This window comes from Scytonema sp. UIC 10036 (assembly GCF_009725235.1).
The window spans coordinates 1-46482 of the sequence record NZ_WJFC01000095.1; the positions used below are offsets into that span (position 1 = coordinate 1).

Sequence of the window (46482 nt, forward strand, 5' to 3'; positions counted from 1 at the left end):
TGTGCTAGTAGAAGAGGAGGGGGAGAGAGGGAGAGGGCGGTGGAATGGGAGATAAAGGCTTCGGTGACTAATATTAGACTTGCTAGAACAGGAAGACTATATCTATAAGACTTACATATAGCTCTTCTTGTTAAGCTACTGTGTACACACAAGTTAGATCTACCCCCCTTAGTCCCCCCTTGGAAAGGGGGGAGATCGGATTTCCGGTTCCCCCCTTGGAAAGGGGGGAGATCGGATTTCCGATTCCCTCCCTGAGTTCGCTCTTGGAAAGGGGGAAGATTGAACCTTCGGTTCCCTCCCCTTTGCAAGGGGAGGGTTAGGGTGGGGTAAGACATAAGCTCAAACTCAGGTTTGTCACATCCCAAAAATATTCTTGAAGTTGCGTAAGTAGATAGGTGAGCAAAAATCGAACTGTGTAAAAATATGTAAACACGTGAAAACCCTTACAAATGACCAATGACACTTTTGTTACATTCACTTTACAAACTTTTGGTTTGAAACGACTGGATTCATATAAGTTTAAATTCATACATTATTATTTGTAACACTTAACTTTTATTCGGTTAAAGATTACAAGAAAATACGATTTTTATCTGTGACTCTTAAAGAAGAGATAATCTCAAATTAAAGACCGCATAATCTTTTGAAGAAACGACTTTTCAACCCTTAATTACTTAGAATAACGCGGCTAGAAACAACTAGTTGCTAGGGAGGATTTATGAACGAAAAAGTCAAATCGGGTTCGCGGAATGTGGCAATTGTTGGTCCATATTTAAGTGGAAAAACTACGTTGCTGGAAAGTTTGTTGTTTGTGACAGGGGCAATTTCGCGCAAAGGCAGTGTTAAAGATGGCAACACTGTAGGAGATAGTGCTGCTGAATCACGCGATCGCCAAATGAGTGTGGAAGTTAGCACCGCTTGCACTGAGTATAGCGATATTCGTTTCACATTTGTAGATTGTCCTGGAAGTGTAGAATTTGCTCAAGAAACTTACAACGCTTTAATGGGCGTAGATGCAGCAATTGTTGTTTGCGAACCAATCACAGACCGAGTCTTAACTCTTGCGCCACTATTTAAATTTCTTGACGACTGGGAAATTCCCCATCTCGTCTTTGTTAACAAAATGGATCGGGCGAATATAAACGTTCTAGATACGCTACACGCCCTGAAAGCCGTTTCCAGCCGTCCCCTAGTTGCACATCAATATCCCATCATGCAAGGGGAAGAACTGATTGGCTTTATTGACTTAGTGAGCGAACAAGCGTACAAGTACCATCCTGGTGCGCCAGCTGACCCCATCCCTTTCCCGGAAGAACTTAAAGAGGAAGAACACATCGCACGAGCCGAAATGCTCGAAGCTTTAGCAAATTTTGATGACCATTTACTAGAAGAACTTTTAGAAGACATCGAACCGCCTCAAGAAGAAATACTCAAAGACCTGAAACTGGAATTAGGAGCAGATTTAGTCGTACCCGTTTTCTTTGGCGTTGCAGAACAAGATTATGGCGTGCGCCCGCTTTTACAAGCTTTGGTTAAGGAAGCCCCCGAACCGGAAGCGACAGCAGAACGTCGCTTAAAAGGTTTATCGAGTAAGTCTCCTGTGGCTCAGGTTCTCAAAACTTACTACACTCCCCAAGGTGGCAAAATCTCTTTAGTACGGGTTTGGCAGGGTAAACTAACTGACGGAGTTGTACTGAATGGCGTTCGTGCTGGTGGTCTTTATCGCCTCATGGGACAACAGCAGGTGCAGGTGAATGAAGCTTCTACGGGTGAAATCGTTGCTATCAGCCGTTTGGAGGGTATCAAGACGGGCGATACTATTTCTTGCGATCCGCAGTCTGTAATGGCATTACCTAAAGCTGAGCAACTCGAACCAGTCTATGCCCTCGCTATTACTCCAGAAAAACGCAATGATGAAGTGAAGTTGAGCGGTGCGATTACCAAACTGCTGGAAGAGGATTGTTCTTTGGCTTGGGAACAACACGGGGATACCCATGAAGTTATTCTTTGGGGTCAAGGAGAAATTCATTTGCAAGTTGCCTTAGACCGTTTGCGCCGTAAGTATAATTTACCCATGACTACGCACTTACCGCAAGTGCCTTACAAAGAAACAATCCGCAAACCTGTTACATCGGTACATGGTCGGTACAAACACCAAAGTGGCGGTCACGGACAGTTTGGTGATGTTTATCTGGATATCCAACCATTGTCGCGGGGTGAAGGTTTTAACTTTAAGGAAACTATTGTTGGAGGTGTTGTTCCCAAACAGTATATCCCTGGTGTGGAGATTGGGGTGCGTGAGTTTTTGGCACATGGTCCTTTGGGTTTCCCCGTGGTGGATGTAGCGGTGACTTTGACGAATGGTTCTTACCATACTGTTGATAGTTCCGAACAGGCGTTTAAGCAAGCGGCTCGTTTGGCTATGCAAACAGGAATACCTAAGTGTGAGCCTACTCTGTTAGAACCTATTGTTCGTGTGGAGGTGAAGACTCCTAATGAATTTACTGCTAAAGTCTTGCAGCTTGTAACTGGTAGGCGAGGACAGATTTTGGGCTATGAGGGTATCGGTAATTGGCACGGCTGGGATAGTGTTGTGGCATACTTACCACAGGCTGAGATGCAAAACTTTATTGTGGAATTGCGATCGCTGACTCTTGGTGTTGGTTCTTTTCATTGGGAGTTTGACCATCTTCAGGAGGTTCCTGATAAGTTAACTGAGCGCATTCTTGCAAATAGTCATGCTAATGGGGGGAATGGTAAATAGTTTTTAACCGCAGATGGACGCACCTTCGACGCAGATAAAATAGCAAAATTTCTGCGTCATCTTTATTTTTATAAGCTTTCAGGACTTACGCATAGCCCCGATGGGAATCCCCGAATATTGGATTGTAGATTATGCTGCATTGGGCGGGCGTAAGTTTATCGGCAAGCCCAAACAACCTACAATTACTGTTTGCGAGTTGATTGACGGTGAATATCAAATGACCCCGTTTAGAGGTGATGATTTGATTGCGTCACCTACTTTTCCAGAGTTGAATTTAACCGCACAACAGGTTTTTGGCTCTGTGATTTAATTTAACCGATTCCGCGAAATTCCCCATCCGTCTGTAGCGGCGGAGTAGTTCATAATCCCCTATCACTTTCACCAGTGGTAGGGTATAAATGCATTTTGGTAAAGTTATACTTTTACATATCATTCTTGATTGAACAGATCTCGAACTTTCCTAAGACTGTGCCGCTTTGTTTCTTTTGAATGGTGTGTCAAAAACTCCATCAAATCTTGATTTTGCCCAGTTAAAGCCACCTCGCAGGTAAGTTTCAACTAAATTTACGTGTCTATATTGCCGAGCTTCTTTTAAATAACGGTTAACCGCTTCTCGATTTGCTAGATAAAATGCGATCGCTCCATAGACTTGTTCAAGTGTTAGGACTGGAAAGCTTTGAACAATACTCTCAGGTAAGGTGTTAAAATAAGTTAATACTAGCTTATTTTAACTTTGAGCTAAACTTTTAGAGTGTATTAATGGTAACGCTTCAATTACGGCAATTAAGTGTTCCACCAGGACACAGAGTGCTCTTTCACGATGTTAGCTGGCAAGAGTTTGAGGCAATTCTGGAAGAACTTGGCGAACATCGAGTTTCTCGTTTGGCTTATAGTCGAGGAACTTTGGAGATTAGGATGCCATTGCCGAAACATGAAAAAACCAAAGTTCTTATTGGAGATTTGGTAAAGATTTTGCTTGAGGAATTGTCCATGGACTGTGAGCCTTTCGGGTCAACTACTTTTAAACGAGAGGACATGGTTCAGGGTGTTGAACCTGATGACTCCTTCTACATCCAAAATTACGCTCGGATGATTGGTAAAGATCGAATAGACCTTACTGTCGATCCACCCCCAGACTTGGCTATTGAAGTTGATGTCACATCCAAAACTCAATTGGATGTATATGAAGCACTAAGTGTTCCGGAACTATGGCGGTATGAAGATGGCAAGCTACAAATTAACATTTTGCAGCATGGGAAATACGTAGAGTCTCAAATAAGCCAAATTTTTCCCGATTTGCCAATTTTTGAAGTTATTCCCCAATTTATTGAAGAAAGTAAAACTATAGGTAGAAGTTTAACATTAAGAAAGTTTCGGGAATGGATTGGAAAACAAACAATTTCTGATGCTTGAGTCTGAAATATTAGTCTATGGTAGTAATTATAGCAGCGTTCCATTTGCGTAATCAGGTGAGAAAGTGATAAAAAGTACCACTATGGAACAAAGAACCATTTTGATTGTTGACGATCGCGCTGAAGATAGGGAGGTTTATCGCCGCTATTTGCTCCAAGACCATGAGTACCATTACACGATTTTGGAAGAAGAATCAGGAAAAGGAGGATTGATGTTGTGTCAGCAGTTCAATCCCGATAGCATCTTGGTAAATTACGTGTTGCCTGACATGAATGGGCTGGGATTTCTGGCGCAACTGAAACAACAGGTACAAGGAAATGTTCCGCCTGCGATCGTGCTTGCTGAACGAGGTATTGAATCTGTTGTTGTGCAGGCAAGGAAAAGGGGTGTGTGGAATTATTTGATAAAGGAGCAAATGACTGCGAACGATTTACTGTTTGCATTGAATAATGCTATAGAATATGCTCGGTTGCGGGAAAGCCAGAAGTTGCTTCAAGAGATTACTAACACAACTCCTGGTATTTTATACGTTCAAGACATTGTAGAACGGCATAATATATATATCAATCGTCAGACAACAGAAGTTCTTGGTTACACACCCGAACAAATTCAAGACATGGGACAGGGTGTGCTTGAGGAGTTGATGCATCCTGAGGATTTAGTTCGAGTCCCCGAACACTTCCAACTTTTTGATTTAATTGAAGATGGCAAAATTTTAGAGTTTGAGTATCGGATGCGGCATGCTAATGGGGAATGGCGTTGGTTTTGCAGTCAAGAAACTGTATTTAAAAGGAACTCTGAGGGTTCGGTGCAGCAGATTTTAGGTACAGCACTTGATATTACCAGGCACAAACGGGCAGAAGTTGCGCTGAAACAGCAGTTGTTAAGGGAACAACTCGTCACAAAGATTGCCCAACACATTCGTCAATCTCTCAAGCTTGAAGAAATTTTCAGGACAACTGTAGATGAAGTAAGGCAGTTTCTTCAAACCGATCGCGTGCTTCTTTTTCGCTTGGAACCTGATGGAAGTGGTACTGTGGTTATGGAATCTGTCAGCCCTGAGTGGACTCCAATTCTATCAACTAATATTTTCGATCCCTGTTTTCGAGATAGTTGGGCTGAACCCTATCGTTTGGGACTTGTGGTTGCAAAAACGGATATCTACAACTCAGGAATCGATCCGTGCCATGTTGAGCTACTCAAGCGGTTTCAAGTGAGGGCTAACTTAGTCGTTCCCGTGCTTCAAAAGGAGCAATTGTGGGGATTGCTGATTGCTCATCACTGTCAAGCTCCCCGACAGTGGCATCAAGTTGAAATTGATTTACTTAAACAGTTGGCAACTCAGGTGGGAATTGCTATCCAGCAGGCTACACTTCTCGAACAGGCTGAGGCAGCTAACCGTGCCAAAGATGAATTTGTCGCAATGGTAACGCATGACTTACGGACTCCCTTGAATGCTATCCTGGGTTGGACTCATCTGTTGCGTCATCTTAAGTTAGATGAGGCAGGGGTTGCTCGTGGGTTGGAATCTATCGAGCAGAGTGCTAAGTTTCAAGAAAAATTGCTCGAAGATTTGCAGGATATCACGCGTATTATCCAAGGGCAGTTGAAGCTTCAAGTGAGTGAAGTCAATTTGGTGGATGTCATTCAAGCAGCACTTGAAACTGCTTACCCCCTCGCTTACGATAAAACTTTATGCTTAGAATCAATAATTGACAATTCTATTGAAACTATTTCCGGCGATCCCAAACGCTTACAGCAAGTTTTAGGCAATTTGCTCTCTAATTCTATTAAATTTACTCCAAAGGGAGGCAGAATTGAAGTACGGTTAGAGCGGATTGATGGTTTTGCTCAAATTAAAGTCAGCGATACGGGTTGCGGCATTAGTGCGGATTTTCTTCCTTACGTGTTCGAGCGCTACCAACAAGCTAAAGGCGATCGCCAAAGAGATGGCTTGGGTTTGGGGTTAGCGATCGCCCGTCACTTAGTAGAGTTACACAATGGAACCATAGAAGTTACCAGTCTAGGTCTCGGACATGGAACTACTTTTACCATTAAGCTACCGTTAGGAATTATGAATTATGAATTATGAATTATGAATTATGAATTATGAATTATGAATTATGAATTTATAATTCCTGTGGTGCAGGTATCTTGCCTGCTCTTGAAATAAAAACGGGCAGGATGGCTGCACTACAATATTGGATAAAATTTCTCTACTAACCTAATTTTAAGACCTACTATGAGTCAATATCCACAAACTTGGTATATAGTCAAGCGTAATTCAGGCAATTGCGAAATAATCCCTAATAGTCAATCTGATGAAGAAAACAATTCAGAAATCATTGAACAATGGGGACCGTTTGAATCTCAAGGGGAAGCGATCGCTAAGCGCATAGGACTCATTAGATCCGGCAAATGCCAACCCGTATAGAAATTATGAATGATGAATTATGAATTTTTTTCTCTTTCATCATTCATCATTCATCATTCATAATTTTCAAGTTCCTGCTCTAGGATTACCTTTTTGAGCAATTTCTTTACCTAACACTTCTAAAGCTTTAGCAAACTGAGGGTCTTGTAGAGTTCCTACTTTTTCACGTTCGCCAAGCCATAAATCCTGTCGCTGTTTATCATTTAAATCTACCACCACATCAGGGTGAATTCCCGACTTATTAATATCCTTTCCGCTAGGGGTAAAGTACTTAGCGATTGTGACAGCGATGCCCGATCCATCATCCAGAGGACGAACAGATTGTACCAAACCTTTACCAAAGGTTTGACTGCCGACAAGTACAGCACGTTTGTTATCTTGTAAAGCGCCTGAAAGAATTTCACTAGCACTTGCTGAACCTTTGTCTACCAAAATCACCAATGGTTTGTTAGTTAAAGCACGTCCATTAGCGGTTTCTCGTTCTACTTCTGCATAGCGATCCTTAGTAGAGACGATTGTGCCGTTATTCAACCACATTCGAGCAATTTCCACACTTGAGAAGAGCAATCCACCAGGATTATTTCGTAAATCTAGAATATATCCAGCGACTTGTTTGTTTTCTAAAGTTCTGATTGCCTGTTGCATTTCCTTAGCAGCGTTGGCGCTGAACTGCTTCAGACGGATGTAACCAATATTACCTACCTGAGTTTGTTTAGTGCTCGCTTCTACAGGATGGATTTCAATCTTTGCGCGTGTAATTTTAAACTCTTTCGGCTGATTGTTCCGCAGAATTGTCAAATTTACCGATGTTCCCGGTTCGCCTCGGATTAAGGATACAGCTTCATTAGTATCCATGCCCTCTGTGCTTTTTCCGTTAATTTTGGTAATAATATCCTTTGCTAAGATACCCGCTTTAGCTGCAGGTGTATCTTCGATTGGGGCAATAACAGTTAGTTTTTTGGTTTTTTCATCCATGCCAATTTGGATACCAATACCCGTCAGTTCCCCAGAGGTATCCACCTGCATATTTTTGAATTCCTCTGGGTCCATAAACCGGGTATATGGGTCATCCAACCTTTTCAACATTTCCCGGATGGACTTGTAAGCTTCTTGCTTATTGGTATATGACTTGTTTAAGTATTCCTTACGAACAGCCTGCCAATCTACTTGATTGAAAGTACCGTCTACATATTGGCGTTGAATAATTTGCCAAACTTCATCTACTAATTCTTTTGGACTTTCTTTAAATAAAGCCTGTCCCTGCGAGTGAATGCCAAGGCTAGTGACTGCGATTGTAGCTAATGTCACCGCCGTAGCTCCCAAAACAAGCCCACTTCTTGTAATTACCATAATGACAGCTGCGCCAGACGGAAAATTTTGTGTATTTCAGTATGCTCAATCTAACACAGGGTTCCTCTGTACAGAGTGAACATAATTGCTTATTTCAGCAAAATCCTTTGCAATCCGGCGACCGAGGCGGTTGCCGGTACAAAAATTGTTCAAAACTTTAAGGATCTACCCAGCGTCCATCCGCTTTAATTAAGTTAATCAATTCTTCAACTCCTTTATCTTCTAGAACTTTCTTAATTTCTTCTCTCCCTCTGTAGAGAGATATATAACCAGGTGTTTTACCGACATAACCGTAGTCAGCATCAGCCATTTCTCCAGGACCATTGACAATACAGCCCATAACTGCTATGTCTAACCCAGTTAAATGTTTGGTTGCTTCCCGCACTTGATGGAGAACCTCTTCTAAATTAAACAATGTACGCCCGCAAGAAGGACAAGCGACGTACTCCACCATTGTCTTTCGCAATCCCAACGCTTGCAGAATACTATAGCAGACAGGGATTTCTTTTTCTGGTGCTTCCGTTAGAGATACGCGAATCGTATCGCCAATACCATCAGCCAAAAGTGTAGCAATACCAGCTGTCGATTTAATGCGCCCGTATTCCCCATCCCCTGCTTCTGTTACACCCAAATGGAGGGGATAATCCATACCCAGTTCATCCATCCGCTTTGCCATTAGGCGGTAAGCGGCTACCATCACAGGTACGCGTGAGGCTTTCATGGAAATGACAATGTTATGAAAGTCTAAAGATTCACAAATACGAATAAATTCTATGGCTGATTCCACCATACCTTCGGGAGTATCGCCATAGGTAAACAGCATCCTTTCAGCCAAAGAACCGTGGTTCACCCCAATTCGCATGGCTTTGTCTTGATCTCGGAGAGAAATCACCAGTGGTGCTAGAGTTTCACGAATTTTTTCTCCGATTTCCTCAAACTCTTTGGGAGTGTACTCAGTTCTATTGGGATTTGGCTTTTCAAAAACATACAACCCTGGATTAATCCTGACCTTCTCTATGTGTTGGGCAACTTCCAAGGCAATCTTCATCCCATTATGATGTACATCAGCAACAATCGGTACATCTTGGTATGTTTTGATTAACTTTTGTTTAATTTCAGCTAGCGCTTTAGCATGAGCCATGCTAGGGACGGTAACGCGCACGATTTCACAGCCAATTTCATGCAGGCGACGAATTGCTGCTACAGAACTGTCTATATCTAAGGTATCTTCGTTAATCATCGACTGCACAACAACTGGGTAGCCACCTCCAATGGTGACATTGCCAATTTTTACAGGACGGGTTTTGCGCCGTTTGATCGTGGTGTCAAAGGTTGGTTGACTGTTGACTGGGTTGGAATCTGTAAGTATTGGCAAGGTTTGCATAAGTTAATAAAAGTGATTTTTGTAGCGAGGGTATCAAATTTCAAAAGACTCTGCTTCTCAGATTGCCATAGGAAGGGCAAATTTTGTGATGGATTGGGAGAAAAATTTTTTTGGCGATTGGCGATTGGGGAGACATTGTAGGTTGGGTTGAGGAACGAAACCCAACATCGAGAGAGTCGGGAGTAGGAACGAAACCCAACCATTTAATTCAAGATTCAGTGTTTCTCCCCAACTCCTGCAATATATTATTATATTTAGCTATTTAAGATTGACTTTATAAATAGTCTCTTAGAACATATTTGAAAATTTGAGATGAATTGCTAAACTAGAGCTATTACTAAATTAATTTATAAGCATGATAGAAAAAACTTCGACATTCCAAAAAGCGATCGAGGCTGTAGAAGCCCTCGATCTAGAAGCTCAGGCTATTCTTGTGGATATTCTTCAAAAGCGCCTTAAACAACAGCAAAGAAATGAATTATTAAAGGCTGTTGCAGAAGCCGAGCATGACTATGCTCAAGGAAATGTACGTCGTGGTTCAGTGGCTGATTTGATGGCGGAGTTGGATAATTGAAAAATATAGTTTGGAGTTCTGCATTTGTTCGTGCCTTGAAGCGTCTAGTTCGCAAGAATCCTGAACTCCGTCTTCAAATTGAGTGGGTACTCCAACTCCAACAACTGGCTGAAGATCCATTTCAACCCAGTCTAGGAAGTCATAAACTCAAAGGTGATTTATCGGGGAAGTAGTCTTGTTCTATTGACTATAGCAATCGTCTTATATTTATGTTTGTTACCAATCCCGATTCAGGTCAGGAAGAGATTTTATTATTGATTTTAGGTTCTCACGATGATGTCTATTAATAAACTCCCTAGGGTCAAAATTAAAAATAGAGCGATTGGTAGGTTAAAACAGTTATTGGTAAAGACATTAGTTGAATCATGAACATCTCAACCTCAAACCAATTACCAATTCCACCTCACTTTAACCCCCAAAAAGTTGGTGAAGTCTGGCGAGTTCCCTACCAACAACGTGCAGAAGAAGCAAGAAATTGGGCAAAAAAACACAAGATCCAACCAGCATCTGAAGACAACAATCGAATTTGCCTACTTTTAATAGATGTACAAAATACTTTTTGCCTTCCTGAGTTTGAATTATTTGTTGGTGGCAAATCCGGGACAGGAGCTATTGATGATAATATCCGTTTATGTGAGTTTATTTATCGGAATTTGGGTGCGATCGCCACAATTGTACCTACCATGGATACTCACACAGCCATGCAAATTTTCCATCCTATTTTCTGGGTTAACCAAGCAGGCGAACATCCTATTCCTACTGCTACTCATATTACTCCAGTCGATATAGAGAAAGGAATTTGGAAAGTTAACCCAGGAGTTGCTTACAGCCTTGGATACGAATATGAATTACTGGAAAAACACGCCTACCACTACGTTCAACAGTTAAGCCAAGGCGGTAAATATCCACTGACAGTTTGGTCTTATCACTCCATGTTAGGTGGTATCGGTCATGCTTTAGTTTCTGCTGTAGAAGAGGCAATTTTTTTCCATTGTATTGCTCGTAACAGTCAAACTCAGTTTGAATTAAAAGGTAATAATCCTTTAACAGAAAATTATTCTGTGTTAAGCCCAGAAGTTTTACACGGTTTTGATAAACGCCCTATTGCCCAAAAAAATACTCGTTTAATTCAGCAACTATTAAAATTTGATGCAGTGATTATTGCCGGTCAGGCAAAAAGTCATTGTGTTGCTTGGACAATTGCTGATTTATTAACAGAAATTCAGCAGATAAATCCCGAACTGGCGAAAAAAGTTTATTTGCTGGAAGATTGTACTTCCCCTGTTGTTGTTCCTAATGTAGTAGATTATACGGAAGCAGCCGATGCCGCATTTGAACGATTTGCTTCTGCTGGTATGCATCTGATTAAATCAACTGATGCTATTTTTTAACCCATCAGCATTTCCACTACCCGGAGGTTTTTTTGATGAAATGGCGAGTCATTCTTGAGCAAGATCCAGAAACAGGCGATTGGTCTGCTTGGTGTCCAGAGCTACCTGGTTGTACTTCAGCTGGTGAAACGGAAGAGGAAGCTTTGGATAATGTTAAAGAAGCAATTGAACTTTATTTACAACCCGATGCAATTGAATTAGCTCCTGGCGCAATTACAAAGGAAGTAATTCTCTCATGAGCGAACGAAGCCGCCGTATGACTGCTAGGGAAGTTGAAAATATTTTGAAAAAGTATTAATTTGAACTGATTTCTCAAAAAGGTAGTCACCGAAAATGGAGAAATGAACAACTTGGGGTGCAAGTAATTGTTCCCGAACACCGTGGACGCACTTTGCCCATTGGTACAATGCGTAGTATCTTCCTAGCGGCAAAAATTCCAGAGTCAGAATGGAGAAGTTAACTTGTTTGACCTCATTTCCGTGCTTTGCCTCGCCTAGTAGGGTAAATACAGGAGGCGGAGCCTCTAGGAAGGCATTCCCAGCCTGAGGCTGGGAACGAGAGACGAGAGAGCCTGAGAACGATAGAAAGCGCTTACTCTACTCACGTGGTGTTCCCTCCCGGTTCTCGGTTCCCTTTCATAATCGTATTACTTTTGTAAATACCCCCGTGGATCTTGAGCCGTCCAACCTAAGGACGAACTGGAACGTACTTCAAAATGAAGGTGAGATTGATTGATTGTAGGCGTTCCGGTTGTACCTACAGTCCCTACTAAATCTCCTTTTTTGACTGGCTGCCCCACAGAAACTTTAATGTTATCAAGATGGGCATAACGGCTTTGCAACCCACCACCGTGATTAATAATGACTAAATTACCATAAGTTCCCTGTTCTTTGGCAAAAGCAACAGTCCCATCGCCGATCGCTTGCACGGAAGTTCCTGTTTCTGCTAACAAATCTATACCGCTGTGAAAAAACACTTCACCGTTGGTAGGATTGGTTTGCCAACCATACGAAACCAACACTTTTGTCGTTTCTGGTAGTGGATAACCGACTAATTTCGTTGGAGTTAAAGTGGAATTTGGCGTATTTGTGACAACAGAACCGGGCGATCGCTTAGACGGTACAAATACAACTCTAGGATTTTTCTGACAACCGTTCACCTCAAAAAGAGCATCCGGACGAACCTTATATCTAACTGCGATTTGTCGCCAAGTTTGTCCGCGAGGTACTTCAACTACAATTCCGTTATAAGGAGGAATTTGAACTTCACTTCCAACAGTCAACTTGCTGTTTTGTAAAGCCGGATTCATGGCAATAATAGTTGTTGGGGTGAGATTGTAGCGTTGAGCTATACTTGCCAAAGTTTCACCTGTAGCAACGGTATGCCGTCTAAAGCGTTCCAGTGCTGGAGTTTGGCAACCCGTCCCTTGTGTTTGTGCGGCGGAGGGGTTTGAGTGTATATACACTACCCCAAAAATGTTAGCGATTATTGTACTGAGAAACAGTAGACGATAAGGAAAAGTCATGTATATAAAGGAGGCACTCAACTCTAGATTTTAGACGGTAAAAGCGGATGAAAGGTTGTTGGTTGTTAGTTGTTGGTTGTTAGTTGTTGGTTGTTGGTTGTTAGTTGTTGGTTGTTAGTTGTTGGTTGTTAGTTGTTTTCCCACCAACCACCAACCACTAACCACTAACCACTAACCACCAACCACCAACCATTAACCACTAACCACCAACCACCAACCATTAACCACTAACCACCAACCACTAACCACTAACCACTAACCACTAACCCTTAACTATTTATGAAATTATCCTTAAAGCAACTGACTATTTATTTATCCCTACTATGTATTGGCGGCGCTGCGGGTTTACTTGGTAGTCTATACCTCCCTTCACAAAATCGCTTATTTCGTGAATTAAGAAATGTTACAGTTTCTATGCCTTCAGAAACCTCAGTTTCAAATCCTGTTGGAACACAGGTTGGGGTTCCCAACGGCGATAACGTGAATTTTATTGCATCTGCTGTTCAAAGAACTGGACCTGCTGTGGTGCGAATTAATGCAACCCGCAAAGTCGCCAACCCTATCTCAAACGCCTTAAAAAATCCTCTCCTGCGGCGATTTTTTGGAGAGGAAGAACAACCATTCCCCAGCCAGCGAATAGAACGGGGTACGGGTTCTGGATTTATTTTGAGCCAGAACGGACGAATTCTCACGAATGCTCACGTAGTTTCAGACACGGATACCGTACAAGTGACTCTCAAGGATGGTCGAACTTATGAAGGAAGGGTGATAGGAGTTGATAGCGTGACAGATGTAGCTGTTGTCAAAATTTCAGCAAACGAGCTACCAACGGTGACATTAGGTCATTCACAAAATTTAATACCGGGGCAATGGGCGATCGCTATTGGCAATCCTCTAGGGTTAGATAACACGGTTACCATTGGCATTATCAGTGCTACAGATCGTACCAGCGCTCAAGTTGGTGTTCCTGACAAGCGAGTCAGCTTTATCCAAACTGATGCGGCAATTAACCCAGGTAATTCAGGTGGTCCTTTATTAAATGCTCAAGGGGAAGTCATCGGTGTAAATACTGCTATTCGCGCTGATGCACAAGGATTGGGTTTTGCCATTCCCATCGAAACTGCTGCTCGCATTGCGAATGAACTTTTTACCAAAGGACGCGTGCAACATCCCTTCTTGGGAATTGAGATGGTTGATTTAACCCCTGCTAAACAACAGCAGCTCAATCAAGACCACAACTTGAACATTAAACAAAATGTTGGTGTCGCGATCAAGGGCGTTGTAGAAAACTCTCCAGCACAACGGGGAGGACTCCGCCCTGGGGATATGATTCAAAAGATTAACGGTAAATCAGTCAAAACAGCGGCTCAGTTACAAAGACAAGTAGAATCAAGCGCTGTTGGCGACATTTTAGAAATAGAAGTCAACCGCGACGGAAAGAATCAGAACCTTAAAGTACAATTGGGCACTTATCCTCGTTAAGTGTCAAGTGTCATTTGTCAATGGTCATTTGTCATTTGACCAAGGACTTTTGACTAATGACCATTTGATAAATGATCTAATTGCATTCTCTGTTCCATTTGACGGAGGAAATACCCAGTCATCATGGCAGATGCCAACAGCCCAGCCAGGTTGTCTCTGTCTGTGGTAATTTGCACGTTGAAATTTTCGGATGGTAACATCCCAACAAGCCCTTGGACGTTCTGCGAAATGATTTGTTTAATTTCAGGACTAACCGACTGGGCGACGCGTGCTAAAACTTCAGGCGGCTGATGCTGCAAATACTTGAGCAACTTATTGGGATTATCCTCTAAGCCCTCATTCAGAAGTTGGCTGGGGTGTTCCTCAGGGTAGTCATTCAAAAAGTTTGGATCAAACACCATTGGCAAATTTTTTTAGCTGAGTTGCTTATTCTACTCTAAACCATACTAGAAAGGACAGCCCTCTGTCAGGAGTACTAGCATTCATTCTGAGGATAGAACTCCATTGATTTGAGGTTCGGCTCGCAGTTCTAGCTCTAGTTGTCTTTGCTCTTGAGTATTAAAGAATGGTTGGGGAAGTTGCTCAATTTGAAAATACTGGTGAAATTTTGAGGTCACTTGCAAGGAGTAAGATCGCGACTCACTATCCCGGCGTTTTTTTACAAAACCGAGTTCAACCAGTTCTTGAACTTGTTGATATGCACCTGAACCGCGCAAATTTATCAAGTCGCTTTGAAGGATTGGGCTGTGTAAGGCAATTGCCGCCAAAGTCCGCAATGCCCCTACTCCCAATTCTACTGGAATGAGAGTTTGCACCAAATCGTGAAAATCAGATCGCAGTTGCAAACTATAACCATCTGGGGTTTCTACGATTTCTAAGGCGCTATCTCGTCGGGCATATTCGTCAATCAGATCGATTATGCCTTCCTCTACTGTAGCGCGATCGCAGGCGGCATACTCGGCAAGTTCGCTGATAGACAGGGGCTTACCCTTTAAATAGAGAATTGCTTCTATTTTCGTCGTGTTACTACGTTTCATTATCTCGGAATTATTTGGAGTAATTTGGGGTTAATGGGACTTAACCACCCCCCAAACTACACATTTGCTCAATTTGAGCGCTCCCTTACGGGGTATTGTTTGCCTCGACACGGCTTAAGAGCTTGTTAATAGGTTTTGGTGTGTACTGTGTGACGCAGCCATGTTCCTTGCCCGACGCTTGAGACTGGCTAATCTCATTAAGTCATCACTCTTAAGCGGACTGAAACCCTTACGGGTAACTTTGAAACTGGTTCAAAGTTGAGTCATGGTGGAGTCAGCAAGACGAATTACTCCGTTTTACTCTGGATTACTCCAGTTCACTTACTCCTCTTTGACAGATGACAAAGGACAAATGACGAAGGACAAATAACAAGTGTTTGGGAACTTATTACCATAATATTTAGCACAAGTCAAGACTTTTTTTCACCAAGCTCGAAATATCGTAGCTCAAGACCATTTTAGATTTGGATTGGGGGTGCAGGGGAGGAAAAAACGGCTTAACCGACAAGTATTGCCCCCAACCCCCCGATAAATTGGGGGGCTTTGCGTAAGTCATGTTGGATTGAAAAAGCCTGACTCGAACTGGATTTTACCCAACTATATATTGCCAACATTTTTGGAATTGGTATCGATTGACCCAAATTATTGTTATAACGTACTTCAGCTCTCAGTTAGCCTAGTTTTAAGAATAAATTCCGCAATTGCCAAATCCTGTGGAGTTGTCAGTTTCAAATTAGTTTCTTCTCCTTGAACAATCCTGACTTCAATGCCACACCTCTCAAACAACGCAGCATCGTCAGTCACCTCCCAACCTTGACGTACACCTTCAGCATGACACTGTTTTAATAAATTAACATCAAAACCTTGGGGAGTTTGAGCTGCCCACAGTTGCTCTCGGTTAGGAGTGCTTTGAATGATGCCATTTGTTGCGACAACCTTGATGGTGTCCTTAACTGGTACGGCAGCAATCAAGCCAGGGCAATGGCGAATCACTTCAGCACACCGATTAAATAAATCCGGTGTCGCAAGACATCTAGCTCCATCATGAATCAAAACTTGTTTTGCAGAGCTTGGTAACGCCAACAACCCATTGTGAACTGATTCTTGACGGGTAGCACCTCCTGGAATTAGTTCCACAGGCTTAGTGAGATTCAAACTGGCAATAATCGTTTTAAAGTCTTCCCAATCATTGGGCTGGGAGATAATTCCCATCCAATCAATTTGATTTGCAGCCTCTGCCGCTAGGAGAGTCCACGCTATTATAGGACGCGACTGCACCATCAGAAGGAGTTTATTACGGGTACTCCCCATTCTTTTTCCGGAACCTGCAGATGGAATTAATAAATGCACTTGATTCCTCGTTTATACTGACTAATGGCTAATTGCTCATAGCTAATGGCTAATGGAACAATTAGCCGTTAGCCATGAGCAATTAGCAGTTCTAAATCCCTATATTCTCCTAAAATAAGGAGCGAATGAGCGTCAAAATATCTTATGCGAATAGTAGCCCTTGTTCCTGGCGGAATTGGCGATCAAATTCTTTTCTTTCCGACTTTAGACGATCTAAAGCGGAATTTACCGAAAGCTCAAGTAGATGTCGTCACCGAACCTCGGTCAAAGACTGCTTACCAAGTCAGTAAGTCAGTTAATGATGTCCTGGCTTTTGATTTCAAAGACCGTAACAGTCTGGCAGATTGGGGTAACTTGGTTGGTACGATTCGCGATCGCGAATACGACATAGCTATTGCTATCGGGCAAAGCTGGTTGGTGGGTCTTTTGCTTTGGTTGACTGGAATTCCTACCCGTGTTGGTTATCATGGCAAAGGCTCTGCTTTTCTCACCAACCCAGTTCCTCTCAAAACAGGGCAGTATGCCGCTTGTATGTACCACGATTTGTTACAAGTTTTAAACATTAAATCTCCATGCCCGGAATTGTCAGTCAATGTGCCAAAACAAGATATTGATTGGGCGAGTGCAGAACAACAACGGCTGGGAGTCAAGGAAACTGGCTACGTTTTAATTCATGGGGGTGCAAGCGAATTATCTCAAGTCAAAGGTTTTGATAAAATTTACCCTGTTGAGAACTGGCAGAAAATTATTCAAGATTTTCAACAAAAACAACCCAATATGCCCGTAGTTGTTATCCAAGGTCCCGAAGACGAACAGTTTGTACGCAGTCTTAAAGAGTCCGCACCGGGCATTAAAGTCAGTTCTCCCGATGACATCGGTAAGCTAGCAGCTATGATTGCTGGGTCAAATTTAATGCTTTGTACTGATAGTGCGCCAATGCATTTGAGTGTAGCTGTTCAAACTTATACCATTGCTCTATTTGGTTCCACAGATCCTTCTAAGCTCTTACCTAAGAGCGAAAAGTTCCTTGCCATTAAATCCCCTACCGGGAAAATTGAGGATATTTCTCACTCAGTTGTCTTAGAGAAAATTTGGGGCGGTTGAGGCTCGGCTACCTGTAGAGTCTGACATTCTTTAGTTATCTAAAATCCGCTCTAACTTAAGGCGGATTTTATTTTCCTATCCAAAAAAATGGTATGAAACTTGTATATATTAACCTTTTGGAGAAAAAAATATTTTTTGCTAAAAGCTGGCTGAAGTTAAAGATTTTAGGTAGATTTATTTAGAGTCCCTATTAATATATGTAAGCTAGAATACATTTATTTCGGCTTCTCCACATGAGTATTAGCTGTAAGTCTTGCCAAATTGCTATTCTAACAGCTTAATCATTGATGGCAACTCTAAGTTAATAAGAAAGGTAGGAGACAAGAGACAGAGGGCAGAAGGAGGCAGAAAAAATGAAGGTATAAGTAAATTTAGAGAAGCTAGTACCCAATTTGGGCAAGGCTGGACAGAAAAATTTGGTAATCAAGAAGGGCTTACTCCCGAACCGCCAGCTATATTACCTAAATCCGTGGGGGAGCTACCTTCGTGTGCGTCTTTAGAAATTAGAGGTTTTTAGATGAATTAATTTTGACTAAAAGTTTACGTTAAAACAAAAAATACTGACTTCAGTGCAGCAATATTGAGGATTCTCGGCTTCTTGGCTTCTTGGCAAACACTTTTTGCCCTCAATCTTAAGTGCGCTACATTTGTGTGTTCCTAAACTTCCCTCTTGCTGTCAGGCTGGTGCATCGAAACAGAATGTGACGAAAATATTTAAAGGAAAAACAAATGGCGATTCGGTTACATAGCTACATCAGCAGTGGTAAACGTTACATCCAAGTAGAGAGCCAACTATCGCACATCACCGGTGTTTTTAGAAGATACATACATTTAGAAAATACCCAAGATATCAAAAATGTATGTTTCGAGTGTGAGGAAGATGGAACAATAACTTTCTATCAAGCCGCTATCTCTGCTGAGTTTACTCCATCAGGAATTTGGACTTATCTTATCTATGAATGTCCAGAAGGTGAAGAACAAGTTTTTCTTGATTCCTCGATCGATACAAGTACAATTCCTCTGTTACAACTGTTGACAGGACAAAAACTGGTTCAAGAAACTATTGATATTTATGAGTATCTTAAATATCAGTCCCTTCAAGACGAATATTTGGAAGTACAATTACCTAAACAGTGGCAGACTATCGAAGGTAAGGCGATCGCTAATTTACTCTTAGAAGAGCAAAAAGCATTCCAGTTATCTTCAGTTTTTGCAGAACGCACAGGAACGGAATACAAGAAAGCCGTTTTAAATGGTTTTATTGAAGCAGCAAAAAAAATCTTAGAACAAGGTGGTACTCTCCGAGATTTTGAATTAGCTCAATACGAGGTATTAAAAAGGATAAAGAGCGATGACATGGCAAATTTAATTTTACAATATAATGATTATCGGATTTGGCAGGCAGCATTACCCAGTCAATCTAAAGCTGTTGAGTATGCTTTTCATAAAGCATTGGCTTTGATTGTTAGTGGTTAGTTGATAGTGGTTGGTAGTTGGTGGTTAACAACTAGCAACTAACCACTAACAACTAACAACTAACCACTAACCACTAACCAATTTAAAATAATTCAAATAAAGTATCGTCTAGCTCATAACCTAAAAGTTGAGCCATAGACTGTAAGCGAGCTTTACTGGGAATCCCTTGTTGTCTCAGCCAATCAGTGAGAAGAAACAGTTTGTGCATGAGAAAAATTTCTAATGCTTCAGGATTATATTGAATACCTTCTCTACGACTAAATTGATGCGGTACGAGCATGGCAGTATATCGCACTAATTCTCCTGCTTTCCAATCTAGTAAAAACGGTAACCACGGATAGCGAGTATCCAATCGGATAAACCACAAACGAATTTCTGGCACTTCAGACAGCTCCCTTGGATCGCCTTGTTCTAGTGGATAGTTAATTTCAAAGCACAACTGCTGCTCTTGAGACGCGATCTCTCCCTCTTGCACTAGTTTCTCAATGACTGACACGGCGGGAGACAGATTTAAGGAGTTAATGTGCTCGGTATTGATTGCAATAGTAATTCTCATATTAAAAGGGAACAGGGAACAGTGACAAATGACAAATGACTTTTGACAAATGACCAGTTACTGGTTAGGTGCTTTATTCTTTATACTTTACACTTCATCCTTCCTATAAGTTACAATTTGAATGCCCCCAGGGGGGATAAATGTTGTGGTATCTTAAGTAAAATAAAGTTAAGTAACAATTATTAGAAACATTGGTTAATAATACTTTGTCATCCTACGCTGCTTCTACTGCCTCAGTTCAAGCCGCCCAGCAAAATAAAAACGCGAATATTCCGTTGTTATGGAAATTTGTTGCTCAACCAGCATCCTTAGTCTTTGTGGCTGCAGTATTCTTGGTGTCTGTGCCAGTTTTTATCGAAGCACCATTGGTGCGAATGTTACCTTGGCTGAGCTTAGCTTTAACGGGCGGCTGGGTTTGGCTGAGTCTTAAATTAATGTCACGTCCCTCAACATATATTTGGGGCGATCTGTTGTTAGGGTTTAGTTGGAGTTGGCTAGCAGGCTCAATCTACTGGGGTTGGTTGCGTTGGGAACCCCTGTGGCATTTGCCTGTAGAGTCTATTGGTTTGCCCTTCGCTTTATGGTGTCTGAGCCGGAATTGGGGTAAGATAGGAAACTTTTTTTACTTAGGCTCTCTATTTGGTACGGTCTTAACAGATATATACTTTTATTTAGTAGACTTAATACCTTTTTGGCGTCAAATTATGCAGGTAGAACCTGCGGATGTGTCACCAATTTTGCAAAGTGCTGTAGCTCAGGTAAAAACTCCTTGGGGACAAGTATGGGCGATCGCTCTTGCTTTGGTGTTACTGTCAGTTGGTATTTTGCCTTTACCTCAAAAGCAGAGGCATTGGTACGCTTTTAGCGGAGCCGTGTTAAGTACTATCTTGGTAGATTGCTTATTTCTGGTTGCTGCTATTCTTGCATAATCAGTGACCAGTGATAGGGTATCTGAAAGGGCTTCACAATCAATACAGACCCCCCTCTCTCGTTCTCAGGCTCCGCCTGGTAACGAGGTGGTAAGAAGTTTCGACTGCCCCTCAAAATTAATGCGGTGGACTACTAGTAACCACAAGTATTGTGGGTGTTAATGAGCTGTATATTAGTTTCTGATAGTGCTGTGTTGATTAAGCCACTGGCAATCAGTTTTTGTTGTTAGTCCTTTGCACTCTCATTGGAGGTAAATGGTTCTTGACAAATGATACTTGAGTGCTAGTAGCTTAAAGCTTTTATGTCATTGGATGGAAAGAGGTAAAAAAATCGTGAAAGGATTGGTGCGTTTATTAACTGTTTTTAGCTTGATATTAGGATGCTGGGGATGGTTGGGAATGCCACAAGTAGCCCAAGCAGCTAGTTTTAACGGTCTTGCTTTGCATTCCGCTCCAGTTTTGGCAGTGGAGGGAACTCAAACTATACGCAACCGCGCAGACGCAAAGCTGGCAGATGTATATGGTAAAAAAATCGATCTGAACAATACCAACGTGCGAGCTTTTCAAAAGTATCCGGGATTATATCCTACCCTTGCAAGGAAAATTATCAAAAATGCTCCTTATCAAAAGGTAGAGGATATTTTAAGCATTGAGGGATTGAGCGAGCGCCAAAAACAAATCCTACAGGCTAACTTGGATAACTTCACTGTGACTGAAGCTGACGCTGTATTTACAGAGGGAGATGACCGCTATAACAACGGTATCTACAGATAGAAAGTAGGGACTGGAGACGGGGAAGTCAGTAGGTAGGGCTATACCGCACGTTCGATTTTGGTGGGCTTTAGCCCTACCTACTTTCTTCGATAACAAATAACAAATGACAAATGACTTTTGACAAATGACAATCCTTATTAATTAACTTTATTTGTGACGACCAACTTAGAGAGCCATTTTGATGTCATTGTAGTCGGTGCTGGTGCTGCTGGATTGTACACAGCACTTTGTATACCTGCCGATTTAAAAATAGGTCTAATTACTAAAGAAACACTTTCTCTGTCTGCCAGTGATTGGGCACAAGGAGGTATTGCTGCTGCGATCGCACCCCAAGATTCTCCTTCTTTTCATGTCGAAGATACCATAAAAGCAGGTGTGGGTTTGTGCGATCGAGAAGCTGTAGAATTTCTAGCTAACAAAGCCCCTAGCTGCATTCAATCTCTGATCGAATTGGGCGTTGCTTTCGATCGCCAAGGTAACGAACTGGCATTAACTTTGGAAGCTGCTCATTCCCGCAATCGCGTTCTTCATTCTGCGGACACAACAGGTAGGGAAGTTATTACTACTCTGACAAACCAAGTTCTACAACGCCAAAATATTCAGGTTATTCAACAAGCTTTGGCTTTGAGTCTCTGGCTGGAACCTGAGACAAAACGGTGTCAGGGAATTAGTCTGTTTTATCAAGGTACAGTCACCTGGGTGAAAGCATCTGCTGTGGTTTTAGCCACGGGTGGTGGGGGTCAAGTTTTTGCTCAAACCACAAACCCTGCTGTCAGCACGGGAGATGGCGTAGCAATGGCATGGCGGGTTGGGGCTATTCTTAGAGATTTAGAGTTTGTCCAGTTTCATCCCACAGCCCTTACCAAACCCGGACGTTTTCTCATTAGCGAAGCTGTGCGTGGTGAAGGCGCACATCTGATCGATGGTGAAGGACGCCGTTTTGCATTTGACTATCACCCATCTGGCGAACTCGCTCCTAGAGATGTTGTTAGTCGTGCAATTTTTACTCACTTGCAACGCACTGCGACTGATTTGGCAACGGCTAGTGTGTGGTTGGATATGCGTCCAATTCCTGCTGAGAAAATTCGCCATCGTTTCCCCAATATCATCAAAGTTTGCAACCATTGGGGCATTGATGTGTTCTCAGAACCAGTACCTGTTGCTCCAGCTGCTCATTATTGGATGGGTGGTATTGTCACGGATCTCGCAAACCGAACAAATATTCCGGGTTTATATGCTGTTGGAGAAACCGCAAGCACTGGCGTCCATGGAGCAAATCGTCTTGCTAGTAATTCCCTGTTGGAATGTATAGTGTTTGGAGCACAAATGGATTGTTTGAAGGATGAAGTCAAAAGGGTAAAGGATGAACTTCCAGAATCTCCTTCGCTCCTTCATCCTTTATCCTTTACCATTTCTGAAAGCGAATGGGCTTCTCAGCAAGAATATTTGGAAGCACTCCGGCAAAAAATACCGCGCTTGGTATGGGAACATGCTGGTATATGTCGGGAACAGTCTGGTATGGAAGTTGCAATCGCCACTGTTGAATCTTGGCAAAGGGAAATTGCTACTTTGCCAATCGGTCAATTCTTAAAATCTTTACAACCGACACAATCAGCTACTTTAAATTTACCGGATGTTGAACGGCAAATCAGATTGTGGGCAGAAACTGATAACTTGCTTGATATTGCTTATTTAATTCTTAAAAGTGCTGCCTTTAGAACTGAAAGTCGGGGAGGGCATTACCGTTGCGATTATCCTCACATAGACTCCGATTGGCAGGTACACACTACCTTACAGCATTATAACTGGTGGAAATCCCCTATCTAGTTCCGCTACCGTGCTGACTTTGCGGGCTCCCGTAGTTTGGTGGCTCGTAAGTGTTTTCCGAGATAGCTTTATAGAACACGTCCTCGGAAACGTAAGATGTCAACGCGTCGTCAATAAAGCTGCTGCTGATTGCCGTTTCCGAACCTTTAGTCGCTAGCGTGCTAAATGCTGATGCTGTTTCGACAATTTTAGGAATTGCCATATGTGCTCCAATCAGAAGCGTAATAATGCCTGCGAGTCTTAAGCTTGTTCCCATAAGTCTCAGTAAATCCCCCTTCTTTTTGGTCTATTTAGCCTTAATTGATACTCTCAATTAGACTCAAGTTTTTAGCCTTAGAAAACTTTATTCTTCTACACTTAAAAAACTTAACTCACCTTATAGATGCTTCTAGTTAGCTACTAAGTAATGAGATAATTTTTGTTTTCTGTTTCACAATTAATTTTTATTACTTAGGTACAGTTATTTACATCCTCCTAAAGGGTGAGTTCTAACTAAAAAGTACGACGTTAAAAATCTTCTGAAGTTTGATGCTGGGCTTAACTCCTAGAGTTAATGTGTCATCTTTGCTTCTTTCAAAGACTCCCAATCACTCAGTAAAAACACTTCATATCAAGCGACTACTTAGTTCAAATCAATTAAGCAACAGATACTTTTAGGCTCGTAGTTGCTCCTTAGCGCTAAATGCAAGTACTACACTCCTAAAGTTCTACCGTACTTAAAGACATAAAAAAGGTTATCGTTTAGGTTTATGAGCATACTATATAAGTAAATATAGCTAGATGCAATATCTTTCTGTTGCCATTTCGGCAAGTCATTTCTGGTCTAATGGTATTAGAGAAACTCTATAAAAAATCAATTTTCAGTAGAGCTACACAAATTCATAGCGGTTTTTTCCGAGGAGCTTGGCACGGTACATGGCAGTGTCTGCCTGTCCGAGCAGTGTTTCACTATCGAGGCTGTTGATTGGGTATATACTGATGCCTATACTGGCAGAAATTGTGGTGATATGACCTTCTAAGACAATTGGCTCGGTAAGAGTTGCTAAAATCTTTTCAGCGACTCTCTGTGCAGCCTGGACTTTTGGAATGGCTCGCACAATGACAGTGAATTCATCCCCTCCCAAACGGGCAACAGTATCGCCACTGCGTAGGGAATTATTTAACCGTTGTGCTACGGTAACTAAAAGGCGATCGCCCATTTCATGCCCTAAGGTGTCGTTGATTTGCTTAAAACCATCCAGATCGATAAAGAGTAACCCCAGTAATAAGTTGTTGTTTTGCGCCCATTCCAAAGACTCCTGAAGCTGTTCGAGAAAAAACTTGCGGTTTGGTAACCCAGTGAGAGGGTCATGATATGCCATGTAGCGCAAATTGTCTTGTTTAACTTTTAATTCTTGGTTTATACGGAAGAGTTCTGTAGCTGCGCGTCGCAGTTCTTCTTCGATGAGTTTACGCTTGGTGATGTCTCGAATCACTCCCACTAAAAAGAAATTGCCAGCTGCATCTTTGTGAAGAGAACGTTTAGTGGCAATGACATGGGTATTTCCACTAGCATCTGTAAATTCTTCTTCACTTTCTTGAGGTTGTTGGTTGTGAAATATTAACTCATCCGAGGCTCGAAAAATATCAGCTTCATGTTTGGGGAAAAAGTCATAGTCCGACTTTTCTAATAACGTTTCTTTGGGATGACCAATAAATTCGCAGTACGCCTCATTGAGGACGATCCACTGGTGTTTTTCATTTTTGACGAAAATTGGATCTGGTATTGCGTTGATGACTTGATGCAAAAACTCTTTAGATCGTTTTAACTCTTCTTGGCGATATGCCATCTGGTAAGTGATGGCGATCGCTGAACCACTCAAAGCAAACAACCCAGGTACTATTGGTATCCACCAACCAAATAACAAAGCAAGATAAGCACTTCCTGTAAGTGCAGCTGCGGAAAGTAGGATAATTAAGAAGCTTATACTTGTACGTTGCATCCCCCATTTGATGATGACACCAGCGTAAGCGCAAGCGAAAATCCACGTGTATTCTACAAAGTCAGACCAAACTTTAAGTAAAGGTCTGCCATTGAGTGCTGCTGAAACTAACTCGCTGACAAAATAAGCTTGTAGTTCAACACCTGCTACAGGCTTTGCCGTATCTATCAAACGGCTAGAGTAAGGGATTAAAACAAAATCTTGAACACTGGGTGCTGTTGAACCAATCAAGACAATGCGGTCTTTGAATAAGCTTTCTGACACGCTCTTGGTTAAGACATCACGCATTGATACTGTTGGGAAATGGCAATCATTGTCTTTAGAATTGCTACATATAGCTTTAGGAAAGTTTGATATAATTTGATAACCACCATCATCTGCTCTCACGTAGCTGCCGTCGTTAGATTGAAAGCGGTTGAATGTGGCATTCCCTAACTGTAAATACTGAGGGTTGCTTTCGGCATTTTTGGGAGTAATACCTTCATGCTTTAAATAAAGTAAAGCAAGTTTTAAGGAAAAGCTTTCCCGTGCTTTCTCATTAACTTGCCAGTATAAAATATTGCGTCGTACTTTGCCATCGGCATCATACACAACATTGTTAAAACCCACTTGGTTAAGCTGGTGGAGTAATGGGGAGGGTGGAACGCTAGTATTTTTGTTGTTATTTGATAAGAGTTCAATACCTACTAAATTTGGTACCGACTTAAATGTATCAAGTAATTCTTGGTGACCTGGCTCTACAGGAAGATCGCGGTAGATATCTAAGCCAATCGCCCGAGGTTGGTGCTGTTGTATTTTTTTTATGAGTTGTGCAATATCGCGATCTGGAATTGGCCACGAATTGGAATTTCTTAGAGAAGCTTCATCAATCGCTACAATAGTAATACGTTCTTGTAATGATTCTTTCGGTCGCATCTGAAAAAAATAGTCCAACGCTGTCCACTCTGAAGATTGTAAGAATCCAAGGGAGCGTAACAATAAGATACACATTGTCACGCTAAGAGCGGTTAGTGATTCTTTGCGTACCCTACAAAGTCCTTGTCGCACTGCTAACAAAGACCCAAGTAGATGCTTGCTTGCCTGCTGATTCATTGACAGTTACCAAAAAGGATGAAGTATAAAGGATGAAGTAGAAAAAATTTATCGTTCAGTCTTCACGAAATTCCTTCATCCTTCACACCTTATCCTTGATACTTTGCCCTTCATGCTTCAGTCAGCTACTTCTGAAAAGCCTGGGGAAAGTTTTTAAAGTTTCGAGGACCTTGATAGCCGGAAATTTGAGCTAATTTCTCTAATGACTGTACGTTGGGATAAAGTTTTCCATTAATTTGCCAGGAAGGATAACCTTGAATCCCAGCTGCTTGGCATAGATCGAGACGGGGATTTTTACCTTGAGGATCGCATTCTATAGCGTTAATTTCCTGATACGCCTCTTTACCAAAGAGTTGCTTCTGTTCGTGACAGTGAGGACACCACCAAGCTACATATTCCTTAGCTCCAATTTTGGTTAGGTGACGTGCTAACTGAAGCTCTGCTTCACCAGAAGTGGTGGTAATCTCCCAACCAACACCGGGCTTGGGTTGACCTGTTGGTGATAACGTGGGAGTATTTTGATCGGCGGTGGCTACAGGGTTACCAACATTAGCATAAATACCTAAGGTTCCAATTAAGGTCACCATGCCAACAATAATGGCTGTGAAGAAAATCTGTCCGATATCTTCCCAGTTACGACCGATAATAGTCAGTACTAACATACTAATAGAAAACAATGCTGAACCAAGGCAGTAAATACAAACTGCTTGAATTTTAAAAAACAGTAAGTACATCAAGTAGCCACTGAAAACAGACATTGCGATCGCACCGGCTAACAATAGCAACCAAGTTGCATTTTCTAGCTTATTGCGAATGTCTTTCTTCTGTGCTGGATCGAACGCAAGTGGTGCTAGAGCACAAGTTGCCATACCAGCATAAGCAATAAAGCCAAACAAGGCTAGGGGTAGACCAAAAACTGTAGCGTACTCGCTAGACAAGACTAAATCGCAGCTTTTGGTGGGACAGGCAGTATTTGCTTGTGTAAATTTTACGACAGTTAAATAAGCTGTTGTTATTGCACCAAGAATTGCGATCGCTCCTATAAGTACACGCGACCATCTGTGAATCCAGGGAGTAGAACGGCGGCGATTCATAACAATGTGAATGGTTAGTGGTTGGTGGTTAGTGGTTAGTAGTTAATAGAGCTACTAACCACTAACTACTAACCACTAACGAATGACTGAGGAAATAGATTTAGAATCTCCTTTGGAGTTCCAGCCTTTGCGTGCGGCTTCCACAAACTGACTCACCCGATTTGGGTCTATTGGTTGTTCGCGGCGACCGTGGCGTTTGAGAGAACTGGAAACAATGACACCATCTGCTGCCTGTAACAGTGTAGCAATATTTTCCCAGGAAGCTCCACTGCCTATGAATACGGGCGTTCCATTGGCAGCCGCACTGGCTAATTCTAAATCTTCTAAGTTGGTTGGGCTACCCGTAGACAAACCCGACAAAATGATAGCATCTGCCAAACCACGTTCAATAGTATCCTCAACAGCAGTTGTAAGATTCACGGAACTTAATGGATGGGCGTGTTTGACTAGTACATCGGCGAAAATTTTGACATCGCTACCCAATTCTCGCCGATAACGTAGGAGTTGGTAAGCGTCTCCCTCAATGATACCCTGGTCAGTTGCCATTACACCTGTCAGGACGTTCACGCGGATAAACTGCGCTTTGACACAAGTAGCGATCGCCATTGCACTTCTGCCGTCATTCCGCAAAACATTAATGCCCACAGGTAAGGTTACCAAACTTTGTATTCGCTGTGTCACCACAGTCATGGCACTTACAACAGCCGGATCGACCTGATGTTTTGTAAACGGGGCGTCAAAAAAGTTTTCTACAATGATACCGTCAACCCCTCCACTTGCCAGAGCGGTTGCTTCTTGTTCGGCACGGTCAATCGCTGCTTTGAGGCTACCGCCCCAGCGGGGTGAAGTAGGTAACGGTAGTAGGTGAACTACGCCAATAATCGGTGTTCGGGTTTTAAATAGCTGATACAAGTCCACGTTCTTAACCGCTTCTAAAAACTTACCTCACTCTACCTATAAATGAATGGTGTTGGATAAGGGCAACTCTGCGGTATCCCTTTCGCCATTGACTTGTCAGCGATCGCTGCTCTCATTCCCTTAATAAAAAATCATATTTCTTCTGTCTGAAGATGTAACTTAGCGTTAAACATTCTCTAAGATATGTTAAGATAATAGCTGTATACAGAGGAGTTTGCCACTCATTAAAGGCGAGGTAGCTTCCCCCAGGGAGGAGTGTCTGCTCTTAAAAATTGCAGGCTCAACCTCAACACATGAGGTCGCATTACCGCTATAATAGCGTAGTTACGCGCTGTTTTCCTATGGGTAGCGACTTCTCGAAACAAGCCACACTTACTTGATTGCGGCGAGATCGAGCAAATCAATTGTCGTTCTCACCAAAGTCATAGTAGAGGGCGGCTCCCCAACAGGTAAACTAATTATAGGCACGTTGCGGTAATGTAAAATACCAGAGGGCATTTGTTAAGAAAGATTGAGCGATATTGTCAAAATTTTCTAAAGACTGTTTATTTTTCTCCGGAAAACAGTTTATTGAAGATATCATAGCATGAACTCCAGATTTCAGGGTCATTGCTCCTGTTAGGTAGGTATGACCGAAGGAGTTACTGTGTGTCATGACTTGACAGAAAGACAAGTGCAAGATAGTCAGAAGCTAGCACTTGACTAAAAACCAACGATATAAAAGGAAAACCTCAAGGCTCTTTTATGATATGGGTGACAAGCCAACAATAGCAATTTCTCACCTAGGATGCGAGAAAAATAGAATTGATACAGAGCATATGCTAGGACTGCTTGTTGAAGCAGGATACAGCGTAGATACTAATGAAGAGTTAGCAGAATACGTTATAGTTAATACGTGTAGTTTTATTGAAGCAGCACGAGAAGAATCTGTCAGAACTCTAGTAGAATTGGCAGAAGCAGATAAAAAAATCGTTATCACAGGCTGTATGGCGCAGCATTTCCAAGAGCAGTTATTGGAAGAGTTGCCAGAAGCCGTAGCAGTGGTGGGTACGGGAGATTATCATAAGATAGTCGATGTGATTCAGAAAGTAGAACAAGGTCATCGGGTTAAGTTCGTTAGCGAACAACCGACCTATATTGCTGATGAAACAACACCCCGTTACCGTACCACAACTGAGGGCGTAGCTTATCTACGAGTTGCGGAAGGGTGTGATTATCGCTGCGCGTTTTGCATTATTCCTCATCTACGCGGAAACCAACGTTCTCGTTCTATAGAATCAATAGTTACCGAGGCTGAGCAATTAGCCAGTCAAGGGGTACAGGAAATTATTCTGATTTCCCAAATTACCACCAATTACGGTACAGATATTTATGGCAAGCCGAAGTTAGCTGAACTACTTCGTGCTTTGGGGAAGGTTGATGTTCCGTGGATACGCATGCACTATGCTTATCCCACTGGTCTCACTCCCGATGTGATAGCGGTAATTAAACAAAACAATAATGTCTTACCCTACCTGGATTTACCTTTACAACACTCCCATCCAGAAATTCTCCGTGCCATGAATCGACCTTGGCAAGGAAGAGTAAATGATGCGATTATTGAACGTATCAAGGATGAACTACCGGAAGCTGTGCTGCGAACAACGTTTATCGTTGGGTTTCCAGGTGAAAGTGATGAGCATTTTGAGCATCTGTTGCAATTCGTCAAACGCCATGAATTCGATCATGTAGGTGTCTTTACTTTTTCGCCAGAAGAAGGAACACCCGCCTACAACTTACCAAATCAAATTTCTCAAGAAATCATGGATGAGAGACGAAACGCGGTGATGGAACTTCAGCAGCCAATTTCTCTTAAGAAAAATCAGCAAGAAATTGGCAAAGTAGTAGACGTTCTGATTGAGCAAGAACATCCTCAAACAGGAGAATTAGCAGGTCGTTCTGGTAGATTTGCGCCGGAAGTAGATGGGCAGGTGTTTGTTAAAGGAAATGCCCGGTTGGGGTCTATCGTACCAGTAACTATCCAAAAGGCTGATGCTTATGACCTTTACGGTCAAATAGTTAATAGTTAGTTGTTAGTTGTTAGTTGTTAGTCGTTAGTCCTTGCTTGTTTTTCTAGTAACCACTAACCACTAACGACTAACCACTAACCAAGAACCAAGAACCAATTTAATAGGAGAATTAATGAACCTTTCGTTTCTAGATTTAGGACTTTCCACCGAGCGCATTGAGCAGTTAGAAAAATTGGGTTTTAGCGCACCAACTAACATTCAATCACAAGCAATTCCACATCTTTTGTCAGGTCGTGATGTGGTCGGTCAATCCCAAACAGGTACGGGAAAAACGGCTGCATTTTCACTACCGATTTTAGAAAGGATTGATATCAATCAAAAAGCTGTGCAGGCTCTAATTTTGACACCAACTCGTGAATTGGCAATTCAAGTTCACGACGCAGTGAGTGAATTTATTGGCACCCAAGGATTGAAAGCTCTGGCTATATATGGAGGTCAATCAATTGACCGTCAAATTTTACAACTCAAGCGCGGTGTTCATATTGTTGTGGGTACCCCAGGTCGAGTGATAGATTTGCTGGACAGAGGCAGTCTAAAACTGGATAAAGTCAAGTGGATGGTGTTGGATGAAGCCGATGAAATGTTAAGCATGGGCTTTATTGATGATGTTGAAAAAATTCTGTCCCAAGCGCCAGAAGAACGTCAAACAGCTTTGTTCTCAGCAACAATGCCACCATCAATCCGCCAGCTGGTGAATAGATTTTTGAATTCCCCAGTGACAATTACTGTCGAGCAACCTAAAGCTGCTCCTAATAAAATTAATCAGGTGGCTTATGTAGTGCCCCGTCACTGGACAAAAGCAAAAGCTTTACAGCCCATCCTGGAAATGGAAGATCCAGAAACAGCTTTGATCTTTGTCCGCACCAGACGTACTGCGGCTGAACTCACCAATCAACTTCAGTCAGCAGGTCATAGTGTAGATGAATATCATGGCGACTTGTCACAACAAGCGCGGGAACGGTTGTTAACTAGATTCCGCAATCGCCAAGTCCGTTGGGTGGTAGCAACAGATATTGCAGCACGGGGCTTGGATGTCGATCAGTTGTCTCACGTAATCAACTTCGACTTACCTGACAGCGTAGAAACTTACGTCCATAGAATTGGTCGTACAGGACGTGCCGGAAAAGAAGGAACAGCGATTACTTTAGTACAGCCTTTTGAACGTCGCAAGCAGCAACTCTTTGAACGACACATTAAGCAAAATTGGCAAGTTCTGTCAATTCCAACACGGGCGCAGATTGAAGCAAAACAGTTAGACAAACTGCAAGTTCAAGTTCGTGAAGCATTGGCTGGCGAGCGCTTAGCTTCATTCTTGCCAATTGTCAACGAGTTGAGCGAAAAATACGATCCTCAAGCGATCGCAGCAGCAGCGTTACAAATCACCTACGATCAAACTCGCCCTGCTTGGTTGCAAACAGAAGATATTCCAGAAGAAGATCTCGTACCTCCAACTCCCAAACCCAGACTGCGCTCAAACCGCCGTGGCGAAGGTGGCGGCGATCGCGATCGGCACCGCTCTTCCTGGACAGCAGAAGCTGGTAACCAAGATGGAGACAGACGGACTCCCAAGCCCAAACTCCGGACAGGTGGAGCGCGTCGCGAATCTTCCACCAATCGTGAATCCTCTGGGCTACCAAAGAAATTAGGTTCTAGTGCAGCGACTAGAGAATCAGCTTCATAAATTGTTAGTCGTGGGTAGTTAGTGGTTAGTGGTTGATAGAACAACTAACAACTAACAAATCACAACTAACCAAGCCAGCAATTTCAGCCCAAACGTCAAGTCCTTGTGTTGGTTGGGCTGCTTTTGCATTGGTAAGGAGTGCAAGATCCCCGACTTCTTAGAAAAGTCGAGGATCTTGTTTTTGTTTATCTGTAGATAAACAATGCAAGGAATGTTGTTTTCTTTCGTAGTACGAATATACTATGAAAGAAGGGAAAAATCAATGTTGAGAATTTTGAAACTCTTGTCTTGCAGGTTATACCTGTACAGCCGAGAATTCTATTTGCTACGGAAAGTCCGCTCTCAATTCTAGGGTAACTTATGAGGCAAGTCATTAAGCAGGTCAAAAAGCGATGCAAGCTCGATCTACACCAAGGTGATACTAAGTATCAGCTTTGGAGGTTAGATAAGTCAGAGTATGAAAAATTAAGAGACAATAGCCTCCCAATAGCAGATGATTTTCGCTTTTATCTGGAACTTTATCTCAGCGATCGCCAGGGAGAGAATAGACTGAACTTAGCAGAAACATTGGTTATTTTAGAATGGATTTTTGGAGAGAGTAGTAATTTATTCGATGATTGGAAAAGTTCTTTCTGTTTTCCTATATTACTAGTAGTTAAGAAAGAAATAGGAAACTTATATTATTTAATGAATATTTACGATCGGAGAGGCTCTGTTTATTTTAGCCTTTATAGAATCATAGAAAATAGTATATATGGGTACGAGACACAAAGATTGAGAGAGCCGTTTGAATTAGAATTTTCCCGTCAAGAAATTAATTGCTTTTTAAGTTACTTTTATAGTTATCTCTTTGGATACTTTCAAAGTGTAAGAGATATTATCTCACCTCAAAACTTTATTAAAAAAGTAGATTCTAATTTAATTATTTACGGTTATAAAAATGGCGAATACTTCGAGGATCAATACGATTCTGCATCCACCTATCAAGAAGCTATTAGAATCTTTGAAGAAGTGGATGGAATCTTGTTGAAGAAAACAGATATTGATGCTCTTTTACAAGAGATTACTAGTGAATCTCTTGAAAGATAGAAAATCATTCCAGAGCAGAAAAAGTTTATCTTAGGTTTGTAGTTGCGCTTTAGCGCATGGATTGCAACTAGCAAGTGCTCTACGAATATCACTGGGACGTACAGCATTTCTAACCCTAATTTCAAACAAATCCTTTCTTACTGCTCGTCTAATAGTGTCTTCAATTTCTCTAATTTCTTTATCAAAACGAAAACGCAATTCGTTAGGGTATGTAGGTGTAGCCAGAATTAGAATTAAAGTTTTTTTCACAACTCGCCTCTTGACGTTATTCTATTAGCGCTTGACACAAAGTTAGCGCATACAATTTGATACAGCCTGGAAATTCTATTAATGTAGAAAATTTATTAAATAATTTCTTACAAATTTCCTACAAACACATCACTTTGAATGCGGAAAGCGTCGTTGCTATTTGTGTTAACTTAAAATTCAAACCCCTTTCCTAAGGTCGTTTTTCATTTCTAAATCTGACAAGGAATAACCCGGATTTCTCACCAATTTCCTAAAGCTTATAAAACCTATATTGGCTGTTAAATAAAGTGTTCAACACTCTGTTGGAATCAAAAGCCCATCAAAAATGTCCAAAACATCATTTGGGCAAAGGTGATAAAGAGTCCGCTTGTGGAACCTGTAAGAAATCCGGGTTAAAGCTATTAGACAGTAGAAGTTCTTTTAACTTTTATGTACACGCCACTTTTTATAACCAAATAAAGACATTACCAGTGTGAGTACCAACAGGGGTGTTAATGTTGAGGACTCGGGTATCCTTACTGGAGGCGTCACAGGTGGAGTCACAGGTGGTTGTTCTCCAGGCGGCTGTTCACCTACAGGAGGAGTTACAGGAGGTTGTTCGCTGACTGGAGGGGCAACTGGAGGTGGGGGTGCATTTTCTGTATCTGAGTCATCATCTCCACCACCGCCACCAAAGGCAAAAGGTATAAGAGCTAGGGGAATAGCACCAAGTACCCAGAAGGGGAATGCACCACCACGACCGCCACCGGGGACTGCTTGAGATACAACGTCTCCTTGAACTAGAAAAGGAGGAAGTAAGGTGTCAGCATCTCCAACTGGTAAGCCTCCTGGTAGGGCAGCAATAAAAGAGTCACCTGGGAGAGCGATCCCAGTGACTACAGCATACTCTTCAGGAATACCAAGCGGAGGACGGTTATACTCTGCATTACTTTGATTAATCGGCAGTGACAGCACCTCAAGAATATTGTTTTGGAGTTGTGCTTGATTCCCACTCCTTAATGAACGCACTCCTTGAGAAAATTGACGTGCATAAAGTTGTTTAACGTCTGACGGAAGATTTAAAGCCTGGATTTGTTGTTGGGCGTTGGGAATTTTTGCTGCTTCTTCTAGAAGCAACCGTCCGTAAGAGTATTTCAAATCCAGCAATCCGTCACGCAGGCTTTCAGATGTTCCACTTCCCTCTGGCGACCAGTAAAAGTTTTTCGTTACCTGCCCCAAACCTTGTACGGGTGTTCTACCAACTGACTGTCCGAGAGTATATCTATATCCATCTAAAATATATGGGTCATCGTTTGCCCAGAATGAGGACAAAGGTACTAATGAGAGATTGGGGTTATTGCCGTAGTAGGAGGCAAAATTCTGGAAGTTTGCTTGCCCACCAGCTGCACGGATAAGTAATTCTTGGTAAGTAGGACCGTTGTTGGATTCTACTATTTGTTGAAGTATTGTTGCAGACTTATTACAGCCTGCACCAAACCCCACATCACAGGTGGGGATACCGCGCAGTAGGGTTAAATCCCGCCCGGACAATTGGTATTGAAGATAATTTGGTTCTAGCCCTGGTTGGATTCCATGAATACCTACATTTAACTGCGCTAATGCCTGCTGTGGTGCAGTGATTATCGCTGCTAAATAGGATGTGAACGCAATTGCGGTTTTTACGATACGGGATTTAAACAAGCCTAACCTCCATTCTCGCTTGGTATGGTCTGTGGTCTTGATACGGTTTTAATGAAAAAACTCAGTGCGTAAGTGTTATGACGCAGGAGAAGCAACTAAGTTCTGGGGCGCGTTAATATTTATGGTGATTCCCGTACCTTGCAGGTCTCCTCCTGCAACTGGGTGGTATAAAACAAGCCCGCGACTGGGTTGGTCAAACAGATAACCTCGCCGTGACGGTTGTACTTTACCTTGCTCAACTAAGGAAACAAATGCTGACAAGTATCTTTGTATACTTGCCTGATTCTGTGTATTCGCTTTTGTATGATTCTGGATGAGCTTCATAAACAATTCAACGGTACGATCGCCTTGCTCTTGGAGCGGAGTCCCTTGGTCTAGAAAAGAGGTAGCTATTAGCGCTCCGTTGATTTGTTGTACTTTGAAAAGCGTATAGTAGCGCCCTGGTTTTTGTTCGTCATTGGCATAACACACCCAAGCCCCCTCAGCATTTTGCACAAAACCTTGCTGTGCTAAATAGGAAAGCGGAGAATTTTTCTGCTGATTTGATGGTGGAGGTAATAAACCCTCAACAGTGTTATACGAGCAAATCTGCTGTGTGTTTGTATTATTTGTAGTTTGCGAGCGGGGATTTGTAGTATTTGTATTGGTTGGTTGTGTTTCAGTTGCAGGTATTGGTGTACTATTTGTATTAATAGGCTGCGTTTGGGTGCTGGGTATTGGTGTACTATTTGTATTAATAGGCCGTGTTTGGGTGCTGGGTGTTGGTGTAGTCTGTGCAGTACTGACAGCAGACATAGCGGTCATCGCAGACACGGAAAGGGCACATACACTTAATAAATGAGCGAGCGTATTCATAAGACTTACATTTTTATATGTGGCAAATAGACAAAGGCAGAGGTTTTTCACTTGACAAAAAGCCAATCGAGATTTTAATATCGATTACGGGCTTAGAACTGAAACAGCTTTATTAACAGCTACTTAGCTACCTGCCAAATAAAATTTTTTTCAATCTTGCGCTTTGGGTTTGCTGCTAGCACAGATTCATTCTCTTGATTTGTATTTTCACACAACATTTTCATATATTTAACCTCCCATGAGAATTAGGCTTTACCCTAAGGTAAAGGTAGCTGCACCCTTGCTTATGAGAGAAGGTATTTTATCTTTCAGACCGAGCGGCTAGCTTTGCTCGTCTCGCTCTATTTGTAACAATTTAACCATATGATCTCCCTCCTACTTAGGGGCGATCGCACTTTACCCTCTAGTATGAGTTTTTTGTGACTTCAATCACAATACAGTCACTGCTTTAAACTATACTCAATAGGACTTGAGCCACAGTTTTGCAGAAACTTACTTACCCCCGGAGTATTGCTTTTATGAAAATCTTACACATTAATCATACACGATCCCGAAAAATCACGCTATTTCTTTACAAGTCTTGTCAAATTTGATGTTATGCAATCTTTTCTATATCTTATAGCGGAGTCAGGCAACAGGTTTTACTTCTCGATCGACAAAATATTCCTTTGATTGTCTTTAGTCCATGTTGAAACCTCTAGTATCATCACTAGAGCGTCGTTACAGCACTCAGGAGACAAAACAACTGGTATCCGTATCATTTCATGCGAGGGAATCGTGGCATAAGATAGGCTAGAGTGTCTAAAACCGGAATTAGCAATCGAGATTTGAGAATTAGGTATTGAGAATTGATACTCAATTCTCACCTCTACTCGCCTTATCCCCCTGCACCCTTGTCCCCTTGTCCCCCTTGTCTCCCATGTTTTCCTTACTCGCCTTTCCCCCACTACCGACTTTTAACTTAGAACAGACCCTACAGTCTGCCGAACAAATAAAGAACACAACCACGCAAACAGTTCAAACTGCTATCTCTTCATCCCTAAATCATTGGGTTGAGCAACACCCTATACTTTTCAAGTTAGTACAACTTATTGACGTAGCGGCACACCACCTAATTATTAGTGTAGTTATCCTGCTGTTCGCTGTTTCTCTCCTCAGTAGTTTTATAAAAGCCATAAGCCGATTTATTGAAGCAGCAAGTCTGTCACTTTTACGACTTCCATTAAGGGGACTTCACTTTCTTGCCAAAAGGGGTCTTAAATCATTTAGCAAAATTGGTGCTTCAGGTGCAAAACAAGTTACAAGTACTCAGATGAGTGATGGTGATAGAGCATCTTTACTACCTGATAAGGCTCAACTAATTCTTCAGGGTAAACAGCAAAGATTGGCAGATATTTATATTCGTTTAGAGGAAATTCAAAAAGAACAAAATCAGCTTTTACAGGAAGTAGCAGAAATTTTGGGACTGCGTACTATGGACCAGGGACTGGGGACTGGGGACTTGGGAGACAAGGAAAAATTACGAATAAATATCACCAATCCAAAATCTAAAATCTAAAATCCAAAATGTTCCTATTTTACAAAGACTTAAGGTTAATGTGTATTTTTAACGAATAACATATGAAGTATATGTAAAATATATTTTCACCCCTAGGGGTATCGTCAAGATTTGAACAGTACATAATTTTATTGTTTAATTCCTGAAAATGATATAAGCTATATTTATATAATAAATGATTTTTCTATTTAAGCTTCTCGGTCAGGATTGCTTACCACATTTTTTAGAATAACGTCAAACCATCTGTAAAAATTCATCATAAGTTAAATTTTTGCTATTTTTAAAAGCATCTGGGGACTTTTAAACGGTAAATTCGTCCCCCCATCAAGGTACCAATCAATTGCTTGGGAATTGCTCTACCAAACAAAAACGTCAATATCATGACTTTAATAGGATTTTAAAAGGGGTTGATTGATTTACAGTCAATTAATACTGAAGATGAGTAAAAAATCCGCAGTTTTACTATAGACAATCATTAAGCTAACAACACTTAATTGAGTAAGAGGTAGATCGCAATGAATCTAGAAAACAAAATTTCACCAGCTTTTGAACCTTTTCTTGCTGAAATGGGAGAAGATGACAAACGGGATGCGATTGTGATCTACGAAGCGCCGCCTAGTGAAGGCTTACCACCAAGAGGGCGTTTGCGCGAATTAAAAAAGCGGTTGGTTCAGGTTCAACAGCAAGCAGCTATTCAAGTAGCGGCTGAAATCTTTGATGATTACCAAGAAGCCACTCTTGACAAAGGATATCACGACGAACCTCTGGGGTTTGCTACCATTGGTTCCGGTGCATTGCCAGTAGCAACGGTTGAAGTGACTCCCAAAACGTTGGCGGCTTTGGTAGAACAACCTAATGTTGTTGCTATTTTGCCCAATCAGAAAATTCACCTGATTCAGCCAAGAAAAATTGAATATTCTGAGTTATTCGCTGAGGAAAGTAAAGAAAATTTCACTTGGGGACTCAGACAACTCGATATTCCCAAGTTATGGGAAAAGACAACTGGAGAAAACATCAACGTCGCTGTTTTAGATACAGGCGTGTATGCCGCTCATCCAGCACTCCAAAAACGAGTCAAAGAATTTGTTGTCATCGATCCTCTGGGGAGGCGGATTAATGCAACTCCGGCTTTTGATTGCGGGCAGCATGGGACTCATGTTTGTGGAACTATTGCAGGCGGACAAACTGCTAGAGGTTTATCCATTGGCGTTGCACCACAAGCTAATTTATTGGTTGCTGGTGTGCTGATAGGCGATACCACTCTGAGAACTTTATTGGAAGGTATATCTTGGGCTATCGAAAGAGGGGCTGATATTATAAATATGTCTTTAGGTCTTAGCTACTACGAACCTCTCTTCGCTGAGGTACTTGACATTCTCGTGAATCAGTATGGTATTTTACCAGTAGTAGCGATCGGCAACGAAAACCACGGTAATACTAGCTCACCTGGTAATGCATACAATGCCTTCAGTGTGGGTGCAATAGAAAAACTGCCAGACGACAGGGTTGATGTCGCTTTCTTTAGTAGCGGAGCAAGCCTTGTGTTTCCTGGAGACGAATCAAACAATTTGGTCACAAAACCAGATGTTGTTGCCCCAGGTGCTCAGGTCTACTCTTGCATACCACCGACGAAAACACCAAACGGAACCTACGAGTATAACTATATGGATGGCACTTCTATGGCAACCCCACATATTGCGGGTGCGGCGGCGCTATTAATGGCGGCGAAGCCAACAGCACCTGTGACGGATATTATGACTGCACTGAAGGAGACGGCACAGCATCCAGGCGGAACCGACCGTCGTCCCGACAACCGTTGGGGATGGGGAGTGGTGCAACCCGTGGAAGCGTTAAATGCTCTTAGTAGTTGAGCCTCCAGGAACGTGCATCATGTACTCAAACAACACAGCTTTAAAGAAAAATAAAATTAGTTCTGAGTTTGCCTGTCGGTTGGGCCACCTGGCCCCCCAGCAAAAGGTAAGCGTGATCGTGTTTTTAAAACTGGAGAATTTTGACAGCCCAGTTAACTCACGCTTAACTAGATCCGAACGGCGAGCCACAATGGAAGGGATTCGTAACTCAGCCGCGCAAGCGCTAGGTTACATCAAGAAGATCGTCCAGGATTTCGGCGGCAAGGAATTAGCAGAAAGACCTGACGCATTGGGTTCAATTCCTATCGAAATATCTGCTGCAGGAGTCAAAGCTCTTGCTGCATCCGATGTCGTTAAAGCCGTTTTGGAGGAGCAAGAAATTGTTCCGGCAAATGGCACAAACAGGGTTTACATTCACAACCGCGAATGCTAGAATAGCATTTCAATGTTACTGTGGATACTGTTGTCTAAAGAAGCTATTAGTTTTTATTATAGCTGTCTTTGGCAAGAGTTTTACAAGCGTTGGGGAGACAATTTAAGAATTATTTCATCTTTTTCTCCAGACACCCAGTTAGCAAAACGTTGAGCCAAAGACGGTACGAAGGCGAGAGGGTTGCTGAATCCGGAAAAAACGTAAAGATTTTCACGTCCGGAAATGAGACCGATTACAGGAAGTGCATCATGACTGAATGACACCAAACAGCGATGGCAAGTTCCTGATAAATTCCCCAAAATAGGCAAGATTTTTTTCAGCCCCTCTCGTATTATTGCTTCGCTTTCTGCCGAATCGGTACGAGCTAAGGGGTTTGTCAAAGCACGACTAATCTGACCGAATCGGAAGCTACCATCTTTAAATTGAACAGCGCCCGTATCAAGAATGGGGGGTAGAACTTCACAATCGGGTTGTGTCCACACACGATCGTTTTTAGAAGATTCAATCTCCAATTGAAATCGGTTGAGATGTGCGGGCATAACCAAGGTTTTTAATCGTAAGCTACCTACAGGTGGAGTTTCGAGCATTTCCGCGTGAGTGAAATACAGCTTGATGGCAACGTTAGATGACTGAAATAATTGTCGGCTGAGACCCCCCGCACAAACAACAGTGTTAGCACTATAGTACATTTCTGTAGTGGTCTGTACTTCAGAGAGGATAGGGGATAGGGAGTAGGGGGTAGGGAGGAGGTTTGTGACTTGCTCGATCTTCATGTTGCCTCCAGCACGCAAAAAAGCTGTAATATAACCAAGGGCTGTTTTGTCTGGGTGAATGTGACCGTGTTTGACAGTTAAAGCGCCTGCAATCGCATTTGGATTCAATAGAGGTTCTAATTCACAAGCTTCTTTAACGCCAAGTAATGTAGGAGGAATGGCAAAGCGAGTGTAAGACGCCGCCACTTCTTCTGGATTGGTGTCCGCAGGAATCGTTAAAAGTAAATCTAATTCTCGGAATTCTGTATCAAAATCTAATTCTTCCGACAAGATTTGATGGCGTGCAATGCCTTCAGCACATAATTGTTTGGTAAGTGGACTAGTACCAGACCAAAAAGCGATTCCACCATAACTATATCTAGTAGCATTTTGTGGAATTGCGTGCTGTTCTAACAACAGAACTGCATATCCCTTTTTAACAAGTTCATAAGCGAGTGCAGCACCCGTAATACCAGCACCAACAACAATCCAATCGTAAGTTTTCATTTGGTTAGAACGCATAATTTTAGTGGTCACTGGTCACTGCTACCTATACAACCAAACACGTAGTAGAGACAGCAATTGCTCGGTATCAACTGGTTTGGTAATGTAATCCGATGCACCCGCTTCAATGCATTTTTCTCTGTCGCCTTGCATTGCCTTGGCAGTTAATGCGATGATTGGTAAAGATTTAAATTTACCGTGCTTGCGAATTTGACGTGTTGTTTCATAACCATCCATTTCAGGCATCATCACATCCATTAGAACTACATCAATGTCTGGCGTGTTTTCCAAAATATTAATGCCATCTTTACCATTCTCTGCATATAAAACCTGCATTTGATAGCGCTCTAACATACTTGTCAGAGCAAAGATATTACGTACATCATCATCGACAACGAGAGCTTTTTTACCCGTAAGCACGCGATCGCTGGTATGCAACTGTTCTAATATTTGTCGCTTGGGTGCGGGTAATTCTGCCTGAACCCTGTGTAAGAATAAGGCTGTTTCGTCAAGGAGGCGTTCTGGAGAACGTACACCTTTGATAATAATTGTTTCTGCTAAGCGTTGCAGCTGAATGTCCTCTGTCCTAGTCAACTCCCTTGCAGTGTAGACAACGATCGGCAGGACTTCACCATTGGGATGTTGCTTGATTTGCTCAATGAGTTCAAACCCATTCATATCGGGTAAGCCCAAATCCAGAACTACACAATCAAAACGCTGACTACGTATCGCTTCTAGGGCTTTAGCACCAGTACTTACAGCAGTGGTAACAACATCACTATTGCCAATCAATTCTACGATGCTATACCGTTGAGTTTCATCGTCTTCTACAACTAGCAGGTTTTTCACCCGACGTTCAACAAAACTTTTAATCTCAGTCAGCGCTTGATGCAACTCCTCAGTACTTATAGGTTTTTTTTGGTAAGCAATCGCACCTAGTTGCAAGCCGCGTTGCTTTTCATCTTCCACAGTCATGATATGCACTGGGATGTGACGCGTATTCGGATCGTGTTTCAAGCGATCGAGCACCGTCCAACCATCCATTCCTGGTAAACGGATATCAAGCGCGATCGCTGCAGGCTGAAATTGCCGTGCGAGTGCCAAACCCGTACTACCATTATGGGCAACAATGCACTTGAACTCCATCTGTCGCGCCATATCTAAAAGGATGCGGGTAAAATTTAGGTCATCTTCCACAATGAGAAGTACGCGATCGCCTTCTTCGAGGTTACGCCTGTCATCAATTAGAGGACTGGGAGGGAGTGGGAGAGGAGAGGAAGGTGGGAGAGGAGAAGAAGGCGAGAGGGGGAGAGTGGGGGAAGTTGGAATTTTTGAATCTTGAGGGGGTAATTTTAAATTGTCTTGTCCAAGTGGTATGTAAAGTGTAAAAGTGCTACCCTCACCCAGGCGACTGACAAGCTTAATTTCTCCACCTAGCAGGCGGGTAATTTCGCGGCTAATAGACAAGCCTAAACCAGTACCACCATACTTACGACTGGTAGTCCCATCTGCTTGTTGAAACGCCTCAAAAATGATTTTCTGTTTTTCAGGTGCAATGCCAATACCTGTATCGTTGACAGCAAAACCAATGACAATTTGAGCGCGATTTAAAGTTTCGCGATCGCGGCTCCATCCCCGTGTTGCAACAAAGATCCGCAAGCGGATTTCGCCTTGCTCTGTAAATTTAAAAGCATTTGCCAGCAAATTGTTCAACACTTGTTGCAAACGTTTTGCATCAGTCTGAAGACTTCTTGGGAGATCGGGAGCCGATTCAATGACGAAATTGAGTCCTTTCTCAACAGCAACTTGTCTGAAAGTACGTTCAACCTGCTCGTATAATTCGGCGATCGACACTTGGTCTATGTCAATTGACATCGTTCCCGATTCAATTTTAGCTAAGTTGAGAATATCATTGATTAATGCTAAAAGGTCTTTACCCGACGAGTAAATTGTGCTACAGTATTCGACTTGCTTGTCAGTTAGATTACCATCTACGTTATCTGCTAGCAACTTAGCCAAAATTAGCAAACTGTTTAGCGGTGTCCGCAATTCGTGGGACATATTTGCCAGAAACTCTGACTTGTATTGTGAAGAAAGCGCCAATTGTCCTGCTTTTTCTTCCAAAGAGAATCTTGCATATTCAATTTCTTGATTCTTGCGTTCGACTTCTTTTTTTTCTGCGGACAGTAACTCTGTCTTTTCTTCAAGTTCAGCGTTTAACTGCTGTAATTCTTCGTTAGATTGCTGTAACTCTCGTTGCTGTTGAATCAAAAGTTCTTCCGATGCTTGCAACTCAGCCGCTTGTTGTTCCAATCGTTCGTTACTCTGCTTGAGTTCTTCTTGCTGATTTTGCAACTGTTGCGCTAAAGTTTGGGACTGTTGCAGCAGTTGTTGAGTACGAGTATCAGAATTAATCGTATTTAATACGACACCAATAGTTTCAGTGACTTGATCTAGGAATGTTAGATGAATATCTTGAAAGCGTTGAAAGGAGGCTAGCTCTATCGCTGCTATGACTTGATTTTCAAATAATACAGGTAGCACGATAATATTCAACGGTTTAGCTTCTCCCAAACCAGAAACAATACTGATGTAATCACTCGGTACATCTGTTAGTATAATTTTTTGTTTTTCTAGAGCACATTGTCCAACCAATCCTTCCCCCAGACGGAATTGATTAGATAGGTGCTTGCGTTGCTGGTAAGCATAGCTATTGAGAAGCTTTAGCATTGGCTGCTTATCAACAGAATCCAATATATAAAACACACCTTGTTGTGCGCTTACTAACGGTGCTAGCTCACTGAGAACCATTCTTGAAACTGTTTCTTGACTTCTTTGACCTTGTAACATTTGGCTAAATTTAGCTAGATTGGATTTCAGCCAGTTTTCTTGATTGTTTCTAAGAGTTGTCTCCCGTAAATTGACAATCATTTGGTTAAACGCTTGCGCTAACACCCCAATTTCATCTTGGCGCTTTCCAGTAGATACACTCAAAGATAAATCTCCTGTTGCCAACTTTTGAGTCACTATAGAGATTTCTTGCAAAGGTTTAGAAATATTTCTATTGAGATAAATAGCAATTAAAGTTAAAAATAGAAAAGATAACGGGATACCATAAACAAGAGTATCAATTGCTTGTTTGGTAGCTAATTGAGTTGAGAGAGAACGCTGTTCTAATAATTTACGCTCCTCTGTTTCCATCTCAGTAATTATGCGCCGTATTTCATCTGTCACCGTTTTGCCATTATCTGTTCTTAAGAATTGCCTGATAGATTCAATTCCTCGTTTGTCTTGTAAGAAAATAGAATTTTGAATATTAGCTAATTTCCGGTCAACTCTTGGTTTTAAAGCATCTAGTCGGCGCTGCTGGTTGGGGTTATCTGCTGTTAGTTCGCGAAGATTTTTGACTGTCTTATCAATAACTGAAAGTGTGATATTGTAAGATTCCAAATAACGCCTGTCCCCAGTTAGTAGGTAGTCACGTTGTACTGTTTCAGAATCTTTAAGCTGAGAAACTAAATCATTTAACTTTCCAAGCACCTCATAAGTATGAGTTTGCCAGCGAGAATTTTCAATAAGATTATTGGTAGTGCGGTATGCAATGAATCCAACAGTACCAAGAATTGCTAACCCTAATGCAAAACTTGCGCCTATCTTGTAGCCAATTCTTAGATTAGAAAACATTTTTGGCTCTTCCGGTGGTTTTATGGTACAGCATTAAAATTCCAGTTTTATAGAAAATCTCAAAAACTTAAAATCCAGTTACAGCAAGGAGTTCAGCCTGTAATTAGGTTTGATTTATTATTCTGTTCCATAAAATGTACTGAAGAACCACATTTTTTAGCAAATAATAATAATTTAGATTTTAGATTCCTCTCGTTCCCAGCCTCAGGTTGGGAACAAGGAAAACTGGTCACTGGTCACTGGTCACTGGTCACTGTTACCTATACAACCAAACGCGCAGCAGTGAGAGCAATTGCTCGGTATCTACTGGTTTGGTAATGTAATCTGATGCACCAGCTTCAATACATTTTTCTCTGTCACCCTGCATTGCCTTAGCAGTCAGCGCCACAATGGGTAGAGATTTAAATTTACTGTCTTGACGAATCAAGCGAGTTGTTTCATAACCATCCATTTCAGGCATCATGACATCCATCAACACAATATCAATATCTGGTGTCTTTCGTAAAAGTTCAATGCCATCTCTACCATTTTCAGCATACAGAACCTGCATTTGGTAGCGTTCCAACATACTGGTGAGAGCAAAAATGTTGCGTACATCGTCATCTATGATGAGAACTTTTTTGGTGACAAGCACGGGGTCAGAATTTTGCAATTTTTCCAGTATTTGTTGCGTTGGTGCGGGTAATTCAGCTTGAACTCTATGCAAGAACAAAGCCGTTTCATCCAAAAGACGTTCTGGAGAACGTACATCCTTGACAATTATTGTTTCTGCCAAGCGCCGAAGTTGAGTGTCTTCTGTCCGAGTTAACTCTCTTGCCGTGTAGACAATAATTGGGAGTGCTTCACCATTGGGGTGTTGCTTAATTCTTTCGATAAGTTCAAACCCAGTCATATCAGGTAATCCCAAATCGAGAACAAGGCAATCAAAATGTTTGTTGCGTACAGCTTCTAACGCCTCAGTGCCTGTTTTGACAGCCGTGGTGGCAACATCACTGTTACCAATCAATTCTACAATGCTATGACGTTGAGTATCATCATCTTCTACTACCAACAAACTCTTAACTCGACGTTCGACAAAACCTTTTATCTTGTTTAACGCTTGATGCAAGGCTTCGCTGCTAACTGGCTTTTGCAAGTAAGCGATTGCACCTAGTTGCAAACCACGTTGCCGCCCTTCCTCAACTGTCATAATATGTACTGGAATATGACGGGTTTTGAGGTCATGCTTTAAGCGGTCGAGCACCGTCCAACCATCCATTCCCGGTAAGCGAATATCCAAAATGATAGCAGCAGGCTGAAATTGTTGTGCTAAAGCTAACCCCGTACTACCGTTGGCAGCAACGATACATTTAAATCCTTGTTGCCGTGCCAAGTCTAACAGAATGCGCCCAAAATTCAAGTCATCTTCAATAATCAGCAGTAAGCGATCGCCCGCTTCAATATTGCCCCTATCGTCAATCAGGGGATTGGCAATTGGGGAATTAGGAGTTGGCAGTTGGGAATGAGAGTTGGGACTGGGGGTTAACGTAGAAGTTGGAGTGGGAATGTATGGTAGTTCCCAAGGAATAGAAGAGTTGGGGGATGTGGGGACTGGGGAAGCG

At 42.0% G+C, this 46482-nt stretch carries 40 protein-coding genes and 1 pseudogene; 23 read left to right on the top strand and 18 right to left on the bottom strand.

The genetic code is table 11. From position 1 onward, the window contains the following. Positions 1-718: 718 nt before the first annotated feature. The 5 genes and pseudogenes from F7734_RS34255 to F7734_RS34275 all read left to right on the top strand — a co-directional run bounded on the left by F7734_RS34255 (position 719) and on the right by F7734_RS34275 (position 6611). Entirely contained in the window at positions 719-2764 is a 2046-nt protein-coding gene (locus F7734_RS34255; RefSeq protein ID WP_155748983.1) for an elongation factor G, read from the top strand. A 100-nt stretch (positions 2765-2864) separates the two neighbouring features. Beyond that, positions 2865-3074, top strand: a pseudogene (locus F7734_RS34260) (Uma2 family endonuclease); the annotation flags it as partial. Between the two features lie 449 nt (positions 3075-3523). Further along, the gene (locus F7734_RS34265) at positions 3524-4177 is read left to right on the top strand and encodes a Uma2 family endonuclease (protein ID WP_155748984.1); all 654 of its coding nucleotides are present in this window, start codon (positions 3524-3526) and stop codon (positions 4175-4177) included. A gap of 82 nt (positions 4178-4259) precedes the next feature. Next, positions 4260-6269, top strand: coding sequence for an ATP-binding protein (locus F7734_RS34270; RefSeq protein ID WP_155748985.1), 2010 nt, complete (start codon positions 4260-4262; stop codon positions 6267-6269). 150 nt (positions 6270-6419) lie between these two features. After that, positions 6420-6611: a DDE transposase family protein gene (locus tag F7734_RS34275; protein ID WP_155748986.1), complete on the top strand. Its 192-nt coding sequence runs from the start codon at positions 6420-6422 to the stop codon at positions 6609-6611. Positions 6612-6677: 66 nt separating this feature from the next. Here F7734_RS34275 and ctpC read toward each other — a convergent pair whose 3' ends face one another. Together ctpC and ispG are read right to left on the bottom strand one after the other, a co-directional pair. Continuing rightward, the gene (gene ctpC / locus F7734_RS34280; RefSeq protein ID WP_155748987.1) at positions 6678-7961 is read right to left on the bottom strand and encodes a carboxyl-terminal processing protease CtpC; all 1284 of its coding nucleotides are present in this window, start codon (positions 7959-7961) and stop codon (positions 6678-6680) included. A gap of 157 nt (positions 7962-8118) precedes the next feature. Beyond that, positions 8119-9345: a (E)-4-hydroxy-3-methylbut-2-enyl-diphosphate synthase gene (ispG, locus tag F7734_RS34285; protein WP_155748988.1), complete on the bottom strand. Its 1227-nt coding sequence runs from the start codon at positions 9343-9345 to the stop codon at positions 8119-8121. Positions 9346-9700: 355 nt separating this feature from the next. Between ispG and F7734_RS34290 the strand changes: the two genes are divergently transcribed. From F7734_RS34290 to F7734_RS34310, 5 genes are all read left to right on the top strand, one after another. Continuing rightward, entirely contained in the window at positions 9701-9919 is a 219-nt protein-coding gene (locus F7734_RS34290) for a hypothetical protein (protein ID WP_155748989.1), read from the top strand. Beyond that, on the top strand, positions 9916-10092 hold the full coding sequence (locus F7734_RS64130) for a plasmid stabilization protein (protein ID WP_166482326.1): 177 nt from the start codon (positions 9916-9918) through the stop codon (positions 10090-10092). Before F7734_RS34290 ends, F7734_RS64130 begins: the two co-directional genes overlap by 4 nt. A gap of 192 nt (positions 10093-10284) precedes the next feature. Then, positions 10285-11310, top strand: a complete 1026-nt coding sequence (locus F7734_RS34300) for an isochorismatase (protein WP_155748990.1) — start codon at positions 10285-10287, stop codon at positions 11308-11310. Between the two features lie 35 nt (positions 11311-11345). Beyond that, positions 11346-11549: a type II toxin-antitoxin system HicB family antitoxin gene (locus F7734_RS34305; RefSeq protein ID WP_155748991.1), complete on the top strand. Its 204-nt coding sequence runs from the start codon at positions 11346-11348 to the stop codon at positions 11547-11549. Between the two features lie 68 nt (positions 11550-11617). Beyond that, positions 11618-11770: a type II toxin-antitoxin system HicA family toxin gene (locus F7734_RS34310; RefSeq protein WP_347566336.1), complete on the top strand. Its 153-nt coding sequence runs from the start codon at positions 11618-11620 to the stop codon at positions 11768-11770. Positions 11771-11956: 186 nt separating this feature from the next. Here the strand turns inward: F7734_RS34310 and F7734_RS34315 are convergent, their stop codons facing one another. Further along, the gene (locus F7734_RS34315; protein ID WP_155748992.1) at positions 11957-12835 is read right to left on the bottom strand and encodes a M23 family metallopeptidase; all 879 of its coding nucleotides are present in this window, start codon (positions 12833-12835) and stop codon (positions 11957-11959) included. A gap of 279 nt (positions 12836-13114) precedes the next feature. Between F7734_RS34315 and F7734_RS34320 the strand changes: the two genes are divergently transcribed. Beyond that, entirely contained in the window at positions 13115-14317 is a 1203-nt protein-coding gene (locus tag F7734_RS34320) for an HhoA/HhoB/HtrA family serine endopeptidase (RefSeq protein WP_155748993.1), read from the top strand. 53 nt (positions 14318-14370) lie between these two features. On the opposite strand, the gene F7734_RS34325 is transcribed toward F7734_RS34320, so the two are convergent. The 3 genes from F7734_RS34325 to ispD form a co-directional block, all read right to left on the bottom strand. Beyond that, entirely contained in the window at positions 14371-14718 is a 348-nt protein-coding gene (locus F7734_RS34325) for a DUF760 domain-containing protein (RefSeq protein ID WP_017746814.1), read from the bottom strand. Between the two features lie 81 nt (positions 14719-14799). Continuing rightward, positions 14800-15354, bottom strand: a complete 555-nt coding sequence (gene scpB, locus F7734_RS34330; RefSeq protein ID WP_155748994.1) for an SMC-Scp complex subunit ScpB — start codon at positions 15352-15354, stop codon at positions 14800-14802. 660 nt (positions 15355-16014) lie between these two features. Then, positions 16015-16704, bottom strand: a complete 690-nt coding sequence (gene ispD, locus F7734_RS34335) for a 2-C-methyl-D-erythritol 4-phosphate cytidylyltransferase (RefSeq protein ID WP_166482327.1) — start codon at positions 16702-16704, stop codon at positions 16015-16017. A 144-nt stretch (positions 16705-16848) separates the two neighbouring features. On the opposite strand from ispD, the gene F7734_RS34340 reads away from it, so the two are divergent. The 3 genes from F7734_RS34340 to F7734_RS34345 all read left to right on the top strand — a co-directional run bounded on the left by F7734_RS34340 (position 16849) and on the right by F7734_RS34345 (position 19284). Then, complete coding sequence (locus tag F7734_RS34340) at positions 16849-17808, top strand: glycosyltransferase family 9 protein (RefSeq protein ID WP_155748995.1); 960 nt, start codon at positions 16849-16851, stop codon at positions 17806-17808. A gap of 253 nt (positions 17809-18061) precedes the next feature. Further along, the gene (locus F7734_RS61000; RefSeq protein WP_166482328.1) at positions 18062-18325 is read left to right on the top strand and encodes a hypothetical protein; all 264 of its coding nucleotides are present in this window, start codon (positions 18062-18064) and stop codon (positions 18323-18325) included. Between the two features lie 212 nt (positions 18326-18537). Continuing rightward, complete coding sequence (locus tag F7734_RS34345) at positions 18538-19284, top strand: hypothetical protein (RefSeq protein WP_155748996.1); 747 nt, start codon at positions 18538-18540, stop codon at positions 19282-19284. An 82-nt stretch (positions 19285-19366) separates the two neighbouring features. Here the strand turns inward: F7734_RS34345 and F7734_RS34350 are convergent, their stop codons facing one another. Further along, positions 19367-19840: a CRR6 family NdhI maturation factor gene (locus tag F7734_RS34350; protein ID WP_155748997.1), complete on the bottom strand. Its 474-nt coding sequence runs from the start codon at positions 19838-19840 to the stop codon at positions 19367-19369. Positions 19841-20031: 191 nt separating this feature from the next. Between F7734_RS34350 and F7734_RS34355 the strand changes: the two genes are divergently transcribed. The 3 genes from F7734_RS34355 (at position 20032) to nadB (ending at position 23370) form a co-directional block, all read left to right on the top strand. Next, on the top strand, positions 20032-20769 hold the full coding sequence (locus F7734_RS34355; RefSeq protein WP_155748998.1) for a DUF3120 domain-containing protein: 738 nt from the start codon (positions 20032-20034) through the stop codon (positions 20767-20769). 312 nt (positions 20770-21081) lie between these two features. Continuing rightward, positions 21082-21543, top strand: a complete 462-nt coding sequence (gene psbU, locus F7734_RS34360) for a photosystem II complex extrinsic protein PsbU (protein WP_155748999.1) — start codon at positions 21082-21084, stop codon at positions 21541-21543. 153 nt (positions 21544-21696) lie between these two features. After that, positions 21697-23370: an L-aspartate oxidase gene (nadB, locus tag F7734_RS34365; RefSeq protein WP_166482329.1), complete on the top strand. Its 1674-nt coding sequence runs from the start codon at positions 21697-21699 to the stop codon at positions 23368-23370. On the opposite strand, the gene F7734_RS34370 is transcribed toward nadB, so the two are convergent. The 5 genes from F7734_RS34370 to F7734_RS34390 form a co-directional block, all read right to left on the bottom strand. After that, positions 23363-23626, bottom strand: coding sequence for a hypothetical protein (locus F7734_RS34370; RefSeq protein WP_155749000.1), 264 nt, complete (start codon positions 23624-23626; stop codon positions 23363-23365). The two genes, nadB and F7734_RS34370, sit on opposite strands and share 8 nt — an antisense overlap. Before the next feature lie 613 nt (positions 23627-24239). Next, complete coding sequence (locus F7734_RS34375; RefSeq protein WP_155749001.1) at positions 24240-26444, bottom strand: CHASE2 domain-containing protein; 2205 nt, start codon at positions 26442-26444, stop codon at positions 24240-24242. A 125-nt stretch (positions 26445-26569) separates the two neighbouring features. Further along, the gene (locus tag F7734_RS34380; RefSeq protein ID WP_155749002.1) at positions 26570-27538 is read right to left on the bottom strand and encodes a vitamin K epoxide reductase family protein; all 969 of its coding nucleotides are present in this window, start codon (positions 27536-27538) and stop codon (positions 26570-26572) included. Between the two features lie 75 nt (positions 27539-27613). Continuing rightward, positions 27614-28456, bottom strand: coding sequence for a photosystem I biogenesis protein BtpA (gene btpA / locus F7734_RS34385; RefSeq protein ID WP_166482330.1), 843 nt, complete (start codon positions 28454-28456; stop codon positions 27614-27616). Positions 28457-28910: 454 nt separating this feature from the next. Then, positions 28911-29111: a hypothetical protein gene (locus tag F7734_RS34390; RefSeq protein WP_155749003.1), complete on the bottom strand. Its 201-nt coding sequence runs from the start codon at positions 29109-29111 to the stop codon at positions 28911-28913. A gap of 94 nt (positions 29112-29205) precedes the next feature. Between F7734_RS34390 and rimO the strand changes: the two genes are divergently transcribed. The 3 genes from rimO (at position 29206) to F7734_RS34405 (ending at position 33295) form a co-directional block, all read left to right on the top strand. Continuing rightward, positions 29206-30525: a 30S ribosomal protein S12 methylthiotransferase RimO gene (gene rimO / locus F7734_RS34395; protein WP_155749004.1), complete on the top strand. Its 1320-nt coding sequence runs from the start codon at positions 29206-29208 to the stop codon at positions 30523-30525. A gap of 112 nt (positions 30526-30637) precedes the next feature. Continuing rightward, on the top strand, positions 30638-32206 hold the full coding sequence (locus tag F7734_RS34400; RefSeq protein WP_155749005.1) for a DEAD/DEAH box helicase: 1569 nt from the start codon (positions 30638-30640) through the stop codon (positions 32204-32206). A 360-nt stretch (positions 32207-32566) separates the two neighbouring features. After that, the gene (locus F7734_RS34405) at positions 32567-33295 is read left to right on the top strand and encodes a hypothetical protein (protein WP_155749006.1); all 729 of its coding nucleotides are present in this window, start codon (positions 32567-32569) and stop codon (positions 33293-33295) included. Between the two features lie 30 nt (positions 33296-33325). Here F7734_RS34405 and F7734_RS34410 read toward each other — a convergent pair whose 3' ends face one another. From F7734_RS34410 to F7734_RS34420, 3 genes are all read right to left on the bottom strand, one after another. Continuing rightward, positions 33326-33544 carry a hypothetical protein gene (locus F7734_RS34410; protein WP_155749007.1) on the bottom strand — a complete coding sequence of 73 codons (219 nt, stop codon included), beginning with the start codon at positions 33542-33544 and terminating at the stop codon, positions 33326-33328. Between the two features lie 420 nt (positions 33545-33964). Further along, positions 33965-35224, bottom strand: coding sequence for a hypothetical protein (locus F7734_RS34415; RefSeq protein ID WP_155749008.1), 1260 nt, complete (start codon positions 35222-35224; stop codon positions 33965-33967). Between the two features lie 75 nt (positions 35225-35299). Next, positions 35300-36079, bottom strand: a complete 780-nt coding sequence (locus tag F7734_RS34420) for a hypothetical protein (protein WP_155749009.1) — start codon at positions 36077-36079, stop codon at positions 35300-35302. Positions 36080-36998: 919 nt separating this feature from the next. Here F7734_RS34420 and F7734_RS34425 point away from each other — a divergent pair. The 3 genes from F7734_RS34425 to F7734_RS34435 all read left to right on the top strand — a co-directional run bounded on the left by F7734_RS34425 (position 36999) and on the right by F7734_RS34435 (position 39941). Beyond that, entirely contained in the window at positions 36999-37637 is a 639-nt protein-coding gene (locus tag F7734_RS34425; protein WP_166482331.1) for a hypothetical protein, read from the top strand. A 515-nt stretch (positions 37638-38152) separates the two neighbouring features. Beyond that, the gene (locus tag F7734_RS34430; protein ID WP_155749011.1) at positions 38153-39508 is read left to right on the top strand and encodes a S8 family serine peptidase; all 1356 of its coding nucleotides are present in this window, start codon (positions 38153-38155) and stop codon (positions 39506-39508) included. 118 nt (positions 39509-39626) lie between these two features. Further along, on the top strand, positions 39627-39941 hold the full coding sequence (locus F7734_RS34435; protein WP_243147240.1) for a hypothetical protein: 315 nt from the start codon (positions 39627-39629) through the stop codon (positions 39939-39941). An 80-nt stretch (positions 39942-40021) separates the two neighbouring features. On the opposite strand, the gene F7734_RS34440 is transcribed toward F7734_RS34435, so the two are convergent. The 3 genes from F7734_RS34440 to F7734_RS34450 form a co-directional block, all read right to left on the bottom strand. Beyond that, positions 40022-41200 carry an FAD-binding oxidoreductase gene (locus F7734_RS34440; protein ID WP_155749017.1) on the bottom strand — a complete coding sequence of 393 codons (1179 nt, stop codon included), beginning with the start codon at positions 41198-41200 and terminating at the stop codon, positions 40022-40024. Between the two features lie 39 nt (positions 41201-41239). Next, positions 41240-44881 carry a response regulator gene (locus F7734_RS34445; protein WP_155749013.1) on the bottom strand — a complete coding sequence of 1214 codons (3642 nt, stop codon included), beginning with the start codon at positions 44879-44881 and terminating at the stop codon, positions 41240-41242. A gap of 256 nt (positions 44882-45137) precedes the next feature. Next, a partial coding sequence (locus F7734_RS34450) for a response regulator (protein WP_155749014.1) occupies positions 45138-46482 on the bottom strand: 1345 nt, incomplete at its 5' end.

Excerpts from the sequence above, each read along its gene's own strand:
- F7734_RS34255 (WP_155748983.1), top strand. The coding sequence starts at position 719 with ATGAACGAAAAAGTCAAATCGGGTTCGCGGAATGTGGCAATTGTTGGT.
- F7734_RS34265 (WP_155748984.1), top strand. The coding sequence starts at position 3,524 with ATGGTAACGCTTCAATTACGGCAATTAAGTGTTCCACCAGGACACAGA.
- F7734_RS34270 (WP_155748985.1), top strand. The coding sequence starts at position 4,260 with ATGGAACAAAGAACCATTTTGATTGTTGACGATCGCGCTGAAGATAGG.
- F7734_RS34275 (WP_155748986.1), top strand. The coding sequence starts at position 6,420 with ATGAGTCAATATCCACAAACTTGGTATATAGTCAAGCGTAATTCAGGC.
- ctpC (WP_155748987.1), bottom strand. The coding sequence starts at position 7,961 with ATGGTAATTACAAGAAGTGGGCTTGTTTTGGGAGCTACGGCGGTGACA.
- ispG (WP_155748988.1), bottom strand. The coding sequence starts at position 9,345 with ATGCAAACCTTGCCAATACTTACAGATTCCAACCCAGTCAACAGTCAA.
- F7734_RS34290 (WP_155748989.1), top strand. The coding sequence starts at position 9,701 with ATGATAGAAAAAACTTCGACATTCCAAAAAGCGATCGAGGCTGTAGAA.
- F7734_RS34300 (WP_155748990.1), top strand. The coding sequence starts at position 10,285 with ATGAACATCTCAACCTCAAACCAATTACCAATTCCACCTCACTTTAAC.
- F7734_RS34305 (WP_155748991.1), top strand. The coding sequence starts at position 11,346 with ATGAAATGGCGAGTCATTCTTGAGCAAGATCCAGAAACAGGCGATTGG.
- F7734_RS34315 (WP_155748992.1), bottom strand. The coding sequence starts at position 12,835 with ATGACTTTTCCTTATCGTCTACTGTTTCTCAGTACAATAATCGCTAAC.
- F7734_RS34320 (WP_155748993.1), top strand. The coding sequence starts at position 13,115 with ATGAAATTATCCTTAAAGCAACTGACTATTTATTTATCCCTACTATGT.
- F7734_RS34325 (WP_017746814.1), bottom strand. The coding sequence starts at position 14,718 with ATGGTGTTTGATCCAAACTTTTTGAATGACTACCCTGAGGAACACCCC.
- scpB (WP_155748994.1), bottom strand. The coding sequence starts at position 15,354 with ATGAAACGTAGTAACACGACGAAAATAGAAGCAATTCTCTATTTAAAG.
- F7734_RS34340 (WP_155748995.1), top strand. The coding sequence starts at position 16,849 with ATGCGAATAGTAGCCCTTGTTCCTGGCGGAATTGGCGATCAAATTCTT.
- F7734_RS34345 (WP_155748996.1), top strand. The coding sequence starts at position 18,538 with ATGGCGATTCGGTTACATAGCTACATCAGCAGTGGTAAACGTTACATC.
- F7734_RS34350 (WP_155748997.1), bottom strand. The coding sequence starts at position 19,840 with ATGAGAATTACTATTGCAATCAATACCGAGCACATTAACTCCTTAAAT.
- psbU (WP_155748999.1), top strand. The coding sequence starts at position 21,082 with ATGGAAAGAGGTAAAAAAATCGTGAAAGGATTGGTGCGTTTATTAACT.
- F7734_RS34370 (WP_155749000.1), bottom strand. The coding sequence starts at position 23,626 with ATGGGAACAAGCTTAAGACTCGCAGGCATTATTACGCTTCTGATTGGA.
- F7734_RS34375 (WP_155749001.1), bottom strand. The coding sequence starts at position 26,444 with ATGAATCAGCAGGCAAGCAAGCATCTACTTGGGTCTTTGTTAGCAGTG.
- F7734_RS34380 (WP_155749002.1), bottom strand. The coding sequence starts at position 27,538 with ATGAATCGCCGCCGTTCTACTCCCTGGATTCACAGATGGTCGCGTGTA.
- F7734_RS34390 (WP_155749003.1), bottom strand. The coding sequence starts at position 29,111 with ATGACACACAGTAACTCCTTCGGTCATACCTACCTAACAGGAGCAATG.
- rimO (WP_155749004.1), top strand. The coding sequence starts at position 29,206 with ATGGGTGACAAGCCAACAATAGCAATTTCTCACCTAGGATGCGAGAAA.
- F7734_RS34400 (WP_155749005.1), top strand. The coding sequence starts at position 30,638 with ATGAACCTTTCGTTTCTAGATTTAGGACTTTCCACCGAGCGCATTGAG.
- F7734_RS34405 (WP_155749006.1), top strand. The coding sequence starts at position 32,567 with ATGAGGCAAGTCATTAAGCAGGTCAAAAAGCGATGCAAGCTCGATCTA.
- F7734_RS34420 (WP_155749009.1), bottom strand. The coding sequence starts at position 36,079 with ATGAATACGCTCGCTCATTTATTAAGTGTATGTGCCCTTTCCGTGTCT.
- F7734_RS34425 (WP_166482331.1), top strand. The coding sequence starts at position 36,999 with ATGTTTTCCTTACTCGCCTTTCCCCCACTACCGACTTTTAACTTAGAA.
- F7734_RS34430 (WP_155749011.1), top strand. The coding sequence starts at position 38,153 with ATGAATCTAGAAAACAAAATTTCACCAGCTTTTGAACCTTTTCTTGCT.
- F7734_RS34440 (WP_155749017.1), bottom strand. The coding sequence starts at position 41,200 with ATGAAAACTTACGATTGGATTGTTGTTGGTGCTGGTATTACGGGTGCT.
- F7734_RS34445 (WP_155749013.1), bottom strand. The coding sequence starts at position 44,881 with ATGTTTTCTAATCTAAGAATTGGCTACAAGATAGGCGCAAGTTTTGCA.